General features: G+C 49.3%; 52 protein-coding genes, 1 pseudogene and 1 riboswitch (1 of these 54 running past the window's edge). Of the genes and pseudogenes, 40 read left to right on the top strand and 13 right to left on the bottom strand.

Translation table 11 applies throughout. From position 1 onward, the window contains the following. Positions 1–723, top strand: partial view of an aldehyde dehydrogenase family protein gene (locus tag HNR77_RS23495; RefSeq protein ID WP_184189749.1) — the 3' portion only. The gene continues 702 nt to the left of window position 1, outside the view; 723 of the gene's 1425 nt are visible here — the last part of the coding sequence; its start codon lies off the left edge, out of view; its stop codon occupies positions 721–723. 548 nt (positions 724–1271) lie between these two features. Then, positions 1272–2039: a MerR family transcriptional regulator gene (locus HNR77_RS23490; protein ID WP_184189747.1), complete on the top strand. Its 768-nt coding sequence runs from the start codon at positions 1272–1274 to the stop codon at positions 2037–2039. Positions 2040–2247: 208 nt separating this feature from the next. On the opposite strand, the gene HNR77_RS23485 is transcribed toward HNR77_RS23490, so the two are convergent. Continuing rightward, positions 2248–2727 carry a GAF domain-containing protein gene (locus HNR77_RS23485; protein ID WP_184189745.1) on the bottom strand — a complete coding sequence of 160 codons (480 nt, stop codon included), beginning with the start codon at positions 2725–2727 and terminating at the stop codon, positions 2248–2250. Between the two features lie 197 nt (positions 2728–2924). Here HNR77_RS23485 and HNR77_RS23480 point away from each other — a divergent pair, with 197 nt between their 5' ends. From HNR77_RS23480 to HNR77_RS23465, 4 genes are all read left to right on the top strand, one after another. Next, a complete protein-coding gene (locus HNR77_RS23480) occupies positions 2925–3221 on the top strand; it encodes a hypothetical protein (RefSeq protein WP_184189743.1) in 297 nt (98 codons plus the stop codon). Positions 3222–3402: 181 nt separating this feature from the next. Continuing rightward, positions 3403–3975 carry a GNAT family N-acetyltransferase gene (locus HNR77_RS23475; RefSeq protein ID WP_184189776.1) on the top strand — a complete coding sequence of 191 codons (573 nt, stop codon included), beginning with the start codon at positions 3403–3405 and terminating at the stop codon, positions 3973–3975. Positions 3976–4209: 234 nt separating this feature from the next. Further along, positions 4210–5718, top strand: a complete 1509-nt coding sequence (locus HNR77_RS23470; protein WP_221443978.1) for an MDR family MFS transporter — start codon at positions 4210–4212, stop codon at positions 5716–5718. Positions 5719–5835: 117 nt separating this feature from the next. After that, the gene (locus HNR77_RS23465) at positions 5836–6078 is read left to right on the top strand and encodes a hypothetical protein (protein ID WP_184189739.1); all 243 of its coding nucleotides are present in this window, start codon (positions 5836–5838) and stop codon (positions 6076–6078) included. A gap of 254 nt (positions 6079–6332) precedes the next feature. Here the strand turns inward: HNR77_RS23465 and HNR77_RS23460 are convergent, their stop codons facing one another. Then, positions 6333–6794, bottom strand: a complete 462-nt coding sequence (locus HNR77_RS23460) for a MarR family winged helix-turn-helix transcriptional regulator (RefSeq protein WP_184189737.1) — start codon at positions 6792–6794, stop codon at positions 6333–6335. A gap of 591 nt (positions 6795–7385) precedes the next feature. Here HNR77_RS23460 and HNR77_RS23455 point away from each other — a divergent pair. From HNR77_RS23455 to HNR77_RS23430, 6 genes are all read left to right on the top strand, one after another. After that, positions 7386–8720, top strand: coding sequence for an MFS transporter (locus HNR77_RS23455; protein WP_184189735.1), 1335 nt, complete (start codon positions 7386–7388; stop codon positions 8718–8720). A gap of 256 nt (positions 8721–8976) precedes the next feature. Then, the gene (locus HNR77_RS23450; RefSeq protein ID WP_184189733.1) at positions 8977–9240 is read left to right on the top strand and encodes an AbrB/MazE/SpoVT family DNA-binding domain-containing protein; all 264 of its coding nucleotides are present in this window, start codon (positions 8977–8979) and stop codon (positions 9238–9240) included. Beyond that, positions 9237–9644, top strand: a complete 408-nt coding sequence (locus tag HNR77_RS23445; RefSeq protein ID WP_184189731.1) for a type II toxin-antitoxin system death-on-curing family toxin — start codon at positions 9237–9239, stop codon at positions 9642–9644. The genes HNR77_RS23450 and HNR77_RS23445 overlap by 4 nt, the downstream gene beginning before the upstream one ends. Positions 9645–9805: 161 nt before the next feature. Continuing rightward, the gene (locus tag HNR77_RS23440; RefSeq protein ID WP_184189729.1) at positions 9806–10546 is read left to right on the top strand and encodes an ABC transporter ATP-binding protein; all 741 of its coding nucleotides are present in this window, start codon (positions 9806–9808) and stop codon (positions 10544–10546) included. Between the two features lie 18 nt (positions 10547–10564). Continuing rightward, positions 10565–11812 carry an ABC transporter permease gene (locus tag HNR77_RS23435; RefSeq protein WP_184189727.1) on the top strand — a complete coding sequence of 416 codons (1248 nt, stop codon included), beginning with the start codon at positions 10565–10567 and terminating at the stop codon, positions 11810–11812. 206 nt (positions 11813–12018) lie between these two features. Beyond that, positions 12019–12474: a hypothetical protein gene (locus tag HNR77_RS23430; RefSeq protein ID WP_184189725.1), complete on the top strand. Its 456-nt coding sequence runs from the start codon at positions 12019–12021 to the stop codon at positions 12472–12474. Positions 12475–13273: 799 nt separating this feature from the next. Here the strand turns inward: HNR77_RS23430 and HNR77_RS23425 are convergent. Beyond that, complete coding sequence (locus HNR77_RS23425) at positions 13274–14539, bottom strand: BaiN/RdsA family NAD(P)/FAD-dependent oxidoreductase (protein WP_145406331.1); 1266 nt, start codon at positions 14537–14539, stop codon at positions 13274–13276. 193 nt (positions 14540–14732) lie between these two features. On the opposite strand from HNR77_RS23425, the gene HNR77_RS30710 reads away from it, so the two are divergent. From HNR77_RS30710 to mutY, 5 genes are all read left to right on the top strand, one after another. Beyond that, positions 14733–16427 (top strand): two-component system sensor histidine kinase NtrB, encoded by a 1695-nt coding sequence (locus HNR77_RS30710; protein ID WP_184189723.1) that lies wholly within the window; start codon positions 14733–14735, stop codon positions 16425–16427. 222 nt (positions 16428–16649) lie between these two features. Then, complete coding sequence (locus HNR77_RS23415) at positions 16650–17084, top strand: BrxA/BrxB family bacilliredoxin (RefSeq protein ID WP_110899630.1); 435 nt, start codon at positions 16650–16652, stop codon at positions 17082–17084. A 169-nt stretch (positions 17085–17253) separates the two neighbouring features. Next, entirely contained in the window at positions 17254–18063 is an 810-nt protein-coding gene (gene nadE, locus HNR77_RS23410; protein ID WP_184189721.1) for an ammonia-dependent NAD(+) synthetase, read from the top strand. 435 nt (positions 18064–18498) lie between these two features. Further along, complete coding sequence (acpS, locus tag HNR77_RS23405; protein WP_184189719.1) at positions 18499–18894, top strand: holo-ACP synthase; 396 nt, start codon at positions 18499–18501, stop codon at positions 18892–18894. 247 nt (positions 18895–19141) lie between these two features. Beyond that, positions 19142–20539: an A/G-specific adenine glycosylase gene (gene mutY / locus HNR77_RS23400; protein ID WP_184189717.1), complete on the top strand. Its 1398-nt coding sequence runs from the start codon at positions 19142–19144 to the stop codon at positions 20537–20539. Between the two features lie 1167 nt (positions 20540–21706). On the opposite strand, the gene HNR77_RS23395 is transcribed toward mutY, so the two are convergent. Beyond that, positions 21707–21985, bottom strand: a complete 279-nt coding sequence (locus HNR77_RS23395) for a hypothetical protein (protein WP_184189715.1) — start codon at positions 21983–21985, stop codon at positions 21707–21709. A 354-nt stretch (positions 21986–22339) separates the two neighbouring features. Next, complete coding sequence (locus HNR77_RS23390) at positions 22340–22951, bottom strand: superoxide dismutase (protein WP_184189713.1); 612 nt, start codon at positions 22949–22951, stop codon at positions 22340–22342. 420 nt (positions 22952–23371) lie between these two features. Between HNR77_RS23390 and HNR77_RS23385 the strand changes: the two genes are divergently transcribed. The 9 genes and pseudogenes from HNR77_RS23385 to HNR77_RS30835 form a co-directional block, all read left to right on the top strand. Beyond that, complete coding sequence (locus HNR77_RS23385) at positions 23372–23797, top strand: GNAT family N-acetyltransferase (protein WP_090924581.1); 426 nt, start codon at positions 23372–23374, stop codon at positions 23795–23797. Positions 23798–24130: 333 nt separating this feature from the next. Next, positions 24131–24706, top strand: a complete 576-nt coding sequence (gene lepB / locus HNR77_RS23380) for a signal peptidase I (protein ID WP_111272861.1) — start codon at positions 24131–24133, stop codon at positions 24704–24706. A gap of 177 nt (positions 24707–24883) precedes the next feature. Further along, positions 24884–26728 carry a tRNA epoxyqueuosine(34) reductase QueG gene (gene queG, locus HNR77_RS23375; RefSeq protein ID WP_184189711.1) on the top strand — a complete coding sequence of 615 codons (1845 nt, stop codon included), beginning with the start codon at positions 24884–24886 and terminating at the stop codon, positions 26726–26728. A gap of 15 nt (positions 26729–26743) precedes the next feature. Then, the gene (locus HNR77_RS23370; protein WP_184189709.1) at positions 26744–27769 is read left to right on the top strand and encodes an HD-GYP domain-containing protein; all 1026 of its coding nucleotides are present in this window, start codon (positions 26744–26746) and stop codon (positions 27767–27769) included. A 171-nt stretch (positions 27770–27940) separates the two neighbouring features. Further along, a complete protein-coding gene (locus HNR77_RS23365) occupies positions 27941–28204 on the top strand; it encodes a YneF family protein (protein ID WP_111272854.1) in 264 nt (87 codons plus the stop codon). A gap of 56 nt (positions 28205–28260) precedes the next feature. Next, a complete protein-coding gene (gene folE / locus HNR77_RS23360; protein WP_111272853.1) occupies positions 28261–28854 on the top strand; it encodes a GTP cyclohydrolase I FolE in 594 nt (197 codons plus the stop codon). A gap of 118 nt (positions 28855–28972) precedes the next feature. Then, positions 28973–29845, top strand: coding sequence for a lipoate--protein ligase family protein (locus HNR77_RS23355; RefSeq protein ID WP_184189707.1), 873 nt, complete (start codon positions 28973–28975; stop codon positions 29843–29845). A 71-nt stretch (positions 29846–29916) separates the two neighbouring features. Then, positions 29917–30141, top strand: a complete 225-nt coding sequence (locus tag HNR77_RS23350) for a hypothetical protein (protein ID WP_090924575.1) — start codon at positions 29917–29919, stop codon at positions 30139–30141. Between the two features lie 97 nt (positions 30142–30238). Then, positions 30239–30295 (top strand): annotated as a pseudogene (locus tag HNR77_RS30835) (S-layer homology domain-containing protein); the annotation flags it as partial. A 270-nt stretch (positions 30296–30565) separates the two neighbouring features. Here HNR77_RS30835 and HNR77_RS23340 read toward each other — a convergent pair. Beyond that, positions 30566–31855 carry a Fe-Mn family superoxide dismutase gene (locus HNR77_RS23340; protein ID WP_184189705.1) on the bottom strand — a complete coding sequence of 430 codons (1290 nt, stop codon included), beginning with the start codon at positions 31853–31855 and terminating at the stop codon, positions 30566–30568. 481 nt (positions 31856–32336) lie between these two features. After that, entirely contained in the window at positions 32337–33368 is a 1032-nt protein-coding gene (locus HNR77_RS23335; RefSeq protein ID WP_184189703.1) for an alpha/beta hydrolase, read from the bottom strand. Between the two features lie 414 nt (positions 33369–33782). Between HNR77_RS23335 and HNR77_RS23330 the strand changes: the two genes are divergently transcribed. Continuing rightward, positions 33783–34526, top strand: a complete 744-nt coding sequence (locus HNR77_RS23330; RefSeq protein WP_184189701.1) for an IclR family transcriptional regulator — start codon at positions 33783–33785, stop codon at positions 34524–34526. 225 nt (positions 34527–34751) lie between these two features. After that, positions 34752–34865: riboswitch (TPP riboswitch) on the top strand. Between the two features lie 451 nt (positions 34866–35316). Continuing rightward, positions 35317–37140 carry a phosphomethylpyrimidine synthase ThiC gene (gene thiC, locus HNR77_RS23325; RefSeq protein WP_260410822.1) on the top strand — a complete coding sequence of 608 codons (1824 nt, stop codon included), beginning with the start codon at positions 35317–35319 and terminating at the stop codon, positions 37138–37140. Between the two features lie 703 nt (positions 37141–37843). Here thiC and HNR77_RS23320 read toward each other — a convergent pair. From HNR77_RS23320 to HNR77_RS23300, 5 genes are all read right to left on the bottom strand, one after another. Then, a complete protein-coding gene (locus HNR77_RS23320; RefSeq protein ID WP_184189699.1) occupies positions 37844–38290 on the bottom strand; it encodes a hypothetical protein in 447 nt (148 codons plus the stop codon). 590 nt (positions 38291–38880) lie between these two features. Beyond that, the gene (locus HNR77_RS23315) at positions 38881–39555 is read right to left on the bottom strand and encodes an aspartate/glutamate racemase family protein (RefSeq protein ID WP_184189698.1); all 675 of its coding nucleotides are present in this window, start codon (positions 39553–39555) and stop codon (positions 38881–38883) included. Between the two features lie 135 nt (positions 39556–39690). Next, entirely contained in the window at positions 39691–39858 is a 168-nt protein-coding gene (locus HNR77_RS23310) for a hypothetical protein (protein WP_161557043.1), read from the bottom strand. Positions 39859–40412: 554 nt separating this feature from the next. After that, a complete protein-coding gene (locus tag HNR77_RS23305) occupies positions 40413–41240 on the bottom strand; it encodes a zinc ribbon domain-containing protein (RefSeq protein WP_184189696.1) in 828 nt (275 codons plus the stop codon). A gap of 81 nt (positions 41241–41321) precedes the next feature. Beyond that, on the bottom strand, positions 41322–42272 hold the full coding sequence (locus HNR77_RS23300; RefSeq protein ID WP_184189693.1) for a helix-turn-helix transcriptional regulator: 951 nt from the start codon (positions 42270–42272) through the stop codon (positions 41322–41324). 305 nt (positions 42273–42577) lie between these two features. Between HNR77_RS23300 and HNR77_RS23295 the strand changes: the two genes are divergently transcribed. From HNR77_RS23295 to HNR77_RS23275, 5 genes are all read left to right on the top strand, one after another. Then, on the top strand, positions 42578–43276 hold the full coding sequence (locus HNR77_RS23295) for a response regulator transcription factor (protein ID WP_184189691.1): 699 nt from the start codon (positions 42578–42580) through the stop codon (positions 43274–43276). Then, positions 43269–44375, top strand: a complete 1107-nt coding sequence (locus HNR77_RS23290; protein ID WP_184189689.1) for a HAMP domain-containing sensor histidine kinase — start codon at positions 43269–43271, stop codon at positions 44373–44375. The genes HNR77_RS23295 and HNR77_RS23290 overlap by 8 nt, the downstream gene beginning before the upstream one ends. An 80-nt stretch (positions 44376–44455) precedes the next feature. Continuing rightward, positions 44456–45319 (top strand): M15 family metallopeptidase, encoded by an 864-nt coding sequence (locus tag HNR77_RS23285; RefSeq protein ID WP_184189687.1) that lies wholly within the window; start codon positions 44456–44458, stop codon positions 45317–45319. Between the two features lie 298 nt (positions 45320–45617). Next, entirely contained in the window at positions 45618–46220 is a 603-nt protein-coding gene (locus HNR77_RS23280) for a VanZ family protein (RefSeq protein ID WP_184189685.1), read from the top strand. Positions 46221–46911: 691 nt separating this feature from the next. Further along, positions 46912–47172 carry a hypothetical protein gene (locus HNR77_RS23275; RefSeq protein WP_184189683.1) on the top strand — a complete coding sequence of 87 codons (261 nt, stop codon included), beginning with the start codon at positions 46912–46914 and terminating at the stop codon, positions 47170–47172. Here HNR77_RS23275 and acnA read toward each other — a convergent pair. Then, positions 47169–49883, bottom strand: a complete 2715-nt coding sequence (gene acnA / locus HNR77_RS23270; RefSeq protein WP_184189681.1) for an aconitate hydratase AcnA — start codon at positions 49881–49883, stop codon at positions 47169–47171. The two genes, HNR77_RS23275 and acnA, sit on opposite strands and share 4 nt — an antisense overlap. A 495-nt stretch (positions 49884–50378) precedes the next feature. Here acnA and HNR77_RS23265 point away from each other — a divergent pair, with 495 nt between their 5' ends. From HNR77_RS23265 to HNR77_RS23235, 7 genes are all read left to right on the top strand, one after another. Then, positions 50379–51377: an amidase domain-containing protein gene (locus tag HNR77_RS23265; protein ID WP_397367423.1), complete on the top strand. Its 999-nt coding sequence runs from the start codon at positions 50379–50381 to the stop codon at positions 51375–51377. Positions 51378–51515: 138 nt separating this feature from the next. Then, entirely contained in the window at positions 51516–52616 is a 1101-nt protein-coding gene (locus HNR77_RS23260) for a D-alanine--D-alanine ligase (RefSeq protein WP_184189679.1), read from the top strand. Between the two features lie 59 nt (positions 52617–52675). Continuing rightward, on the top strand, positions 52676–52999 hold the full coding sequence (locus HNR77_RS23255; RefSeq protein ID WP_110899160.1) for a hypothetical protein: 324 nt from the start codon (positions 52676–52678) through the stop codon (positions 52997–52999). A gap of 273 nt (positions 53000–53272) precedes the next feature. After that, on the top strand, positions 53273–54274 hold the full coding sequence (gene uvsE / locus HNR77_RS23250) for a UV DNA damage repair endonuclease UvsE (protein WP_184189677.1): 1002 nt from the start codon (positions 53273–53275) through the stop codon (positions 54272–54274). Positions 54275–54382: 108 nt separating this feature from the next. Next, positions 54383–55246: an inositol monophosphatase family protein gene (locus HNR77_RS23245; protein WP_221443974.1), complete on the top strand. Its 864-nt coding sequence runs from the start codon at positions 54383–54385 to the stop codon at positions 55244–55246. A gap of 23 nt (positions 55247–55269) precedes the next feature. Then, complete coding sequence (locus HNR77_RS23240; RefSeq protein ID WP_184189675.1) at positions 55270–55536, top strand: hypothetical protein; 267 nt, start codon at positions 55270–55272, stop codon at positions 55534–55536. A 208-nt stretch (positions 55537–55744) separates the two neighbouring features. Next, on the top strand, positions 55745–57070 hold the full coding sequence (locus HNR77_RS23235) for an SGNH/GDSL hydrolase family protein (protein WP_184189673.1): 1326 nt from the start codon (positions 55745–55747) through the stop codon (positions 57068–57070). The last annotated feature ends 601 nt before the right edge of the window (positions 57071–57671 follow it).

Raw genomic sequence — 57671 nt, 5'->3', positions numbered from 1 at the left:
AGTATCCGCGGCAAGGCAGGACTGAAGCGTGTAACGCTGGAGCTGGGCTCCAATGCGGCGGTTATTATCGACAAGGACGCCGATTTGCACAAGGTGATACCGCGTTGTGTCACAGGGGCTTTTACGTATCAAGGTCAAGTATGCATATCGCTGCAGCGTATTTACGTGCATCAGGATATTGCCGAGCCATTCATAGAGCGTTTTGCCGAAGCGGCCAAACAGGTGGTTATCGGTGATCCGCTGCATGAGGATACCGCTGTCTCTGCTCTCATTACGTCCAAGGATGTGCGGCGTACTCTGGAGTGGATCGAAGAGGCGAAGCAGGCAGGTGCAGTGCTTGCGGCAGGCGGTGTAGCTGAAGGAGGCGTTTTGCGTCCAACCGTGCTGGTGAACGTTCCGCGTGATGCCAAGGTATCCTGTCAGGAGGTTTTTGCGCCAATTGTGATCATTAATCCGATCGCTTCGGTGGACGAGGGCATACAGCATGTCAATGACTCCATGTACGGGCTTCAGGCAGGCTTGTTCACCAATGACATTCAAACGGCGCTTCGGGCCGTGGATGAGATTGAAGCAGGCGGTGTCATGATTAATGATATTCCCACATTCCGTGTGGATCATATGCCTTATGGCGGGGTGAAGCAAAGCGGCATCGGGCGTGAAGGTGTGAAGTATGCAGCGGAAGAGATGACCGAGCTGAAGTTTGTCATGTTTAACAAAAATTAAGCGATTGTTTCGCTTGGAAGATAACCTTTAACTGCAATAGAAACGCAATCCTGCATCTGTCTTATGGGTGCAGGATTTTTTGTCACCAATCCATGATTCCCTGATCCTGGAATTAGATAACGGGAAGAGAAAGGATTACAAAGCTGTCTGCAAAAATACATCATATTGTTCAGTGACTGCGGGTTCACATCGATGGAGAAGGGTATTAATTAGATAACATCTGCTGCAAGTATCTGTTTTCCCCCGTTAATTTGCATAGATTTGGATACTCACGAGCATGACCTGAGGAGTCCGTTCTTTAGGTGAGGATCAAAAACAAATACAACTTTAGATGCCAAGTATGCGGTCAAGCTGAACGAAGTTTTAGATTAAATGAGGAATTATAGATATTAGATATAAAATGAGAATTTATAGATATTAGATGTGAAATGAGAATTTTACAGATAACGGATGTACAATGTGTTCATTTAAGCCTTATCAGGTTGATGCAACGGCAAAAGGTGGTAGAGGAGCATACAGAGCACACATTAGAGGCAGGAGGTGATATTATGGCGTATTCGATGACCGATGTATCCGGCATGTCCGGTGTGAGCTTGAACGAGTTAAGTCATTATGCGGAGCTGGGGCTGCTGTCCCCTGCTTTTCGCGGACTGGATGAGGATATGTATTATGAAAAAAGGGAGCTGCTGAAGCTTCAGCAAATTATGTTCTGCAAGGAAGCAGGGGTGCCGGAGAAAGAGATGGGCCCTATGCTCAAGGAGGACTCTGTGGAAATCGTGCGTGTGATGCAGCAGCATCGCATGCAGCTGCTGGAGGAGGCTCTGCGCCTGCATGGCCTGATTCAGACGCTGGACAAAACGGTCTCGTATCTGCAAGGAGAGCGAGAGATCGAAGCGCATGAGCTGTATAATGGCTTCGTACAACACACAAGTTATCCTTTGCTGCCCGAGGCTGGTCAGACGGAGCATTCTCTTGAACCAGTGCCGGCCAATGATCTGCCCATCGAGGGGATGGAGCTGAAATCCAAAGAGGATTTCCTGAACTCCCAGGCCCAGATCGACCAGATCCATCTCGATCTGAAGCAGGCAATGGAGCTTGATCTCGCTCCCGGCAGCCCTGAGGTGCAGCAGATTATTGGAAGACATCTCGAATGGATCAAAGGATATTACACCCCTACACCTGAGATTTATCGGGATCTGGCTGATCTGTATGTGGAGCATCAGGATTTCCGCAGCATGTATGACAGTTATCATCCCAGACTGGCTGAATATCTGCGAGAGGGAATGATTATTAAAGCGGCACAGGATCTGTCTTGAAGGCGCACATGATCTCTTCGAGGTGCATAAATTAAGATGGGCGGGCAAGAACATCGGTATGAACATAGCAACAAAAAGCGCAGACCTGTTAAAGAGGCTGCGCTTTTTGCTTATTACATATAAAGATCACCACGTTGTGGTGAGCGGACGCGAGCACGAGTCCTTCATATGGAATACATCATAATGAACGATCGATGAATCGAACGGTTTACAGCTGCTCCACGAGCAGGCTGACCGCTTTTTCCAGGAAGATACGGTCTTCATCGTCAAAACGGCTTTTGATCGGGCTGTCGATATCGAGCACCCCGTATAATTGTCCGTCTTTGATCATCGGAACAACGATCTCACTATTGGATGCAGCATCACAAGCAATATGGCCTGGAAAAGCATGCACATCATCCACAACAAGTGTACGTCTCTCCGCAGCAGATGTGCCGCATACTCCGCGTCCAAGCGGAATACGGATGCAGGCAGGCAATCCCTGGAACGGTCCGAGGACCAATTCTTTTCCATCATACAGATAGAATCCGACCCAGTTGGTGTCGGTTAGAAATACATTGAGCAGCGCAGCAGCGTTAGCCAGATTGGCAATCGCACTAGGTTCATCGCGGATCAGAGCACTTAACTGTCCCAGGACGGCGGTGTGCTGCTCGCTTCGTGTTCCTTCATAGGAAACAGCTTGAAACATGGTGAATCACCCTCCCGAGCAAAAATGGTACTTATTTTCAAGATAGTGCAGTGGATGCGGTTAGTCAAGCGGAATGATTTTGGAAAGAGATGACAGGAGGAGACAATATCCGATGTATACTCCTGTTTCTCACCTTCTTTCGCGGGGTAATTACTTAGCAACCAAGAAGGGCTACAACCCGGGAAGGAGCTTAGCTTATGCATGCAGAAGTACAGAACCTGTTTGTACGAATTCATCTTCTATATTTGGCCCAACGTGAGGATTTGACTGTAAGCGATGCGCTGCCCATGTTAGAAGAACGCGGATACCGCGTTGGCGAGCGTGAGATCAAGCAGGAGCTTGAACATCTGACACAGGAGAATTTCCTGACTGCCCACGGAGATCAGTGGAGCCTGACTGGGACAGGCATCGAGGAGTATAAAGAAATCCTTGCTGTGCTTGGACGAGTTAGCGAGGAACTGCTTGTGGACAGCAAGAAGGTCTCTCCAGCGTAAATGCCACACCAGATTAACGTACATCAAAACCGGGAGCCGATGCGCCCGGTTTTTTGATATGATTGGATATGGCGACATATGTAAGAGTGAACAGTTGCCAATTGGTGCAGGTTATGGTTAGATGGCTAATGAATCTTATGGTCTGCAAGAGAAGAGAAGGATCGGATCGGAGTGTCAGGTGATGTATAGATGTAAAGGAAGAATTCCCGAGCTTGAGACAGCACGGCTGCGTTTGCGCAAAATGCGCCGCAGAGATGCCGCCCAGATGTTCGTGCACTGGTCTGACCGGGAAGTAACGCGGTATATGAATCTCGCGCCAATGATCGGCACAAGCGAGGCTGCTGATATGATTGCCCTGCTCAACCATATGGCAGGGGAAGAAGATGCCCTGCGGTGGGGCATCGAACTGAAGGATACGGGCAAACTGATTGGAAGCTGCGGGTTCAATACCTGGCAGCTTGAGGGGGCATTCCGTGGTGAGATCGGATATGAGCTGGGACGCGATTACTGGCGGTATGGCTATATGTCCGAGGCGTTCACGGCGCTGCTGCCCTTCGGTTATGAGACGATGGGGCTGAACCGGATCGAAGCTCTCGTGGACCCGCGCAATGCAGCTTCAGGTTCGTTCCTGACAAGTCAGGGATTCACCCGCGAGGGTTTGCTGCGACAGGTACAGCATACGTCTACAGGATACAAGGACATGGTAATGTACTCCCTGTTATATGATGAGTTTCTTCGTAATAAAAAAAGGTAGTAAGTGATATATAATTTATTTTGAGATTACACAGTAACGAAGAAACAGAACAAAGCTGGAGAAGTGGAACGTTCACCTTTATTACCGGATTTCTCCTTACAAATAGAGATGAAAAAATCTGGGGATAACTGTGATAGAAAGCTTGTTCTGTGTTCGGAGTAGAAAGTTAAATCAACTTTTAATTATATATAGAAGATAAAAGAGAGAAGGGTTTGAGTGAATACATCAGGAGGCTTGAAGCGCAGTTTTATTTTGGCGGGTTTGCTGCTGGCAACGTTTCTATCCGCCATTGAAGGTACGGTTATCGGTCCAGCCGGCCCAACCATTGTAAGTGAGCTGGGGAGTGTGCAGCTGCTGAGCTGGATTTTTACCGCGTATCTGCTCACGATGGCGGTCAGCACGCCGATTTTTGGCAAGATCAGTGACCTGTATGGACGTAAACCTGTTTTCCTCATCGGCTGTGCCTTGTTTTTGCTGGGCTCACTCCTGTGCTGTCTGGCACAGAATATGGAGCAATTGATCATCTATCGTGCCATTCAGGGCATTGGTGCGGGAGCGGTAGTGCCGGTGACGTTTACGATTATCGGAGATATTTATCGCATTGAGGAACGGGGCAAAATCCAGGGCTGGATCAGCTCGGTGTGGGGCATTTCGTCTCTCGTTGGGCCGCTGCTTGGGGGTTATTTTGTGGACAACCTCGGCTGGCAGTGGATTTTCGGATTTAACGTACCATTTGGCTTGCTTGCCATGTGGTTTGTATTCCGTTATTTGAAGGAGGACATCTCACCGCGCACCGCTAAAATCGATTATGTGGGGGCGCTGACCTTTACTGTCGGCATCACCGCACTGCTCTTTGTTTTGTCGGCGGGCGGGCAGTATTATGCCTGGAATTCTCCGTTAATTGTAGGACTAAGCATCGTTGCTGTCTTGTTTATGATCCTGTTTTTTGTTGTGGAAAAAAGAGCCCAGGCCCCGATGGTTCCTCTTCATCTGTTCCGCATTCGGGACATCCGGGTGGCGAATATCGCCGGCCTGCTGACCAGTACATTGATGATCGGCTTAACCAGTTATCTGCCGCTCTGGGTGCAAGGGGTTCGGGGAGGCAATGCAACCGAATCCGGGCTGCTGCTTGCGCCGATGTCGGTCGGCTGGCTGATCGGCAGCGTGCTTGCGGGACGACTGCTGCTCAAAATCGGATCACGCCTGACCTCGTTAATCGGGCTTACCGGCATTGCTGTCGGTTCAGGTGGTCTGTTCCTGGTGGGCGGAACTTCTCCGCAGGCCGTGCTGTTTATTCTGACCTTTATTTACGGTCTCGGCTTCGGCTTTGCCTTCACAATATTCACGATTATTGCCCAGTCATCCGTTGGTTACAAAGAGCGCGGCTCCTCCACGGCACTGCATACGTTCATGCGTACCCTTGGACAGACCATTGGAGCGGCGGCATTTGGAACGTGGCTTAATTTCCGCATCTCGACACTGTCCAGTGAACAAAATCTGGCGGCAGCAGGCATCTCGGAGCGGGACCTGAACGACCTGCTTGCGCCGCATACGGATGCGGTGTTATCGGACGAGAAGTGGACGCTGCTGCGCAGTGTGCTGGAGGGCAGCCTGCACTCCTTGTTTGTCATTATGTTTATCATTGCGATCGTGTCGTGGCTCACTACACTGGCCTTGCGCAAGCGGCTGATCGTTCCCGAGGACGCCGATGCACCGCCACAGGTGGAAGCGGTACAGAAGTAGCGTACAGGCAGTAAAGGAAGAATTGTAAAAAGCAGCTGAAGCTCAGCTGCTTTTTTTAATGCCAACGGTCTGTTATGATGAATTATTCCGCTTTCATTTCTGACGGATGCCGTATCGATGTCTATAGCGCAAAGGTTCAATGGAACTGCCCTGAAGCTTGTGTCTGTAGTCGCTGGTTATGTCCTGCTGGCGGGGGCAAGCGGTATGTTGTTCTCTGTATTTATGTATAGAGGAGATGTGTCCCTGTATGCAGGTGCAATTCGCCAGATGTTTATGATCACTCTGATGTTTGCGGGCTGGCAACTTGTTCTTGGAGCAGGCATTCGGTGGCTGCGAAACAGAAGGCGTGCGTTGGTATAATTCCAGATATAACAGAATAGAAAGCTCGTTTAACTTGTGTTTGAATAGATATGGTGTGAAAAAAGAACATGAAAAAACCGGATTAGCCCTTGTCAGGGTTGATCCGGTTTTTTGGTGCTTTCATGCAAGATCCATGGATGAGTCATACTGCTGATTTATGCCTCAGGTGACGGACCGCCTTTGTCATGACGTAGGGCACCGCGTGCTGCTGGAGCTGCACGAGATGCAAAGAAGTTACGCCATATATGCTGCTCTCAGCTGTTCGCTGACAAGCTGTCTGCACCGTGGGCCAGTTTGCCCAGCAGATCGGACAGCAGCTCCTTGTCCTCTTCACTCAGACCGCTAACAGCGCGATCAATCTTGGTTGCATAGCCTGGATAGATTTCATCCATCGTGCGTTGACCTTCCTCGGTCAGCTCGACAAAAATGATGCGTCTGTCCTGTGGACAATGCTTGCGACGAAGCAGCCCCTTTTGCTCCAGCTTGTCAATGACATAGGTGACGTTTCCGCTCTGCAGCAGCAGTTGGGCACCCACCTGCTGAATCGGCTGTGCTCCTTTCATATATAACACTTCGAGCACTCCATACGCAGTCGGATTAAACCCATGAATTTTACTTCCAGATACAGCGTGTTCATTCACACTTTTGAACGTTTGGGCCAAGGTGCGGTACAGATGAAGTGAACGCTCGGTCCCGATTTCTTGTAATTCCAGCATGCTGATCCCGCCTTTCAGTGTATTTATATAAGTTGATGTGATGGAAAAGGTTCTCTTTGCTGCATAAGTTTGAACTAAAGCTGATTTACCCGGGCACTCCGATGACAGAATAACCTTCCAATCGCTGTTATCCCCAGATTTTTGGAACTTCCTTTTCCAATGGGGAAAATCCGGTGATAAAGGCGACCGCTTCGCTTTTCCAGGTTTTTTCTGTCCTCTCCGTTTCAGTGTAAATATTAGTTAAACTTATATGGATCGTTCCTGTATTAGATCAGATCAACTTATATGAGTTGGATCGTATCGTTTGACGGTGCAGGACACCGTCTTGAATCTATTGTAGACCTCTGTTTCAGCGAAAAACATGCGATATGTCACAAGATTTGCATTTTTAGCATTTAAAATTTGATCATTCATGAAGATTTACCTGGGATATGGCCATATTTAAACATTCGAATAGAGATGAAACGCGGGAAGGAAAAATCATCCTGCGGGTTCCCCATAATCTCCGTCCCGGGCATGAGGTTCAGCAAGCGAATATTTTATACAATCATTTTCATAATAAACATTCGGGATTGATGGAGGAGAAGCGGGATGAGCAGCAAATACGCAATTGATGTACAGGGTTCACTGAAACAAAACCGTCCATTCGTGACACTGATGGTTTCACAGGCGATATCCAATCTGGGAGATTGGCTGCATCTGCTGGCGATTTTGACACTGGTCGGTTTGCGCTGGAATGCAACGCCGTGGGAGATTACGTTTGTGACGTTATCAGCGGCATTGCCGATTCTGCTCACGGGTCCCTTTGCTGGTGCGCTGGCGGATCGCTTGAATCGAAAATGGCTGATGATTACCGCCGATGGGGCGCGGATTGTCATTGTGGGTGCGTTAATTTTTGCCGATCAGATCTGGCATGTCTATGTACTGCTTGTTCTGAAATCACTGTTCGATGTGGTGTTCTCCCCGGCGAAGAATGGCAAGCTGAAAGAGCTTGTGCCGCATCACCAGCTTGCTCAGGCCGTGTCCATCAGCTCTGTGATCGAACAGATGTCCAAAATTATCGGCCCGGCGCTGGGCGGCCTGCTTGTCGCAGCATTTGGTGTTGCCTGGTGTTTTGTGCTGGATGCCTCGTCTTTTCTGATCTCAGGCATCATTTTATTATGGATTCCCGGGTATCGGGTGATCCAACAGGCAAATTCTGACGTAACAGGAGTAGGGGAACAGACAGCATCACCTTCTCAAGGTAAATCATCCTTCTGGAAAGAAACGCTGGAAGGCATTCGTATGCTCGCTTCTCTTCCTCATATCGGAACGTCACTTCTTTTGCTGGCAGCGGCGATTCTGTTTCTGCAATTTGCTGATTCACAAACTGTGGTACTATTCAGGCAGCTTCCGGGTATTTCGGGTGATCTGCTCGGCTGGTGTGTTGCAGCAAGTGGTGTCGGAACGTTACTCGCTGCGATGAGTGTGAGAAAGTGGAAGACTGCAGGCCACGGTTTGAAAATGGGTCTGGGCACCGCCGTTACAGGTCTGGTCATCGGTACGGCTGGTGTTGTCGTTAGCGTATGGCCTTCGGCGGGATTGGGTGCACACCTGCTTCTTATCTCATTATTTGCTCTGGCAGGTGTCGGAATCGGTTTTGCTATAGTACCTTTTCAGATTCTATTGCAGGAACAAACACCGGAGCCAATGACGGGCAGAGTGTTTGGAACCGTGGGCAGCGTGATGACTACAAGCAATATTTTTGGTCCTGTGGTTGGTGGATTGCTGGTCACTTTCTTCGGAGTTATTCCGGCGTTTGTAAGCTCGGGTATTCTGCTGACGCTGCTGGGGGTTCTGTATTTGTTCAAGCCTAAAGGCGGCAAGAAGATGCCCGTGGAGGAAGGTGTTGCGCCAAAGACTGCGGTATCTGGAGAGCTGTCGTAAGGTTTATTTTAACAAGTGAAGAATTCATGGCATGAGTGAAAACTAATTCAAATTTAAAACATTTTTGCTAAAAAACGTGAGAGTGCAACCACCATAATGGTGGAGAGCAATCGTTAATATAGTTTTTACGGTAATATGAAGAAGCAGGGGCTCCGGAACCCCTGCTTCTTTTTGTTTTTTTTTAACCATGTATAATAGGTGGGAATTTAGTATAATTGTTATTACAATTGAATAATATAATTAAGGAGGAATCTGAATGAGTAGGGTGAGAGAGATGGAACGGAAAGTAACAAAGTTTGGTAATAGTCTTGGAATAACGATGACAGAAGCACTCAAACAGATTGGCCTTGAGCAGGGAGACATGGTTCAAATTGAGGTTGATCGAACGAGTGGCGAAATTATTATCAAAAAGTCAGTCAAGGTTAGTTTACCTAACGGAATTAGTAATGATTTTATGGATACTTTAGCTTCAGTTATGGATGAATATGATCAGACCTTGAAAGGTCTTAAAGACAGATGAGCCTTGTTCGGTATTTAAGTATCCAGGAAGTCATTGCGATTAATGTTGCTATGATAAAACGTTACAGCCCAGGAGAGCAGATTGGTGTTAAAGACTCAAATCTGCTTGAATCTGCTGTTCTAAGACCTCAATCATCTGCTTTTGGTGACGAAGCATATCCAACAGTATATGAAGAGGCGGCTGCAATTTTTCAATCTTTGGGTCAAAACCATCCTTTTCAAAATGCTAACAAGCGGACAGCCTTTACGGCAATGGTCATATTTTTGCGCTACAATGATATCCTTTTCAAAATGGAACAGACCTTAGCTGAGGATTTTACGGTTGATATGGTGAATCACAAGTATTCATTTGAAGAACTTACTTCCATGATTCATACTCACTGTCACTTTGAAGAGAATAAATAATCTGACTAGCCAGTTATCTGAGCAATGAATCATGAACTATAATGATTTATTGTTTTTTTGTGCCCAATTTCTGCTCAAATTGATCAAACACGAGAAGCCAAACTCCTTTACAATAACAATAGATCGCCATTGTAAACTTGATTGGACAGGAGTGTGGGGGTATGAAAGCATTTGATGATAGAGAAGAACAAGCTTTAGCTGATCCTATTTTGAACGTACATATTCGCGAAGCGGGTTACGCACCGGGGCAGTCTGCGATCCGCAATATTCGGATGCAAGTTGCACCGGGAGAGCTGGTAGGCATCATCGGACCTAACGGTGCCGGGAAAAGCACAACGATCAAAACACTGCTCGGTCTGCTGGAGCATGCCGATTATGATGTAAATATTGCCGGGGAAGGGCGGTACGCCTATATTCCCGAACAGCCTGTTTTTTACGAATATATGACGTTGTGGGAACATCTTGATCTGGCAGCTGCTGCTTATGAAATCGAAGAAGAGATATTTACGGCGAGAGCAGAGGAACTGCTGCTCCGATTTGGCATGCACCATGTGCGGAATGATCTGCCTGCCAGTTTTTCCAAAGGGATGCGCCAAAAAATGATGCTGATGATCGGTTTCCTATCCTCGCCGGATATCTATATTGTGGACGAGCCGTTTATCGGGTTGGACCCGCGGGCAACGAAAGACTTTCTGAAACTGCTAGATGACGAACGATGTCGCGGGGCAGGGGTGTTAATGTCAACACATGTGCTGGATACGGCTGAACGCATCTGTGACCGCTTTATTCTGATTGCTTCAGGCCGATCGGCTGCGGAAGGAACATTGGATGAGATTCGTGATGCTGCGGGCATGCCGGATGCATCGTTGTTTGACTGTTTTGATATGCTGACATCGGAATGATCGGGGAGGGACACTAATATGGAGCATAAACGTTATACACCCCACCTGTTATACCAGAGAAGACGTAAGGAGCACCTGCGGGAACAGTGGCGCAATTTCAAGCTTGTGGTGGATTGGACAGTATGGCTGTATCTGCTTATTCCGGGGCTGCTCTATTTTGTTGGCTGGTTTACCAGTCTGTGGACCAAGCCTATGCCAGCATGGGCAACTGGATTATCGTTTCCTTTCCTTGCGGGCATCATTGAATTGGTTATTCTGACGGGTGGAGTTCTGCTTTTTGTGGAGGAAGCCGATGTGCTGTTTCTGAAGTCGAGACGATTCTGGATGCGAACAATGATGAAGCGGGGCCTTCTGCGGGTGTTATGGTTACAACTGGTAAAAATGATGCTTATCACTGCACTTGTCGCACCACTGCTTGTTCGTGTGTATGAGATGTCTGTGTATCAGATTGTGTTAACAAGTATCTGGCTGGGAATCACAGCATCGTTTCAGGTTATCGCTATACATACGATTAAAGTTCGATATACAGGCTGGCGATGCTGGCTTCTAATGGGCTTGCTCGTCATTTCAATGGGATGGATGACTATTCTCGCATCAACGTGGATGCTTGGGGAGACGTGGAAAATCGTTCTGAGTATAACGGTCGTTTCGCTGCTGCTCGTAGCTCTGATGCAGCTGCGATTGTTTATGAAGGGCACATTTGAAGGAGATGTGCGAGAGGATCTGCGAACCAGAATAAGGCTGACTGCACTTATGTTGAGTCAGGCGGTGAGCAAACCCAAGGCTCAGAAAACTCGCACGATTGTTTTTCGTAAATCTCGTCCATTATTGCGTAAACGCTCCATACCGAACCGGACGGCGGAGATTGGATTCAGAGCATTTTTCCGCAATTCCGCTACGCTGAAACTGTATTTGCAGTTGGGTGGCCTATCGTTAGCAGCGGTTGCTCTGCCACCATTTCCAGTGAATGTGATCGTATGTGGACTATTGGTCATTATGCTTACTCTGATGCTGTATCGTTCCTGGGATGAGCTGGCGACCTCGGAGTATGTTGAGCTTGTGGTCAATTATGATTCGGGTGCGCTGCATGGGGCAGGGTTAATTATGGTGCGAATGTTATTGTTTCCACTCGTGACGCTGATGGGGTATGCCATGGGCGTGACTTGGCTCGGCTGGCTTGTCGGTTTTCTGCCTGCGGTGTGTACGTTAGTGTTTGCCTATGTAGTCGTGTCTGTCACAGGGTGGATCAGACAGACTCGCGCATGAATATACAGAGCTAATATCATAGCAGAACCAAAGCAGATCCCCTTAACACTAGTGGTTGAAAGGAATTCAATGACTGAAGCATATCACGCCGCTTTACTGCCCATGCTATAGAAGACCAGCCCCGAGAATCCAATATAACTTATGAAATCTGAATCCTTGAAGTATTGACGAATGGATGAAGCATTATTGAATGGATGAATAATTGCATGGGTGATTGGATGAAAGGGCGAGACGAGAAATCCTATAGTCAGGAGGAGCTGCGTGTGATGGATAACAGTGAGCTTCAAGTGCATTTTTCCGATCCTTCAGCACTGCTTGCGGCAAAAGCAACCTTGGAGGAGTTAGGTTATAAACCGTATCAGTCTGCACCACTTGAATTATACATCCCGACAGATCGTCAGGACCCGCAATCTGCGGTTGAGATTGTTCAGTCGCATGGCGGGAGTGCAGTTTTTGCTTCTTCAGCAGAGGAAATGGACCTGTTTCAAAATGTATCCATTCCCGCTCATCTGGTGAACGAGGACTGGAACGAGCAGTATGCACGCGGTGGAAGCCAGACGTTGAACAGCACCCAAATTACAAGCCCAAGCGAACATAACCATAGCGAAGACCCGGCTTATGACGATGCTGCAGACGGGTTTTCGGGCAGTGTCAAGGCTTGATAGTAATAGAAAAAGGAACTGGTCAATGAGCGGGCTGGTCAATCCTGCAAAACAACATCCAAAAGACAACCAAAAGATAACCAAAAGACAACCGTAGCAGGCGTCAGGTTATAACAGTAACAAGTCACAACTATGATGAGACATAACGTAACAAGTCATAATCGTAACGGGCCACCCGTGACAATGCAAACCAGAACAAAGCCAAAACCGTAACGGGACATACCGGGACAATGCGAACTAGAGCAAAACCACAAACGTAACGAGTCCACTGTGACAATGCAAACCAGAGATAAGACCGCAAACGTCACGAACAAACCAGAACAAACAAGCCCAAAATAAACTCACTCTAACGAAACACGCACAACAAAGTAACGCTACCTAATCATCGCCAGTAAGCACCTCCCATACCCCTGACTTAACAAGATAAACCTGCACAAGACATAACTGAGACAGAGAGCGGTGTAAAAATGCTTGCGGCAAAGTAACAACGGCACTAGGATGGCATATGAGATAACTGTAAAAAAGTATAGAGGCACCTCGTCAACGATTATGAAAATAATTGATGGGGTGCCTTTTTTATTTTAAGGCAAGTTATACCATGAGATGGTGGGGAACACTTGGCATATTCTAACGATTCCAGGAAGCGCTATTTGCTGCTTTATGGAGTGTTTTAGAACGTAACGATTCCCAGAGATGTTATTTAGCCCAAAATGACTCTGATGATGCTGAAAAGTCGGTTTTTGAGCGAAATAGCGTTCCTGAGAATCGGGGAGACGTATGCCCACCATCATCTCTCTAATCAGTGCGTGTGTCTGTATTCGGCGGCATGCATGCCAGCGGTGTATCCGGTGGAGAATGCAGCCGTTATATTATAACCGCCAGTGTAGCCGTGAATGTCCAGTACTTCGCCGCAAAAGAATAATCCTGGAAGCAGCTTGGATTCCATCGTTTTAGGGTATATCTCCTTTAAGTGAACACCGCCTCCGGTAACAAAGGCTTCCTTGAGGGATCTCGTCCCGTCTGCACGGAAGGTAAATGACTTCATGAGTCCACATAGATGGCTTAACATGCCCTTTGGGAAATGGTGAAAGGAGAGATCGTCCCCGATCTCTGCACGTTTCATAAGCAAAGGGATGAGACGCTCCGGCACCCATGTTTTCAAAATATTTTTCACAGCCTTGCGAGATTCCTGCTCCAGGCCTTGTTTCACCTGTGCTTCCAGCGCAGCAGGGGTTAGGTCAGGGAACAGGTCAATGCTCATCGTGACCTGGGTATTGCCGGATTTCATCTGTACCTTGCGAATAAACTGACTGCAGCGCAGGGCAACCGGACCGGATACGCCAAAATGGGTGAAGATCATATCTCCACGATGGGAGATGACGGTTTTGCCTTTGGCATCAAGCACAGACAGAGCAATGTCACGCAGAGACAAGCCCTGAAGTTCTTTGGACTGAATCCAGCTCTCTCCGGACACAATGGGCACTTCGGTTGGATACAGCTCTGTGATGGTGTGACCTGCGGCTTCAGCCCAAGGATATCCGTCACCCGTGGAACCGGTTTGCGGCACGGATTTGCCCCCGGTTGCGATAATTACAGAGCGGCCGTGTATGACTTTACCCGAAGCCAACTTAACCCCTTGCACATGCTGACCGTTCTGAATCAGCTCTTTAACGGGTTCTTTAGTACGGATTTCTACGCCGAGTGAGACAATTTTACCAACAAGCGCATCCACAACCGTTTTGGCTTTGTCTGTGACAGGGAACATTCGGCCGTTGTCTTCTTCTTTCAAGGCGATACCGAGATTTTCAAAAAAACGCATGATGCCCTGATTATCCAGATTCTGAAATGAGCTGTATAAAAAACGTCCATTCCCCGGAATGTGCCGGATCAGCTCGTCCGTTTCCTTCGCATTAGTGACATTGCAGCGTCCTCCGCCCGAGATGCCGAGCTTGCGGCCCAGTTGATCTCCCTTATCCAGCAGCAGCACAGAGGCTCCATGCTCGGCAGCTGCCACACAAGCCATCAGACCTGCGGAACCGCCGCCTATTACGATAACGTCATACATACATAATTACCTTCTTTTTATTGATTTTGTCTGTTTTTTTATAGACGATGTCTACTACTGCCTTTTTCTGTAATGAGGCAGTGTTATACGGTGTTCTATTTTGCGGCTTGAAGGGATATATTGTAATATACTGTCGCCTATGTTTTAATCAGAATTAATGAGGGAATGTGCAGGTCGAGGAGGAGATGACGTTGTGGTTGCGTTAAAGGACATTCTTTTACAAGTACTGCTGGCAGGATCGGCAGTGGTCTTGATTCCCTTATTTTATCTGGGTCTCTCCAAACAGCAGGTAATTCGAAATAATCATATAGATAAGGTGAATTACAGCTTTACAGTAACGAGTGTGCTCAGCATGCTGTTATGTCTGCTGTTTGCGTTATCTGAAAGTACCGAGACCCTTCCTATATCCCTAAGCATTATCCCGGTTACGCTTGCGGTTCTTTATTGTAACCCCCGTATAGGCGCGGCCTTGTCTCTTCTACATATTCTCTTCTATTTTCTTATAGCACATCCCTATAATTTGTACGGATTTTTTCTTCATACGGGTATTTTTCTCTATCCTATTGTATGGTTGTCAGCCAAACGATTCAAGCACAATACATCATCCGGTCAAATGAGAACAGTTATCGGGCTGATCTTTGCTGAAATGATGGTGTCCGGCTTGTTGCGGGTGATCTCGTTTTCTTCTGATACTGCTTTTTCTCAAACGTTTTTGATCCTGTCAGGGCTCGGATATATGGCAGGTGCACTGGTTGCCGCTAGCCTGAGTCAGCTGTGGCTGGAAAGGATGAAGCATTATCGCGGAATGGAACAGCATCTCTCTGAAGTGCACCATCACTACATTACAGAAACGGAGAAGCTGCATCAAATTATGAATGCGGTTCCTTTATCCATTGCTACAGTAGATACGGAAGGCAGGATTGTTTTTGTCAATGAAGTCATGAAAAAGACTGCGAAAGAGCAGCTGCCCTGCACCTCAGCCAATAATTTGATCGGACAGCATGCCAGTCAATTTGTCGAGCAGGAGCAGGCAGAGAAAATGGAACACAGCATTCATCAAGCGATTGCTCATGGTGAGGCCAATGTGCTGACGGTTCGGTACGGCTCACATGTATTTTTGTCACGCACGGTGCCGATCTATGCTTATACACAAAACGGGTCGAAAATTGTCTCCGGGGCGATGCTTATCATTCAGGATATTACAGAGCTGGAGATGCTGCGCAGCGAGCTGGATAATGTAGACCGTCTGAGTCTGGTGGGCCAGATGGCGGCAAGCATTACGCATGAAGTACGTAATCCGATGGCGGTTGTCCGGGGATTTCTTCAATTAATGCAGGAAAAGAGCCCGGAATCCCTGGACCACTATTATCGGATCGTGTTGGAAGAGCTGGATCGGGCCAACAGCATCATCAATGATTTTCTGTCACTCGCTCAGAATCGGATTGCTGAGAAGGAAGAATCGCAATTGCATGATATTATTCATGAGCTCAGTCCGCTGCTTTGGGCCGATGCGAATCTGCGCGGTCAAAGCATCGAGCTGATGCTGGACCATAATGTGCCCAAGCTGAATCTCAACGCCAAAGAGATCAAACAGGTCGTGCTTAATCTCGCTCGTAACGGCATGGAAGCCATGAATGAGAAGGGCGTGCTTACGCTGGAGACACGCACGGATGGCGACAAGGTGGAGCTATGTGTACATGATACGGGGCCTGGGATCCCGCCGGTGAAGAAGGAAAAGCTGTTTGAGCCCTTTTTTACAACCAAAGCAAAAGGGACTGGACTTGGATTATCCATGTGTCTAAGCATCGTAGAGCGGCACAATGGCACAATTACGGTTGAATCGGAAGAAGGGCAGGGCACGACGTTCAAAGTTGCCTTTCAGCGTTAGTGAGTCAGCATATTTTGCCAGAGAGTCAGCCATAATAAGATAGAGAAAGCCGTTCCGCAGGTGTTGTCTGAATCTTGCTTTCATTGCTTGGGGATGTATAATAGGAGTAGCACAGCGTGTATCCATTTTTTTCGATATGGACGCATTCACGGGTGCACAACGATCGGCCTCTAATTTTACAAGCGAGATCATAGAACAACCATTATAAGGAGTGAAACTGAAATGTCGATGTCATTTGATCAATACATGAGAGATATGGTTCAGCCAATGCGGGATGAGCTGACTAGATTGGGAATTCAGGAACTGCGTACACCGGAAGAGGTTGAAGCAAGCCTGCCGGATGCGAAAGGAACAGCACTGGTTGTCATTAACTCTGTGTGCGGATGTGCGGCTGGTCAGTGTCGCCCAGGAGTTGCTCAGGCGCTTCAGAACGATATTACACCAGATCATCTTTACACCGTATTTGCTGGTCAAGACAAGGAAGCTACTGCGAAAGCACGTGAGTTCTTTGCACCATATCCACCTTCCTCACCGTCCATCGCCCTGATGAAAGACGGAGAACTCGTTCACTTTATCGAGCGTCACCAAGTGGAGGATCGTTCTGCAGAGGAAATCGCGGCTGACCTGACAAGTGCGTTTGATCGTTACTGCCGTTAATTCGCTCCATAGAACGCCCCGCTCTTCGGATGACCGATGCCGGGGCGTTTCATTTTGGACAGATCAGGTTATTGAACCATTCAAACCTTTCAAGCCAGGTGTCAAATTTCCGTTATAGAGTAATACGATGCCGCCAGATTTTAATCATGCAGAAACGGGGTGTATGACGATGAGTTTGCAACAACAGATCATCGCTGAATTGAAGGTTAAACCAAGCATTGATGAAGCCGAGGAAGTGCGCAAGCGTGTAGACTTTTTGAAAACGTATGTGAAAAATTCCGGTACCAAAGGACTGCTGATCGCGATCAGTGGCGGAATCGATAGTGCAGTCGCAGCAGCGCTGTGCAAACAGGCTACAGACGAGCTTACTGCAGAAAACAATCAAGAGTACAAAACGCTTGGCGTATTCCAGCCTTATGGAGAGCAAGCGGATATTCAGGACAGCTACGCTGTAGCCAAAGCATTTGATCTGAAATATGTGGTCGAGACCAATATTGAAGATGCCGTGAATGAGATTGCGCTGGAAGTGGAGCAGGGCTTCAAGTCTCTGGGCAGTCCGCGTCATATGACGCATCAGGGCAAGGGCAATGTAAAAGCAAGAACACGTATGGTGATGCAATATGCACTTTCTTTTGAAGAAAACCTGCTTGTTGTGGGTACAGATCATGCGTCCGAAGCGATTACAGGTTTCTACACCAAATGGGGCGATGGAGCTGTGGATATCACACCGCTAAGCACGTTGAACAAACGTCAGGTGCGTCGGCTTGCTGCTTACCTGAAGGTGCCGCAATCCATTCTGGACAAAGCTCCTTCTGCCGGACTATGGGAAGGTCAAACCGATGAGGATGAGCTGGGTATTTCATACGAAGCAAACAGCGATTACCTTGAAGGCAAGCAGATTGACCCTGCCGCGCAAGAGCGCCTGGAAGCCTTTTACAAACGTACACATCACAAGCGTAATGCCATTCCTGGTATCTGATTCGGGTGAAGGTTGGTCAGCTGCTATAAATGGTGAAGTGGCATGCATCAACTGTAATCCTAACCATGTGCATCGAAAACATGTGTACCAAAACGATATGTTCCAAGAGCGGAGACATGTGTAATATGTTTCTGTTGAAAAAGGAGTCATTGCCTCGGGCAGCGGCTCTTTTTGCTTTTTTTGGGGAAATTGGATATTTGCAAAATGGAAACTCGCATCCCTGCACGCCTCCTGCTACAATAGAATACGTGTTCGGAAAGGTGCGAATAATTCGATTAAAAATTCGAATATATGCTCCATATAAGGTGAACTGAAAAATTTACAGAATCCACTTGGGTGACATGTAAATGAATCGTTCACTTATATAGATCATTTCGCAAAGATATGATGTGAACATTATTTTAATAGCCTAAACAATTAAGCGGGTGAAGCATTGTGATATATGGCATCGGCAACGATATATTAGAGATTGGACGGATGCAGAAACTGCTGTCTGGCCGGCATGGTGAGGCATTTATGAAGCGCATTTTGACCCCGGCTGAACGTGATATTGCAGCTCATCGCGGCAAACGGATGGCCGAGTTTGTTTCTGGTCGTTTTGCGGCTAAAGAGGCCGTGTCCAAGGCGTTTGGCTGCGGGATCGGGGCTATCATGAGTTTTACGGATATTGAAGTGCTGCCTGATGCATCCGGCCGCCCTGTTGCTTCGTTGACCAGTGAAGCCTGGGAGCGATTGCAGCTTCCTTATGGTAAACAGTATGAAATTCATCTCAGCATCACACATCAGACAGAACTGGCCGCAGCATTTGCCATTGTGGAGCAGGTGCAGTGATAGGTATAGAGACAAGTTATAGGGATGGAGACAAATGATGAATAGCTGGTTATAGCAAAGAGCGTTGCGAATTTATGTCTTACCCTGTTGCTTGGCATGCAGGATGCGTAGAGCGCACGAATGATGAGATCTGATAAAAGCAAGGCTTCATAACCATCGTGCAAGATGTTGTATCATTTGAGTTATTGCTCATTGATAATACAGTCGTTATTTGGAATGAATCGTGGATACAGGAAAGGAAGAAGTTATGGGTTTACAAGAACAGAAACATCATTTCAGTGTGAATCTGCTGGATTGGTACATGATCAATCGCCGGGATTTGCCTTGGCGCCGCCACAATAATCCGTATTTTACGTGGGTTTCGGAAATAATGCTGCAGCAGACAAGGGTGGATACGGTGATCCCGTATTTTAACCGTTTTATTACGAATTTTCCGACTGTGCAGGCACTTGCAGAAGCGCCGGAGGAAGAGGTGCTGAAAAACTGGGAAGGACTCGGATATTATTCCCGTGCACGTAATCTTCAGGCAGCTGCGCAGCAGGTCATGGAGCTGCACGGGGGAGAGATGCCGCAGGACAAGCAGAGTGTATTTGCGTTAAAAGGGGTCGGCCCGTATACTGCCGGGGCTATTCTCAGCATTGCCTTCAACCAGCCGCAGCCAGCGGTGGATGGCAATGTTATGCGGGTGTTATCCCGATATTTCCTCATAGATGAGGATATTATGAAGGGCAGCACCCGGGTGTTGATGGAGGAGCTCGCGACAGAGCTCATCCCTGAAGGGCGGGCGCGTGATTTCAATCAGGCGCTGATGGAGCTTGGCGCGCTGGTGTGTACACCCAAAGCGCCGCACTGCTTGACTTGCCCGGTGATGGAGCAATGTTCCGGCAGAATTGCCGGAAGAGAGCTTACACTGCCGGTCAAGACCAAAGCCAAGCCGCCGCGCCCTGAGCAGCGGCTGGTTGCCCTGGTGGAAGGCAGCGGTGTCCATCGCGGCCGTGTGCTTGTGCGCCAGCGTCCGGAGACGGGCCTGTTGGCCCGGATGTGGGAGCTGCCGCATGTGCTGGCGGCGCCTGCCGCAGCGGGTAAGGCGGCAGCGCCGCTGGCGGATGAGCCGGCCATGGCGCTGCTGGCCGGCAGTCTGTGGGCGGAAGGCTTTGCTGCCCGCCCGGAAGGGCTGGCTACCCATGCGGAGCATGTGTTCAGCCATATTGTTTGGAGCCTGCAGGTGTACAAGTGCACCGAGCAGGACCTGGGCAGTGAGCTTCCGCTGATTGCCGCGGAAGCAAGAGCCGCCTACGATGCACAGGCGGCGTCACAGGCAAGTTCAGCGGCTGCTGTCACTGGACAGTTGCAAATCTCCGCTGAACCCAAAGCGGATGCTGAGTCTACATCTGCAGCGGCAGATGTATCAGCACCAGGCACAGCCTATACGGAGAGCCAATCGGGCTCACTCCCTGAAAATAACAAGCCAATGTCAGCCTCCACCACCGCTAACGCGTCACAGGAAGTGCTGACAGGCAAAGGCGACGGCCTCACTTATCAATGGATCGGCTCCGAAGACATGGAGAAGCTGGCTTTTCCAAACGTCTTTCTAAAGCTGCTTCGCAACTATTTCGCCGGGGCTTATGATGAATTAGCCGAATAATGAGAATGCAACTAATGAAGTATGCAAGAGTTGCGGTGTTTGAATATGCCGCGGTGTGCAAATAAGCGATAGCGTATGCGAACGAGCCGCACCAAAGTAACCAAGGAATTCCCAGCCGCTGCAGCCCGACCTGTGCTGTCGCAACGATACTCTTCATGTGATTCGCGGTGAAAATGCAACCAAGGAAGTATGCAAGTATGCTGCGGTATGCGAATAAGCGATAGCGTATGCGAACAAGTGACAGCACCAAAGTAACCAAGAAATTCCCAGCCGCTGCAGCCCGACCTGTGCCGTCGCAACGATACTCTTCATGTGATTCGCGGTGAAAATGCAACCAAGGAAGTATGCAAGTATGCTGCGGTATGCGAATAAGCAATAGCGTATGCGAACAAGTGACAGCACCAAAGTAACCAAGAAATTCCCAGCCGCTGCAGCCCGACCTGTGCCGTCGCAACGATACTCCGCATGTGATTCTCGGTGAGAATGGAACCATGGAAGTATGCAAACATGCGGGGTATGCGAATAAGCGATGGCGTACGAGCGACAGCACCCAAGTAACCAGTGAATTATACTCCGCGTGTGATTCTTGGTGAGAATGCAGCCAAGGAAGTATGAGAGCATGCTGCAGTATGCAAATAAGCGATAGCGTATGCGAACAAGTGACAGCACCAAAGTAACCAAGAAATTTTCCTCTGTGTGCTCTGATGTGCAAAAGAGTCACAGTAGGCGAGTAATCAGTAGAGTTTGCGAGTGAGTCGGGTGTGAAAGTAACTAAGTAAAGCAAATGGATGGACAGGCTGTAGTGGGCAAGAAGATCCTAAGTTGGTCAGCGCTAACGATTCCCAGACACCTTATTTTGCTGAATTATGGGGATTCTAAATTTTAACGATTCTGAGAGACCTTATTTGGTTCAAAATTGCTCATCAGGAGCATTTTAGAGCCAAAAATGGGTAAATAGCGTTTCTGGAGATCGTTAGAATTTCGATAGGCCGAAAAACGGGCAAATAGCGTTCCTGAGAATCGTTAGCGCAACGGGAGATGATGTGAAGGTGCCGTGGAGGTATCAAGTATGTTAACCAGAAGGTGAGGGTGGCGAGAGACGTTGCAGTCTGCTGCATATTATAGGGATGTCAGGCATTCAGCATCGGCGTTTTAACTTACAGATGTTCAAAAAAACATCGTAATCGCGCATTCGTGGTGCGGCAGCAAAAGTAATGCTCTCCCGGCCGCTGCGAGAAAACCGTCCGCAGCCCAGCATATGCGCCCAAAGCGCCCAGCCGCTGCAACCCAGTGAGTGCTGGGACAGCACCCAGCCGCAGCGGCCCCGGGAGTATCATCGCAGCCCCAGCCGCAGTAGCCCCGCGAGTGACAGCACGCAGCCCCAGCCGCAGTAGCCCCGCGAGTGACAGCACGCAGTACCAGCCGCAGTAGCCCAGTGAGTGCCACCGCCGCCCCAGCATAGCGGCCCCATGCGAGTGCCGTCGTAGCACCCAGCCGTCACCGCACGCAAGTGGCACCGCAGCAACAAGCCGCCATAGACCAGCAGTGCCACCGCAGCACCCAACTGCCGCTGCGTAGCAAATGCCCTCAGAGCGCCTCGCCGCCTCGCGAGTGCCCCCGCACTGCCCAGCCGCCCGGCCTGTGCTCTTCGCATCGCAGTGCGGACCAAGCACCTCCTGCGCACTTGCACTCCCTGCCCAGACGTATTCCTGCATGTCAGCCCATCGCTGCCCGGCATAACTCAAAAAGAGCCTGCATTGATCCTAAGGACCAATGCAGGCTCTTCTATCTGAACAGCAATTATTTTGCTGCAGCGTAACGTTTGTTCACTTCATCCCAGTTGATTACGTTCCAGAATGCGGAGATGTAATCAGGGCGTTTGTTTTGATATTTCAGGTAGTAAGCGTGCTCCCATACGTCCAGACCCAGAACTGGAGTCAGACCTTCAAAGAGCGGGCTGTCTTGGTTAGGCGTGCTAGTGATGGACAATTTGCCATCTTTGCCTACAACGAGCCATGCCCAGCCGGAACCGAAACGAGTAGTTGCTGCTTTTGCGAAGTCTTCTTTGAACTTGTCAAAGCCGCCCAGTTCGCTGTCGATCGCTGCTGCGATGTCACCTGTAGGTGCGCCGCCGCCGTTTGGTCCAATGATTTCCCAGAACAAGCTGTGGTTAGCATGTCCGCCGCCGTTGTTGCGAACCGCTGTGCGGATGCTTTCCGGTACGCTGTCCAGGTTAGCAATCAGATCTTCCAAGCTTTTGCTTTGCAGTTCAGGAGCGCTTTCCAGAGCTGCGTTCAAGTTAGTTACGTAAGTGTTGTGATGGCGATCGTGGTGGATTTCCATCGTTTGTGCATCGATATGTGGTTCCAGTGCATCGTTAGCGTAAGGAAGTGCTGGTAATTGAAAAGCCATAGTGAAATACCTCCTGAGATTTTGTTGTTGGTTGTTAAGGTACATATGTAATAATACCCTTGCCTCTATTATTAAACCGCATTCGGGATAATTAATCAACATTTTTGTTTATTAAGTATCCTGAATCATAGTTAATGAAAATCCAGGCCAGAGATAACAAACATATTTTACCCGATATGAAATATATTATGATATTTTGACGAAAAAAATCGTTAAAATTGTATTCACTTCAATGTAAACGTTTACAATAAAGCGCTTTCAGAAGAAAATGCGTGTTTTATGGAGTAAAGTATGGTTTAATTGACGAAGAAGCGGTATTTTCTCGTTTTTTGTCATTATATGAACATCGGGTTTTTGGTAAAAGGGGACCCCCTTTTTTGTAAAACCTCATCTAAGCTAACGAAAAGGGAGATTTAAGACATGCACGTTCGTTCCTTTCAGTTGAGTGATGCAAGCCAGATGACGGAGCTTCTCCAGGTTGCACTATCGGAAGAGTGTTATGAGAACACGATGGGCCCGTTTGCCCGTCAATTGTCATGGGATTCTGACCTGATCATGGTTGCTGAAGAAGAGGGAGACCTCGTCGGTGCCTTGATCGGTACGATTGATCAAAACCAGGGATGCATCTATCGTATTGCGGTTCATCCAGACTATCGTCGCCGCGGTGTCGGCAAAACACTTGTCGAGGCTATGGAGCAGCGGTTCCAGCAGCGCAAAGTCAGCCAGATTTGGGTGGCCGGTGATGAGCACAACAAAGCAGCCATGCCTTTGTACGAAGCAATGGGGTATGGTGCCAATAAGATTCTGAGTGCTTTCCAGAAACTTAGTATTTTGTCCAAGGCTTAATCGGTGCAGGTGAATTCGGTGTAGTTAGACAAAGAAATATAAGAGTGTTATTTCATATTAGGCATATCTGTTCACGCATCAATGGCGTGATGGATATGCCTTTCTATTTGGTTGAGGAGGCAGCGCCAGTGATGCCTCCCTGTTTTATTTTTCCCGGAACGTGTATTAAAGAGTGTGTGTTTTGCGCATGCTGGTGGGCATCTCCAATTGTTTCGGACTACCAAATAGAGTAGACTGAAAGGGAGTATGACCCTGGGTTACACGTGTAATCTACAAACTGATAAATGAGGTGTCTCTTTGAATTCCAATTTTTCTTCGATAGAGCCTTCAACCATGGAGGAGCGGGAATCCGACCGGAAATCTGCTCCTGGGCCATCAGGAAAGTCGTGGACAGCCGAGCTGTGGGATTGGGTGAAGACGATAGTGGTTGCGTTTGTAATCATGATGCTGCTGAACCTGTTTGTGTTTAATCTGTCGATGGTCAAAGGGCAGTCCATGCAGCCAACGTTGGTGGAGCGCGATCGTCTGTTTGTGAACAAGATGGTGTATCATTTCGACGAGCCGGCCCGGTCGGATGTCATTGTGCTGCGTGATCCAAGCGAAGATGTGGGCAGGAAGGATTATCTGGTGAAACGAATTGTTGGTCTGCCGGGAGATACGATTGAGGTCAAGGACCACCTTTTATATGTAAATGGCGTGAAGCAGGCGGAGAGTTATACCGACATTGAGGTGCAGGACCCGGATTTCGGGCCGATCACACTGGAGCCGGATCATTACTTCGTGATGGGAGATAATCGTCATGAGGGCAAAAGCAAGGACAGCCGCATGTTCGGAAGCATCACTTCCAGTGAAATTGTCGGCAAAGCCGAGTTTATTTTCTGGCCATTCTCGGAGATGAAAAAGCTGTAAAATGTTGGAGCACAACAACTTCAGAGCGCATTTTGCGTTTAACTATACGGGCACGTAGGCTGTAAATGCACTTTATGCAAGAAATATAGGTATATAGCGAAGCGCCTGATCTCCCTCCGTGAGACGGGCGTTCCTTGTTTACCGATTACGTGCCTGAGAGAAGAGAGGGAAGAGGAAATGACGAGCGTACGGACCGGGGCAGCACAGGCCGCCTCCGTATGGGAGACGTTAAAGCAGGAGATCAAGGCTGCAGGCCCGGAACTGGGCATAGATGATATTGGATTTGCTTCAGCTGATCCGTTTGTGTCACTGAAATCACTGCTGGAGCAGTCTCGCGATAAGGGGTATGCGTCAGGTTTTGAGGAGCCGGATATTGAAAAAAGAGTGCATCCCGCCCTTCAAGGCGGCGAGCCTGCTTCCCTGATTGCCATAGCCGTGGCTTATCCGTCCAAAATGATAAATCCGCCGAAGTCGGAGCCAGGCGCGTACCGCGGCATTTTTGCTCGTTCGGCGTGGGGACAGGACTATCATCAGGTGCTGCGCACGGCGATGGACAAGCTGGTTAGCTTTATCCGCGAGCGTGTGCCGGAGGCGATGATCGAAAGCATGGTGGACACGGGAGCGCTTGTGGATCGTGCGGTCTCGCAGCGTGCCGGAATCGGTTTTAGTGCAAAAAACTGCGCTATTATCTCGCCAAAATTCGGTTCATGGATATTCCTTGGCGAGCTTGTGACGAATATTCCGTTCCCGCCAGATACTCCCGTGACTGAGGATTGCGGGGAATGCACGAAATGCATTGATGCCTGTCCTACAGGTGCGCTGGTTGGCCCAGGTCAATTGAATGCGCAGCGCTGCATTTCTTTTCTGACTCAGACCAAAGGGTTCCTGGATGAGGAGTTTATGCTGAAAATAGGCAACCGTCTGTACGGTTGTGATACATGTCAGATTGTTTGTCCGAAAAATCGGGGCAAAAACTGGGATCACCATCCCGAGTTTCATCCCGATCCGGAGGTTGTAAAGCCTTTGCTGCTGCCGCTGCTGGATATTGGCAACCGTGAGTTCAAAGAACGCTTCGGTCAAAGCTCCGCCTCATGGCGGGGCAAAAAGCCGATTCAGCGTAATGCGGTCATTGCACTGGGCAATTTCAAAGACAAAAGCGCTGTACCCAAATTAACACAGGTACTGAAGCGTGATCCGCGTCCAGAGCTGCGGGGAACCGCCGCCTGGGCGCTGAGCAGAATTGGAGGAGAAGACGCCATGAGAGCTATAGGGGAAGCTGCCGCGATCGAACAAGATGGTAACGTGCTAAGTATGCTGCAGAAGGCCAAGGAGCGACTGATGTCGTCCACTGCCTTACCCGAACAGCCGCAGGCTGGTAATGCAAGCAAGCTAGAGAGCAAGAGCGAAGGCGTGCTTGAGCGTACAACGGAAACAAATGGTGAGCAGTCTGCATCTACAGACAAGTCGGGGGAAGCCGCTGCATGGAAGCCGTCCCCGGTGACCGGACTTCACGGCAAGCCTGTATATTATGATGAGCTGCTCACACCAATCGGTACACTTACGTTGTGCGCAACCGATGAGGGGCTGTGCCATATTGATTTTGGGGCTTTCCATGTACGGGAAGCGCACCTGCAGCAGTGGGCACGTACCTGGATCGGTGAATACCGATACGAGAAAAATGAAGAGAAGCTGAGCGAAGCTGCCAAGCAGCTGCGGGAGTATTTTGCAGGGGAAAGAAAGACGTTCGACTTGCAGCTTGAGCGGTATGGGACTGCATTCCAGCTACAGGTTTGGCAGGTTCTGTCCGATATATCTTATGGAGAAGCCTTAACTCACCAAGAGGTTGCGGAAAAGATCGGCCGGCCCAAGGCTGTACGCGCAGTTTTGGATGCCATTAGCAAGAACCCTATTCCGATTGTTATTCCCTGTCATCGCATGAGCGGTAAAGATGGCACCCTGGTGGGTTACGTAGGCGGTCTGCAAACCAAAGAGCAATTGCTCACATTGGAGCAGCAAACGTAAGAGCGGGGGACGTTCATGAAGTATGTAAACGTGGAAAGCGTGGAGGCGGGAGAGATTCTGGGCAAGACGGTATATTCCAGCAACGGTACGGTTTTGCTGTCTGCCGGGGTCCAGCTCACCGTGTTTATGGTCAATACGCTGAAGCGTATCGGGGTTACCACGCTGTACATCCAGGATGAAGCATATAAAGATGTAGAGATAGAAGATATTCTGGATGAAGCTACGAAACGGGCCATTATCAATGAGATGAGCGTAACGCTTGAAGCGGTGAGGTCTGGAAAAGAATGGAGTCCGAAAAAAGTTTCGCTCAGCATCGACAAGCTGCTGAATGATGTGCTGAACGGGCGTGAGCTGCTCGTTCAATTAACGGATATCCGTACCAAGGATAATGCACAGTATGTTCATGCCATGAATGTATGTTTGTTGTCATCGGTGATCGGACTGAATATGGGCCTCAATTATAATCAGCTCAAGGATCTGGCTGTAGGCGCGCTGCTGCATGACATTGGAAAAGTAGGCGAGCCGTCTGGCGGCAGTGCTACTTCAAAGCTGCATCATACCTGGCGCGGCTTTGAAGTAATCAAGAACAAGCGGGAGTTTAGTCTGCTTGTCGCACATACTGCACTGCAGCATCACGAACATGTAGACGGCAGTGGAATACCTAGAGGCATCACCGGTAAGGACATACATCTGTTTGCCAAAATCGTAAGTGCAGCCAACATCTATGATAATCTGATCAACGGTCTGTCGGGTAACAGTCTGCTTCCACACGAAGCGTGTGAAGAGATGATGGCCATGTCGGGAACAAAGCTGGATCGGGATATTCTGATTGAGTTTAACAAAAGTGTATCCGTGTATCCCAACGGAACGGCTGTCCGGCTGTCTACCAAGGAAACCGGTGTTATCGTCCGTCAGCATCGAGGACTGCCGGGCAGGCCGGTTATCCGGATAGCACGGGGCAGCACACGTTTTTCTCTGGATGTCATAGAGGTAGATCTGGCGAAGCAGACGACGGTCTTTATTGAAGGTGTGCTGATCTAAGCCATTTATCTGGAAAATGCGTTTGCTCACGGCGTGTGGAAATGCTATGATAACTCTCAGGAAATCCGGTCGGTGTCATGTATGCATTATCGAGATAAATGATCATGAATCATGATGTTTACTGGCACAGATCAGCAGGTTTTTTAGATTGCATACAGAGGTGTCTAAGAGATGGATATTGTAATACCGATTATTACATTGATTGTAGGTCTGGTCGGTGGATTTTTCATCGGGGTGTTCTACCTGCGTAAACAGCTCGAGAAAATGCAAAGCGACCCTGAGATGCTGCAGAAGATGGCAAAGCAGATGGGCTATAACCTGAACGGCAAGCAAATGCAGCGTGCCCAGCAGATGATGAAGAATCAGCAGCCAGGTGCGAAAATGCCTCAGCCGAGTCAACATCCTGCGCGTAAAAGCTCGGGCCGCCGAAAATAATAGCCGTAGGCGGTTAAACCGCTTGCATGATGTGGTTCGAAAGGAGGCGCTTGGCAATGGCTGGCGTTAAAGATTATTTGAATTCCAAAGTATCCGACAATCGGGAGAAGATCGAGTATCATGTCGAACAGATTCTCAAATTGATTGGCGAAGATAGTACACGTGAAGGGCTTTTGGAAACGCCTGCACGGGTAACCCGGATGTACGAAGAGATTTTTGGCGGATATGAGGTTGATCCCCGTGACGTGCTGGGTGTCACCTTTGACGAGAATCACGAAGAGCTGGTCATCGTTAAAGATATCGTGTACTACAGCCAGTGTGAGCATCATATGGCACCATTCTTCGGCAAAGTACATATTGGATATGTACCGAGCGGCAAGATTGTTGGTCTAAGCAAGATGGCACGTCTGGTCGAAGCGGTAACACGCCGTCTTCAGGTACAGGAGCGTATCACCTCTCAGATTGCCGACATCCTGACAGAGGCCGTAGAGCCGCATGGTGTGATGGTCGTAGTTGAGGGCGAGCACTTGTGCATGTGCGCACGTGGCGTGAAGAAACCTGGCAGCAAGACTGTAACTTCGGCTGTACGTGGATCTTTCCGTGATAACCCTGCACAACGTGCGGAGTTTCTGTCTTTGATAAAAGAGTAAGGTTAGATAAGCCGAGTTCCTTGGGGAACCGGCTTATTTATATATAACGTTATGCCTGGCACGATGTGCCTGTTATGTTGTAATGAAGTATGAATTCAACAGTCGGAGGTTATGGATGATGAGTATACCTTCCCAATCCGATCAACGTCCCGAACCGGGGAAGAGTGGTGCGGCTGAACGTAGGATTGCTGCTGCCAAGCATTCGTCGCTGCGCTTGCAGATATGGGAAACACCGCTTATGCGTCGTGGAAGTAGTGTGCTTGACGCATTTGCGTGGGAAGAAGTCATGTGCAGACGGGTGGGGTCAGGGCATTTGCCTGTGGCTCATATATGGCGTCACCCGGATGCCTTTGTAGCCGGGCTGCGTGACCGTAGACTGCCTCTTGCAGTTGAAGCGATGGAACGTATTCGAGGTGAGGGGTCTGCTGTATGTGTTCGGCCTTCAGGTGGAGCGGCCGTTCCTTTGAATCCGGGAGTTGTGAATGTGTCGCTGATTCTGCCTAATCCGGGGCATGCCATCAATATCCATAATGATTTTCGCGAGATGGCTTCAATCATTGCCGAGTCATTAACTCCTTGGTCAGCTCAGGCGCAGACGGGAGAAGTACAGGGGGCCTTCTGTCCCGGGGATTATGATGTCAGCGTAGGTGGACTGAAGTTTTGCGGTATCGCTCAGCGGCGGCAGGCGAAAGCTTACATTATTACTGCGTTTATCATTGTGGAGGGTCAGGGAGATGAGCTTGCGGCAGCAGTTCGCAGATTTTATGATGAAGCCTCGGGCGGAGCGGCAGAAGGATATCCGGAGGTGAAACCCGGCACGATGGCAAGTTTGCAGGAGCTGGCAGGCGTTCCTTCGACGGCGGCATATACGGCATCTCTGGTGCGCACGCTGCGCAGCAGGTATCCGCATGCCGGGACGGAGCGGGTGCTTTCTGTTCATGCGGATGAAGTGCAAGTGACGGCAGAGCAGATGAAATCGCGATATGACTGAGTTCTTTTTCATCAGGCTTGGAATTGGGTAACAGAGATGGTATGATGTGATTTCGGAAGGAGAGGATTAGAGTGGAAACATTGAGATATACATACCTGTATGAAGTCATTTCAACAGGTGAAAAGTCAGAGTTCAGCCAAATGGCAACCAGCAAAGAAGAGGCTGCTGCCCTGATTGTGGCACGTATCGCCGATCTGGAGTTCACAGAGGAGTCCGATATCAAGCTCGGTGATCTGATTGCGATTAGCAAACAGGTTGGCGACAACTATGTAGCATGTGAGGGCTGCGCTTCTTAACATAGGTATCTTATGTATGAAGTGTAATATGAAGTGAATTATGAGGTGAATCTCTTATATGAGATTCGCCTTTTTTGTTTGTGCTGAATGAAGAGGGTCAGGTTATACAGATGGCACCTTCTGTCCAGAACAACCTGTAACACGTGCTGAAGTTGTGACCATGATCAACAAATTAATCGGTCTTCAGCCAGCTTCAGCAGCGATTAAAGCATGGTCTGATGTTCCTGATACCCACTGGGCTTATCAAGCCATTGAGGCCGCATCCATTAAAGAATAAAACATACGGATTGTGTGCGTGCATGTGGGTGGGAGATGCGCATTGCATTTAAAAAAGAGATATCGTTCAGTCTTTCGACTGGAGATATCTCTTTTAAATTTACAATAGTTTGTTATCGTATTCTCATACTACATAATGCCCTGTGCTTTAATAAGGCGGCCACAGCAGCTTGCGTGCGGCTTCGTAACGCTCAGCTACAGCAGGCCAGTAGACGACATTCCACCAGTCCTCAATATACTTTTTGCGCTCGTTCTGATGTTTGAGATAGTAGGCGTGCTCCCATACATCCAGCGGCAGGAGCGGTACGATGTCGGATTGGGAAAGGTTCTGATGTTTCTCTGCCTGCAAAATCTCCAAGCGATGCGCTCGCGGACTCCATACAAGCATCGCCCAGCCGCTGCCCTCGACCTTGTTGGCCGCTTCGGTGAATTGATTTTTGAACGCCTCGTAGCTGCCGAAATCACGTTTGATCTGCTCTGCGAGCATGCCTTCAGGCTTGCCGCCACCTGCGGGGTTCATAATGGTCCAGAAGATCGTATGCAGATAGTGCCCTGCCCCGTTAAAAGCAAGCTCACGCTCCCAATGCTTGACAAGCTCAAAATTGTTCTTTTTACGAGATTCAGCAAGCTTCTTCTCGGCCGTATTCAGTCCGTCCACATAGGATTGATGGTGTTTGTCGTGGTGAATACGCATCGTCAGTTCGTCAATATGCGGCTCCAGTGCATTGTATGCGTAAGGCAGGGGAGGCAGCGTATGCCCGCCAATGGGAACCGGCTTTTCTTTAACCGTGGAAGCACTCGTTAAAGGCTCAGTTGAAGCACTGCCGCCAGCAGAAGGCTGAGGGGATGCAGATTGCGTCTGTACAGTAGAAGTGGGAGCTGCATTTTTTTGGATGGTGGAACTGGATTGAGTTTCTTTGGCTTCACGCCAAACCTCCTTGTTGTCATCTGAACGGGTGCTGTGCAGTGCGTTCTCCAGCAGCGTGGATGATGATGGTGCTTCGCGCAGGATGCCGGGCTGGCTCAAGGTTTCAAGTACCCCCAGGAAATACTCTGATTCACGGATGATATGCAGAATTACAGTTTGAGCAAGTGGAAGCGCACGTACAGCGGCGCTTTGCTCCAGCATGACATACAGCTGTTTAATAAACGCCCTGGACTGATCCTGTGCTGCCGAGACGAGCTGATCAATGCAGCGCATGATATAAGGAGCCGGCGGATGGGTTGCGGGCAGCAGCTGCTTGATCAGCTGATTCGCTGCTCGTTCGCTGCTCGCAAAGGCTGCCTCCCATTCCTCCAGCAGCTTCACATAAGCAGGCTCCAGGTCAGGAACCAGTGCCCGAATCAGGAGGGTATGTTCTTTTTCCTGCCCCTTCCAGAAACGGATTTCTTCCAGTGTCCGCAAAGGCAGCAGACGGCCATATTCGTCGCAGTTCATATTCAGTGGACCTCCAATCCTGCATTTTTAATTCTTAATTCATCGTACAAGCTTCCATCGTACAAGCTTTCATCGAGCAATCATCGAGCAATCATGAAGCGATCATCAAGTAACCTTTCATCATTCCACGCAGTCTACGTTCATTTATGCTATATAAGTTGAACTAAGGATTCTACACAATCCACTCCGATGACAGAACAACCTTCCAATCGCTGTTATCCCCAGATTTTTTGGATTCCCTTTTCCAAAGGGAAAAATCCGGTGATAAAGGCGACCGCTCCGCTTTTTCAGGTTTTTTCTGTCCTCTCCGTTCACGTGTAAATAAATTGTTCAGCTTATATAGCTCAGTCTCAGGCAGTATATTCAGGGAGCGTGTTGTCCTATGTGCATGCAAAAAAAGAGCCCCTTCGGGGGCTCTGAACACGTTCACTGAGCTTTGCAGCGTGGATCACGCTAACAAAGTTCATCTATAAATGTTAGTTTAACGCACATTATTACTTGCGCTTTGCTGCACATCGTCACTGCTGGTCTTGGTCACATGACTCAGGAAAGTCGAAACACGGCGTAAATATTCCTTCGGATGCTCCCTGAAAATCAACTCGTGATGCGCGTCCTTCACGATCCATTCCTCCGAATATGGATTGGTCTGATTGGCGGCAAGCTGCTCGGCAATTGGATAAGGAGCCTTCTCGTCCTCCGTACCGTGGATAAAGAAGATCGGGAACGAATAGTCCTTTTTCTTCACTTCCTGATACGGAATCTGTTGCAGACCTGTCCCGTTCAGCACAGGGAAGAGCAGCTTCATAATCTCCAGTGTAGGCTGGCGCGGCAGATTGATCTGATTATGAATGTTATGGTAGAGCGTGTCCGGCTCCAGCAGGAACGTGCTGTCCAGAATCATGGCATCTACTTCATTCGTCAGCAACCCGGTCTGCAAAGCGGTGCCTGCTCCCATGGAGAATCCCCATACGACCAGTTCCTGCGCTCCGCGCTGCTTCGCGAATTGAATAGCACCAAGCAGCTGCTGTGACTCGGCTTTACCGCCTGTAGCTACAGCTCTGTTGATTTGAGAGGCAAAGCCGTAATCAAACATCACAACATTGAACCCGAGCTGGTGTGCGTAGTGGGCCAGATCATACATCGGCACCCAGGTTTCCTCGCGGTTGGCGCCATAGCCATGACTGAAAATAATCGTTTTACCCGAGTCATTACTAGCGGGAATATACCAGCCCTGCATCGTGCGGCTGCCGTCTGCTGCCGGGAAGGTGATATCCTCGTATTTCATGTTTTTGGCCTGCATGGGATTCGAGAAAACCGGTGCGACTGTAGGGTTCGAAAGCACCCATGCAATATAACCGTGTAAGGCAATAAAACAAAACAACAGGAAAAATACAACGGAGAGCAGCAACGCTACGACAATATGTTTAAACCGAATCAGCCTTGGTGACAACGAAGAGGGCAGATCGGACACTTTGGTATGCAGCGGGGCTTCGCTCTGGGATGTCGAATACATGCACGCCCCTCCTTTACAATTCAGTTAAGCGAAATTCAGTATACGATTACAACGGGCAAACAACAGCTATTTATTTTACTTAAAATCAAGCATACATCCTGATGCTAAAGTCATGCTTTAGCATGAATTAATTAAATGTGTTCCTATCTTTATCGTATGTTCCGATATAGTTAAAGTCAATTGATTAGCGCCATTTGTTACGCAATTGTTATATAGTTCTTTAGTTGTATAGATAACATTTCCATAGTGTGAAATTTACAGGAGATTAAGTTGCATGAGAGATGCGTAAAATGGCATGTTATTTTCAAGTTTTCGCCAGCTTTATCACTCTTTCCGGTTTACAGATGAGACCGTTTCTCATATAATTTATGTAACCAAGTTTCATGTGATGAAACATGAGGGGGGCATCATGCCATGGAAGACCGCAAGTTAACCGTCCGGGCTGTAGAACGGGCGCTGGATATATTACTATGTTTTACCACGCGCAGTGATCTTGGACTCACCGAAATTGCCAGCCAGATCGGTTTGCACAAAAGCACAGTGCATCGCTTGATGGCTACGCTGGAGGATAAGGGCTTTGTCATTCGTGATACGGCCACGGAGAAATATCGACTGGGCATTCGCATCTGGGAGCTGTCTGCCCATATGTCACGCAGTGATGATCCTGCGATTCTGCTGCTGCCTGCGATGGAGAGGCTTCGGGATCGTTTGGGTGAAACGGTGAGTCTCTACCTTCGAGACGGCAGCGAGCGGATTCGGATTCAGGCGGTACAGAGTGATCAGGCCATTCGCCGGGTTGCGCCTGTAGGGGCCAGATTGCCGCTTTCCGTAGGAGCTTCCAGTAAAGTGCTGATGGCATTTGCCACGGAAGAGGACCGCGAAGAGCTGATGAACGGCCCGGAATGGCCCGTATTTATCGACCCGGCCGTGTATCTTTCGCAGATGGAAGACATCCGGGAGAGCGGGTATGCTACGAGCTACGAAGAGCGTGAGCCTGGAGCGGCTGCGGTGTCCGTACCGATTATGGATCGCAGGGGCAGCATTGCGGCAGCGCTTTCTGTGTCTGGCCCGGTCAGCCGGCTCTCACAGGAGACACTGCATGAGTATGCACCCGTGCTGAAGGAAGCGGCAGCGCAGATGGGACTTATGCTGTCGTAAATTCGTTGGCGTACTTTTGTTGGAGTGAAATTGGCTCCAATATTTTGTTCCAATAGAGTTTGTGCTAACGGGCTTTTGCTCCTGTTCCATCGGAACAAACAAATTCTCTGGAATATAAAGGTTGTATTTCTAACCAGATTAAGCTACTCTGTAATGGACGGCCCAGCGGGGCTAGCTTGAGCATCATCGTTTAAGTTGAACAGCGGCGTGTATGCCGCAATATGTTTACGTTACTGGGGGAGTCCGAATTGTCCGGACTGAGACGGGATCGCACGAGATTCCGGACCCTTTGCACCTGATCTGGATCATACCAGCGTAGGGAAGTAATCGGCCTTTTGACCACAAACACTATAGACGTTAACCTGGCGCAGATGCTGTTTTTGCAGCGAGATGCCTATGTTTACGTGTATGGTGATGGACATGAGTCGGTTCCCTCGGAACCGGCTTTTTTATATACAGCAGCAAGTGGAGCTTCGTAAGTTGAGCGTTTGCCTTCGTTGATAACCCTGATCTGATCGCAGATTGTGCAGGTCAGGGGTTAGACGATACGGCAAGCAACGAACAACAAAAGCGGTGAAATCACCTGAATTCATCGTGAAGCCAAACCCGAATTCGACGCTGCCTGTACATAATAAGGTGTCTCCTGGATCAATGCGGCTGTGTGCGCAGGGTCATTCCTGCTGTGCTTCTGTGCTCTGGATGTTCTGGACAGGTGGGTGAGCCATGCAAAGCTGACACATTCGTGTGCAAACGACACGGAGCAAAAATCACAGAGGAGGAGACAGGGGACATGAATACAGGTAATGAGACGAGGGAGCAGATCGGAACAGAGGAATTGGGGCGCGATGGTCATCCCGTGGAAAAGAAAACCACAGCGGTGGAAGGGGTTCAGCCCTTCCCTGGCAGCCGCAAAGTATACATTCAGGGCTCACGGCCGGACATTGCTGTACCGGAGCGTGAAATTGCCCTTCATGACACGAATACTCCCCAAGGGGTGGAGCATAATGAGCCGCTGCGTGTCTACGATACGAGCGGCCCGATGACCGATCCCGAATTCCAGATGGATATTCGGAAGGGGCTGCCAGCGCTCCGGAATCACTGGATTATGGAGCGCGGTGATGTAGAAGCATATGAAGGCCGGGCGGTGAAACCCGAGGATAACGGCTTGAAGCCTGGCGGACGAAGAGCCGGGGCGGAGGAGTACCCCGGATACCGGGGGCAGCCGCTGCGCGCTCAGGCTGGCCGCTGCGTTACACAGATGCATTATGCGCGGCAGGGCATCATTACGCCAGAGATGGAATATGCCGCGATTCGTGAAGGCGTAGAGCCTGAATTTGTGCGGCAGGAGCTGGCAAGCGGGCGAGCAATTCTGCCCTCCAACATCAATCACCCGGAGAGTGAGCCGATGCTGATTGGTCGTCATTTTCACGTTAAAATCAATGCCAATATCGGCAACTCGGCTGTATCTTCCTCCATCGAGGAGGAGGTAGAGAAGATGACCTGGGCAGTACGCTGGGGCTCGGATACGGTGATGGACCTCTCCACAGGCAAAGACATTCATACAACCCGGGAATGGATTATCCGCAATTCTCCCGTGCCGATTGGTACGGTGCCGCTCTATCAGGCGCTGGAGAAGGTGAACGGAGAGGCTGAGGCTCTAACATGGGAGCTGTACCGGGATACACTGATCGAGCAGGCGGAGCAGGGCGTGGATTATTTTACGATTCATGCTGGCGTGCTACTGCGTTATATTCCGATGACTGCGAAGCGGATGACAGGCATCGTGTCACGGGGCGGGTCGATTATGGCGGCGTGGTGTCTGGCACATCATCAGGAGAACTTTTTGTACACCCATTTTGAGGAAATCTGCGAGATTATGAAAAGGTATGACGTGGCCTTCTCTCTGGGGGATGGATTGCGTCCAGGCAGCATCTACGATGCCAATGACGAGGCACAGATGGCGGAGCTGGCGACACTCGGTGAATTAACGCAGATTGCATGGAAGCATGATGTGCAGGTGATGATTGAAGGGCCGGGGCATGTGCCGATGCACAAGATCAAGGAAAACGTCGATTTGCAGATGGAAATCTGTCAGGAAGCACCGTTCTATACCCTCGGCCCGCTGACCACCGACATTGCGCCCGGCTACGATCACATTACATCTGCCATCGGAGCGGCAATGATTGGCTGGTTCGGTACATCCATGCTCTGCTACGTTACACCTAAGGAGCACCTCGGGCTTCCCAACAAGGACGATGTGCGTGAAGGGGTTATCGCTTATAAAATAGCCGCACATGCTGCTGACTTGGCCAAAGGCCACCCGCGTGCCCAGCGCCGGGATGATGCGCTGTCGAAGGCACGATTCGAGTTCCGCTGGCGGGATCAGTTTAACCTGTCACTCGACCCGGAACGGGCACTGTCCTATCACGACGAGACGCTGCCCGCAGAAGGGGCGAAGGAGGCACATTTCTGCTCCATGTGCGGGCCGAAGTTCTGCAGCATGCGCATCACGCAGGACATCCGTGCCTTTGCCGCAGACCGTGGCTTGAGCGAAGAGCAGGCTGTAGCCGCTGGTATGCAGGCGAAAGCCGAGGAGTACCGGACGCGTTCGTAGGTGAGAAGGTAGCGTGGTATCGCAGTATCACAGTATAGTGGTATCGTAGAAGTAGAAGTAGAAGTAGAAGTAGAAGTGGAAGTAGAAGTGGATGAAAGGCAGTTCCAGTAAATAAAAAATGACCCGGACTCAGGCCTGTAGGCTTGAGTCTCCGGGTCACTTTTTATATCCGATGTAAGGTTCCAAATCTCGTCTCCCAATTCTAACGATTCCCACAAACCTTATTTGGCCGTTTTTGCCACTGTGAAATTTCTAACGAATCACAGCGACGTTATTTCACCCAAAATCGCCGCAAAACGAGAAATATACACCTGAAAACCTGAAATAGCGTTTCTAGGAATCGTTACATTTCCAACGGGGCTAAAAAGCACCAAATAGCGTCATCTGGAATCGTTAGCGGTACCTTTACTGACCTACTCCGTCCTCACCGATCAAGCACCCACCAATTACTTCAGCTACTAACCTACCATGTCCACCGATCAACGGCCCACCAACTACTTCAGCTACTAACCTACCATGTCCACCGATCAACAGCCCACCAATTACTTCGGCTACTGGCTTACTACGTTCCTACCTATCAACTACCAACCACTTACTCCTGTGTCAACTACCTGTCAAACACTTATCCAACCTACCTGCTGCTCTATCTGCTCGTCCATCAACTCTATTCAACAGCAGTTCATCCTGCCGAAACTCCAGCGATTTAGTCATAATATCCTTTAGCATACACGGCTACTGTGGAGAAGCAGAGATGTTTCATCTCGTCCTGCTGGTTTTCGGCAGGCATCTCCTGAAACCAGGGCTCCTGCATATCCGCTCGGGTCATTGGCACTGGACGCCATAGAATCAGGCCGATCTCATCAAACTGGTAACTGTATCCAAGCTCGGGGTCCTCGCGGTCATAGGGAGCGGTCTTGTCCAATTGCGGAATAAGAGTGTCGGCTTCAGTGCCCAGCAGATCCAGCTCACCCAGCATACACTTGAACTCATCACTTTCATAAAATTCAATAAATTGCGCTTTGCCTTGAGCAGCATCATACTCCACTTTGGGATCAAAGGTGAAGGCGTCTGTCTGTTCAACTTCCTTCTGTGTCATGCCAAGCCGGATATCTCCGATGGATTGACCAGGTTCTACAGCGAGATGTTTCATGATTTCATTCCTCCAAAATTTAAAGTGTACATGCATGTAGCTGTGGTGATTCATGTAAAAGACGAACCGAATGGACAGGTTAAGTCAATTATGGGTGCATGGAGCGCAGCATGCGGTGTAAAGGTTACTGATGAGAGCATGGAGCGCAGCATGCGGTGTAAAGGTTACTGGTGGTGCATAGAGCGCAGCATGCGGTGTAAAGGTTACTGATGAGTGCATGGAGCGCGTCATGCGTTGTGTAGGTTACTGATGAGTGCATAGAGCGCGTCATGCGATGTGTAGGTTACTGATGAGTGCATAGAGCGCGTCATGCGGTATAGGTTACAGATGGGTGCATGGAGCGCCGCCGTGTGCTGTGTAGGTTGACTAGGAGTACAGGGAGACCCCATGGTGCTGCGTGCTCTTTTTAGTGTATGTGCAGCACCGTATATGCACCATAAACAAGTTATTTTTGACAATAGACCGATAACGTTAGCTAATTCCAGTTGTTTGGCGTAACGGTCAAGCAACGTAGATGTTTGTGTGTACGAGGGGAACATGTGTGATACACATGACACATGACAACGTGACCAACGTTTTACATAAGTCACCTATACCCTCGGTGTAATGCCGATATCTCGCTCCAGGCTTGGGCCCAACGAGGATAGTGGTGTATAGATGGTCACACCTGCCCTCAGGGATGCCTGTTCGGCGGCAGGGGCCATGGAGAGCTGGGCGGCTACAAGGCAGGTGTCCTTGCGTTCAAGGACAAGCCGGTGTAGTGCATCTTCCAAAGCCGCGAGATAGCCGTCCTGATCCCCGCGCATGACCATATCGAACAGGCCTGGCAGCAGCACGGATTCAAGCTCGGGCTTGTCTTTTTCTGCTCCATGCGGATCCAGATGTTCACGATACCGGGCCATTGTCGGCTCAACAGTCGCAGGATTCGTAAACGCCAGCAAATATTGTTTCGACTGCCTTCTCATCATGGCGAGAAGTGAATCATCAATGCCCGTTACCGGAATCGGCAACGGTTGCATTTGTTCCAGTACAGCTGCAAACAAGGTGCACGTCACAAGAATGGCATCGGCATGACAACGGCTCATCCATTGCAGTGTCTGGTTTACTTTTTCCCGAACAATAGTGCTGTTGAAATTCTCATCATGCTTGAGTCGATCAAGACCCGGGTCCACATAGTGAACCAGTTCAACAGAATAAGAAGCCAGTGCTTGCTCGATCAGTCTGATGTTGGAGTGGTGTGCGTGGAAACAGGCAATTGTGGTCATAGGCCATCCCCTTTATGTAGAGGTGACGATAAGGCGCGTCGAGATCACACAATGAATGAGTCACAGGTAAACATAGCCACGCCTGAAATGTCACTTTTACCGTAGTATAGGGAGTGGGGGAACCGATGTAAAGCGTTATCTCATATTCATGGATACGTTCTTTTTCGCCATTTTTTGCTGTAAAATTTCATGGAAGGATAGGCCTTGAGTGTTCTCATTTTCCTTTTTCGGAGCAGCGGTCGCCGTGTTGCGTGGATATTGGTGGTGATACGGGATCATTTGCTGAATAGGCATGCGGATCATCTTGGTTCCTCCTTTACATGCATGATGGACATGCATCATTGTATTAGTTTAATTCATTGGTTTATGTTGAGTTGTATATTTCATATGTATTTCAAAAGTGAGTTGTGTCATTCAAAATAAAATATATTCACCTTGTGCACGTATAGGTACATATGACTTGTTACATGAAGGAGCGGGAATGAATAACCAATTCCGACTCGGATGTAGTGATTTTACCCGGTATTCACAGGATGTAAACGGTTTTAAAAGAATTCAGGAACAAAGAACCTGATATGAGAGAGCAAAGATGGGAGCAGGGGAATAGTTGTTATGCGAATGGTCCTAATTTTAAGGAAGTCAATGGTGCTTGCCTTTGAGGCATATGTCCAAGTAACTAGGTATGGTATATGCTAACTAACTTGGTACTATGGTCGGGGTACACTGCTCGGAAAATGTAAAAAAAACTGCCAAGATCTCTTGGCAGCTGAAGTTCCTTCTCTTAACATCTTTAATTCTGTTATTCGCTTTGATGGTTTCCCGCGTTTCTGTTCGATCTCTCCAAGCTGAACCAAGTGTTATCTGCGTTCTTTGACCGCGATATATACATCCACCTGCATATTTCCCGGGTCCAGGCTGCGTTCATCGTATAATTCAAAATCTCCCGTAAACGTGCGGTCACTTTGATGTTCCCAAGCCCATACCGCCCCCCATACTTCACTGACCACCTCAACCATCGGTCCGGTTCTCGATGTAAACACCGCATAAGTCGCAGGAGGCAGCAGGACCTCATCAAAGCCTTCGGGCAGCGAGTCTTCTGCACCGATCTCATGCCCGACCAGAATGGTATATTTGCCGGCAATACCGTCTGTGTAATCGGAGTAACAGCCATAACGTGCAGCCTCGGGAGCCGGAATATGTTCTGAGGCAAAGTAACGTGCCCAAAGCGCACCGATGCTGCCTTCGCCGCTCATCTCAATGGCGTTGGTCGTACGTGCCGACAGTCCGGCAAGTCTTTTACGAGGCAGGGTTACATAACGAACAGGCTGCGCGATAGACAGAGCGGCCTCTTCTGTCAGTGCGGGGTTGCCAAGATTGGCTGAATATCCGTGAGTAACGCTCCCCTCCGCCGTGCTTGGAAGATTTCCTGTCTTCTGCCAGCGTTTCAGATAAGGCAGCTGATTGCGCAGCATCGAGCGGGCCGATTCCTCATCCATGCCTTCCTGCTTGAGAATGGTGGTGCACATCTCAACCATGCCTTCGAGTGGCATATCTTCCTGCTCAAACTTGCCATCCTTGTAACAATAAATGCAGTATTCACGGGTTGGGCTTCCATCCATCTCCGTACCGAATTGTTCGGCACTGGCGAGCGGCATTCCACAGCTTTGACATACGGTAACGTTCATCCTTCATTCCTCCTTGGGTTTAGGTACAGCTTCAATCTGATCATAGTTGAAGTATACGGGGAGGAACTGGACAGCTGTCTGTCAGGTTTGTACAGAGAGTTTATAATTTTGCACAATTTGCTCTGCAATGCGGCAGACGTTATCCCGAATATGCAGAGGCTCCAGCACCTCCACGTCTGCGCCAAAGCCTAGAATAAAGCCATACAGCCAGTTATCTTCCGGGAAAGCAACCTCACTGATATAATACCCGTTCCCGTCAGGCAGCACATTTTCAATGCCAAACCATTCTTCGGCCAGATGCCGGACACGGGAATGGAATTTCAGCGTTATGCCGATCTGATTGTCCGGGCGGCTCCATTCCTGCTGCCAAGGTCTATCCTGAAGGTTAACGGCCTTCCGTTCAAAATGCTGTGCATCCAGAGTGACTTCCTTCATCCGCACCAGCTTGAACATGCGAAATTCATTTCGCTCATGGCAGAAGGCATACAGGTACCACGCGTGCCTTTTCAGTACAAGGGTGTGAGGCTCAACCGTCCGGCAGGTCTGTGCTCCTTCGGCACTGCAATAGGCAAAGCGAATACACTGCAGCTGATCTATGCCCTGATCAATAACCTTTAATTTCTGCTGCAGCGCTTCGGGATGTGTCCATGTAGAATAATCTACGATGAAGCGGTGAGTGCTGGCTTGAAAATCTTCATTTTTAGCTTCGGGCACGATACTGCTCAGCTTCTCAACCAGTAACTCTCTTGCAGTATTCGTGTGCGAGGTGGAGATACTGCGCAGCGCGGTGACGATGGACACGAGGTCTTTATCCGTCAACAGGTTGCGATCCAGACGATAACCATCGGCCAATCCGATTCCGCCGCTTGCTCCCTGATACGTCACGACCGGGATGCCAGCTTGACCCAGTGTGTCAATGTCCCGATAGATCGTGCGAATGGATACTTCAAACATGTCGGCCAGGTCTTTCGCCTGCAAACGCCCGCGGTTAATGAGCAGCACCACGATGGCTAACAAACGCTCCAGTTTCATAGCTATAGCGTCCTTTCCTTTATGGATCTATATGTGTTGAACTATTTTTTACACTTGAACGGAGAGGACAGAAAAAACCTGGAGAAGCAAAGCGTTCGCCTTTATCACCGGATTTTCCCCATTAGAGAAGGGAATCAAAAAAATCTGGGGATAACAGCGATCGGAAGGTTATTCTGTCATCGGAGTGGACTGTGTAAAACATTTGTCTAACTTATATAGCCTTGCTTTAATTGTTTATCTGGTCGTTATCTGTTAGATTCATAGGTATTATATGCCCAGCATCCCATATAGGAGTGAAATAAGCAATGAAGCGAATTACGATTCTGATTGCGGACGATGAAATAGAGATTGCGGATCTCGTTGCTTTGCATTTGGAAAAAGAAGGATACCATACCGTCACGGCATCGGACGGACAGTCTGCGCTGCAGGCAGTTCAGACACAATCGATTGATCTGGCTGTTCTGGACATTATGATGCCGGGCATGGACGGGTATGAATTGACACGTAAAATACGGGAGAAGCATCATTTTCCAATCATTTTTCTGAGTGCCAAAACCTCGGATATGGATAAAATTACGGGGCTCGTGATGGGTGCCGATGATTATATGACCAAACCGTTTAATCCGATGGAGCTTGTCGCACGCGTGAATTCTCAATTGCGGCGTTTTCTGCAATTCAGCCAATCTACAGCGGTGGCGCAGCGCCCCATTCTCGAAAAAGGTGGTCTTGTCATTGTGCCAGACCAGCATAGCGTGACGCTTTACGGTAAACCGCTGGAATTAACACCGAAGGAATTTGATATTCTGGTGCTGCTTGCAAGCAATCCGAAACAGGTGTTCAGCGCAGAGAGTATTTTTGAAAAGGTGTGGGGCGAGGCTTATTTCGAAAGCGGAAATACCGTCATGGTACATATTCGCACACTGCGCAGGAAGCTGGGAGAAGACGTAGACAAGAACAAGTTTATCAAAACGATCTGGGGCGTGGGGTACACGTTCAATGACTAAACGGAGAAGCTTTCGCACAACGATGATTATGCTGCTTGGTCTGAGCATGCTGGCTTCTGGCGTTGTAACGTTTATCGTGTATAAGCTGCTGCAGATGTACTATATGGGTGTGAGGGCAGAGGATCAGCTGGCCGAGTATCGTCATATCATGAGAAGCATCGGGGATATTTATGTGTTTATGATCCTGTTTATCCCGCTTGCGATTTTATTTTTCTACTTGTTTACCAAGCCGTACGTGACCTATTTCAAGGAGATTTCTGTCGGCATTAACCATATGGCTAACGGAGATTTTGATCATCAGGTGCAGATTGTAGCCAAAGACGAATTGGGTGCGATTGCGGAGAGTGTGAATCTGGCGAGTCAGAAACTGCGCGAAGCGGTGGAACGTGGTGATTTCGCAGAGAGCAGCAAGGATCAACTCGTTGTGAATCTGGCACATGATTTGCGGACACCGCTGACCTCCGTGCTCGGTTATCTGGATCTGCTAATGAAGGATGATCAACTGACGGAGGAGCAGGTAAGGCACTTTACCGCGATTGCGTTTGCGAAGTCCCAGCGGCTGGAGAAGCTGATCGATGATCTGTTTGAGATTACACGTATGAACTACGGCAGGCTGCCTGTGCATCAAACGCGGCTGGATTTGAGCGAGCTGTTGAAACAGCTGAATGAGGAGCTCTATCCTGTTTTCGAAAAAAATCATCTGGTCACCCGTTTACATATGGAGAACGATCTTACCGTATTCGGAGACGGAGAGCTGCTCGCCCGTGTGTTCGAGAATCTGCTGATTAACGCTGCGCGGCATGGCAAGGATGGCATGTATGTGGACATCAACGGATACCTGGAAGAGGGTCAGGTTGTTATTCAGGTGACGAACTATGGCGGGCATATTCATCCTGACGATCTTCCGCGTATATTTGATATGTATTATACGGGGGATCGAGCGCGGTCATCTCAAGAGGGGGGCACGGGTCTCGGGTTATTCATTGCGCGTAACATTGTGGAACAGCATGAAGGTGTCATATCGGTTGTGAGTGATGTGGTACGCACCAGATTTGAGGTTCGTTTGCCTGCTTTCCAGCAGACCGTTCGTGAAATTTAAGAAAAACTTTATAATTGCCCTGCGTTTTCTTTAAATTGTTTCGTCTACCCTTGAAGTATGATGGGAAGGAGGAGCAAGTAATGAAAAAGTGGGGCTTTCTGATGTGCATCATCCTGATTGGATATATCATAGCGCAAGCACCGGCAGTCTTAGGCGAGAAAAAGGAGATGCCGATTGTCATTTTGAACAACGACGAGCAGCATGCTGGTTACAAGGCAGTGTCGGGCAAGGACATGAAAGAGCAAATACATAAAGGTAATCTCGTGCTTGTGAATTCGAAACATGCAATTCAGCCGGAGGGTGTCCGCTCCGATATTGTAAATGTGGCTGAAGAGGCAGAGCTTGTTCAAGGTTACGGATTGATGGATCAGAAACTGATGTTATCCCGTGAGGTGGCGGAACGATTTCGGAAGATGGTGGAAGCGGCCGGAGCAGAGGAGGTACGATACTTTCTGATGAGCAGCGGGTACAGAGACTTTGAGAAGCAGGACGAGCTGTATCGGGAAAAGGGTTCGGACTACGCACTGCCTGCGGGCTACAGCGAGCATAATCTGGGGTTGTCTCTGGACGTAGGCTCCAGCCTGGCCGCGATGAGTGAAGCTCCTGAAGGCGCATGGCTGGAGAAGAATGCGTGGAAATACGGTTTTATTTTGCGATATCCCAAGGATAAAGTGAAAGTGACGGGGATTCAGTATGAGCCCTGGCATTTCAGATATGTTGGCATACCGCACAGTGCAGTGATGGCGAAGAATGATATGGTGTTAGAAGAGTATCTGGAGATGTTAAAAGAAAAGAAAAACGTCACCGTTGAGCTGAACGGCGAAACGTATCATATCCATTATTATCGGGTGTCGAAGGATGCCCCGGTATATCTGCCAGTGAATGAGCCTTACGATATATCTGGCGACAACATGGAAGGCGTTATTGTTACCGTTAAGAAGTGATCGTGATAAGTTAGTATGAAGTGCCTGCAATAACAACGCAGGTTGTAACAGGAGTTACAACAACATCACCGTTGCAGGGCCGTAATCAGTACGAGCAATGTGAAGCGGAGAGGACAGAAAAAAACTGAAACAGTGATGCCGTCAGTTGCCTGAAAGCTTTCAGCAAAGAAGCTGCAAAAGAAGCCGCATCGGAAGCATATGCTTATCATTGTATTTTCCCCTTGGAAGGGGAATCAAAAAAATCTGGGGATAAGAGCAATCGGAAGGTTACTCTGTCATCGGAGGAGGGAGAGACAGCATGAGACAGAGCAAGCCGAGCGACAAGTACAAACACCGCAGGAATAATGCGGAGCATAAGGATCCATCGAATTCGTTTCGAATCGGTTGGGTCGTCATTCTGCTGATCTATCTCTACCTGCTGACCAAGCTGATTTTGTTCAAAGGAGGAACGGTAGATGTGGGTCTGGTATGGGACAGACTGACGGCACTTCTGCATCAACCCGACCTGATTCATACACGTACGGTCAATCTGACACCGTTTCAGGAGATCAAACGAGACTGGCATAGTCTCTCGCTGCATCGACCAGGGACAGCCATCCATCTGGCGGGCAATATTGTGGCCTTTATACCGTTTGGCATCTTGGTTGCGGGCATGGTTCGGGTCTCTGTTTTTACCGGCCTCAACGTGCTGTTTCTGTCATTTCTGCTCAGTTTGGGTTATGAAGCGACACAGCTGCTGACCGGGATAGGTATCTTTGACGTCGATGATCTGATGCTGAATACACTCGGTGGAATGATCGGGTATCTGGTGTATACTGTGCCGCTTGTCTTGTACAGACTGCTCACGGGAGAAAGAGCACAAGTGGCAGCAAAGCGCTATGGAAAAGAGCGTCATGTCTGAGGGAGAGACATCAGCTGGCTTGTGATGACTGTGTTGTGCATAAGCTCGGGGGACTGATGTTGCTCGTAGGTCCATAGAGGACGTGCCGACAAGTGTATTAGACCAGCGTAGCAGCAGAGCAGGAATTGCAGAACAAACGGAGAGGTGCAGCGGAACAGCAACGGAAATCTGATCATGCAGGTGGGTTTTACAGGTTATGTTCGTGATGGACTTGATGCGACGTGGTAGAGGCGCTAATTCGACGTGGTGGATGTGTGATGAGTGCCTGTGCTTGATGCGACATGGTGGATGTGTGATGAGTGCCAGTGCTAGATGTGACATGGTGGATGTGTGTTAAGTGCCAGTGCTTGATGCGGCGTGGTGGACGTATGGTGAGTGCCCGTGCTTGATGCACACCCGTGCGTGATCCGTCTGTTAACGATTCGGAGAGAGCTTATTTGGCTGGTTTTGCCGGTTTATAAATTCTAACGAATCACAGCGACGTTATTTGACCAAAATCCGGCTCAAACAGGGTGGAATTGGGCTAATTTGTTTAAATAGCGTTACCACGAATCGTTAGAATTTCAAAAAGCCCATTTGAGGCTAAATAAGGCTTCTGGGAATCGTTAGAATATTGCCTGCACCATCAGCTAATGAATACGAGTTATCCGTTTGTTCATTAGAAGAGAAAGGGGGGATTTACATATTGGTTTTGTTAGCTAACCAGCTTGCCGGAAGAATGAGACTCATCGCTATTGAAAGTAACATCGTAGACGCAAAACATAAGCATGAAGATGAACAGGCCATACTGGAGTTGGAAAAGAAAAAATCTGCGATGATTCGCAGCTTCACGCGCGATGAATTATTGGTAACACACAAACTCAAAATTAAAAGCCCCGCTTCCTCGTGCATGCTGCACCTGAAGCGGGGCTTTGCTATGTCATTTTATCTCATGAAAGATAAAGTGTATTAAGCTTTTTTCATCATCTGACGCAGTACGGTTTGCAGGATACCACCGTTGTGGTAGTAATCTACGTCCACCATGCTGTCCAGACGAGCGATTACAGGGAAGTCAAACTGTGTACCGTCTTCACGGGTTACAGTGACTTTCAGCTCTTGACCTGGTTTCACATCATTGCTCAGACCTGTGATGTCAAAAGTCTCGCGTCCGTTCAGACCGAGGCTGGACCAGCCATGACCTTCCTGGAATTGCAATGGCATAACGCCCATGCCCACCAGGTTACTGCGGTGAATCCGCTCGAAGCTTTCTGCGATAACGGCTTTGACGCCGAGCAGGAACGTTCCTTTTGCCGCCCAGTCACGGGAGCTTCCTGTACCATATTCTTTACCTGCGATAACGATCAGGTTCTGTCCTTCAGCCTGATACTTCATGGAAGCATCGTAGATGGACATCTCTTCGTCCGTTGGCAAGTATTTCGTAATACCGCCTTCCGTGCCTGGCGCTACCTGGTTACGAATACGGATGTTGGCGAACGTACCACGCATCATCACTTCATGGTTACCACGGCGTGAACCGTAGGAGTTGAAGTCTTTGCGCTCAACGCCATGCTCTTTCAGGTATACTCCAGCCGGACTGGACGGAGCAATGTTACCTGCTGGTGAGATGTGGTCCGTTGTTACGGAGTCACCCAGCAATGCCATTACACGTGCAGCACGGATATCGGAGATATCGTTCAGCTTGTCGCCAAGCTCCTGGAAGAATGGCGGGTTCTGGATGTATGTGGAGTTCGGGTCCCACTCATACAGCTCGCCTTCCGGTACAGCGATTTTGTTCCAACGTTCATTGGCTGTAAATACATTCTCATATTTATTACGGAACATCTGAGCATTCAGGGAGCTTGCGATGGCATCCTTGATCTCTTCGGAGCTAGGCCAGATGTCTTTCAGGAATACAGGTTTATTATTTTGGTCGTGACCGATTGGATCGGTTTCGAAGTCGATATCAACTGTACCTGCAAGTGCGTAAGCAACAACGAGTGGCGGAGATGCCAGGTAGTTGGCTTTGACTTGAGCGTGTACACGGCCTTCGAAGTTACGGTTACCGGACAATACTGCCGCTACCGTCATATCGTTGGCAGCAATCGCCTCGCTAACTTCATCCGGCAGCGGGCCGGAGTTACCGATACAAGTCGCACAGCCGTAACCGGCAACATTGAAGCCGAGTTGGTCAAGATACGGGATCAAACCTGCTTTTTCCAGATACTCGGTAACAACGAGGGAACCTGGAGTCAAGCTGCTTTTCACATATCCTGGTTTGGTCAGGCCGAGTTCAACGGCTTTTTTCGCCAGCAAACCTGCACCGACCATAACGCTCGGGTTGGATGTATTCGTACAGCTTGTGATCGCCGCGATTACAACAGCGCCCGCTTTCAGTTCACTTGTGGAACCGTCAGGGTGTGTCACTGGCACTTTTTGTTCAATCTTTTCATCACTCAGTCCATATCCGCCTTTGTCGACAGGTGTACGGATGATGCTGTTGAAGCTTTCTTTCATCTGAGTCAGCTCGATGCGGTCTTGTGGACGTTTAGGTCCTGCAAGGCTTGGTACAACGGAGCCGAGATCAAGCTCGATAACATCCGTGAATTCCGGATCAACCGTGTCCGCTGTACGGAACATACCTTGAGCTTTGTAATATGCTTCAACCAGGTCCACTTGCTCGTCGGAACGGCCAGTGCTGCGCAGGTAGTTCAACGTTTCACTGTCTACAGGGAAGAAACCGATGGTTGCGCCGTATTCAGGTGCCATATTGGCAACTGTTGCACGGTCAGCAAGGCCGATGTTGGCAAGGCCCGGTCCGTAGAACTCAACGAATTTGCCGACAACGCCTTTTTTACGAAGCATTTGTGTAACAGTCAGCGCGAGGTCTGTTGCTGTGGCGCCTTCGCTCAGGCTGCCTGTCAGTTTGAAACCGATAACGTCCGGTGTTACAAAATAAAGCGGTTGGCCCAGCATACCTGCTTCGGCCTCGATACCACCTACACCCCAGCCAACAACGCCAAGACCGTTGATCATGGTAGTGTGGGAGTCCGTACCTACGAGGGAATCCGGGAATACAACTGTTTCACCGTCAATCGTTTTGGTTGCAGCCACGGAAGCGAGATACTCCAGGTTAACCTGGTGAACGATCCCTGTGGATGGCGGAACCGCACGGAAGTTGTTGAATGCCGTTTGTGCCCAGCGCAGGAAGCGGTAACGCTCTTCGTTACGCTCGAACTCCACCTTGATGTTGTAATCCAGTGCATCACTGGTTCCGAAAGCATCAACCATAACGGAGTGGTCAATAACGAGATCAACCGGAACGAGCGGATTGATCTGTTTCGGATCGCCGCCGGCTTTTTTCACGGTGTCGCGCATTGCTGCAAGGTCAACAACGACAGGGACACCCGTGAAATCCTGCAGTACGATCCGCGCAGGGATGAACGGAATTTCCTTATTATTGTCACGGCCTTCTGCCCAGCCGGTCAGTTGTTTAACGTGTTCTTCGGTAATGGCACGTCCGTCGAATTGACGAATAGCTGCTTCAAGCAGCACTTTAATCGAGAAGGGAAGCTTGGAAAGGTCGCCATGGCCGCCTTCCTGAAGAGCATCGAGACTGTAGTAGCGGTAAGACTTGCCTCCGACCTCAAGCGAACGAGCGGCGGAGAAATGGTTCTTGGCTGACATACATGTACCTCCTTAAAATGTGTCGGTGAGATGAAGAAAGCGTTCATTTCATAATGAAGAACAGGCTTCACCGTTCCGTGTTCTTGTTAATGGTTTCATCAGGTGAAACATAATTTCAAAATCATAACTTTAGTTCTAAGTATACCGTTTTCACATCCGTACGTAAAGGGCTTTTTGCCTGTTCAAGCAAGCGTTTCAACACATGAAGGCGTTTTCTCCAGACAGGTATGAACAAGCCTGATTTCGATCATTCCTGACAGCTTATTCAGATGCTTCATTCGAGACGTGCACATACAACCAACATTCCCTTCATATAAATAGCAGGAGATTAGCTTATACCATTATGCTTTAAACAGTTCAAAACATTTCAAGCGATAAACGATTTAAAAGATTACATTTGATAAGCGATTCGAACATTATATGCGCGCGATGATTCAAAATGGCGTAGGCTATGGACGATCCAGATCTGAACTCATGTCAAAGGGGGACACAAGCTTGGAACGCGAATGGAAGAGTGCCTTGTATACGTACGTCAGCCAGTACAACCGCTGTGAGATCGATTACCGTCCACAGACGAGTGAACGAATCGTGACCGATCCCGAATTTGTGGTCGAACGGGGGGAACGCATGGCAAGGCTGGATGAATGGTATCGCAAACGGCGCGCCGTGCCACTTCGCAGCGAGACCAGCGCCAAGCTTGTGCGCACACTGATCGATGGGCCTGACGAAGCGGTAGCGGAGGTGCAGCTGTACAGCAGACTGTTCTATGAGAAGAGCGGCATCACTCACCGCGAGGATCGAATCGAGCGGGAGCGGTTAACCTTTTTGCGTGAAAATGGACAATGGAGCATTGCCCGTGTGGAGCGTGAGGTTCCTGAACGCAGACCTGCGGGGGAAGGGCAGCCGTACCAGCAGGCCGATTTTGTACAGGCGGTGAACCGTCCGCTCCTGAACCGCGAGGTGCTGGGTCAGGGCCGAAGTGCGAGACGACAGATCTATCGCCGGGATCTGGCTGTAGCTTATGCGGATCGGTGGTGGAACGCGGGCAATCCGGCCTTTGAGGAATTCGACGTGGACTGCACGAATTATGTGTCCCAGTGTCTCTTTGCAGGGGAAGCACCCATCCACTATACTGGTAGAAGAGAAGCGGGCTGGTGGTATAAAGGGTACGTGGGCGGCTCGGAAATGTGGAGCTACAGCTGGGCTGTGTCCAACAGTCTGGCCAGATATTTATCCGGCAGCAGCTGGGGGCTGACAGCGACCGAAGTGAATCGACCCGAGCAGCTGATGCTCGGTGATGTCATTTTCTATGACTGGGATGGCGACGGGAGATTTCAGCACAGCACAGTGGTTACCGCTTTTGATGCGGGAGGCATGCCGCTGGTGAACGCACATACCGTGAGCAGTCGCCACCGTTTTTGGGATTACCGGGATTCTTATGCCTGGACAGAACGTACGGTGTATCGGCTTTTTCATATTGCAGACGAGTTCTGAGAGGGAAAGATTTGCGGGTTGCGGTGACGCAGACAGCCCATTCCGTGTAAAATAGGAACAGAGACCGGAAGCAGCAGGGCAATGGCCCGTATTGGCTGCGCAAACAGCATCAGGTACAGATATAATCGGAGGTTACGCATGAGTATGGATAAATTAAAAGTAGGCGTCGTATATGGCGGAAAATCGGGCGAACATGAGGTGTCGCTGCAAACGGCGTTTGCTGTAACAAATGCATTTGATTATGACAAGTATGAACTGGTTCCATTTTATATCTCCAAGCAGGGAACGTGGAAAAAAGGAACAGTAATGCAAGCACCCTTTGCACGCATTGAAGATCTGAAGCTGGAAAGCTCGGCAGGGGGCACACAGGACGCGCTGAATGCATTATTCGCACGTTTATACGGTGGAGCGGAAGCGCTGGACATCATGTTCCCGCTGCTGCACGGCACGTTTGGTGAAGACGGCACGATCCAGGGCATGTTTGAGATGGCGGATATGCCGTATGTGGGTGCAGGCGTGCTGGCTTCGGCAGGCGGCATGGACAAAGTGGTCATGAAAAAGCTGTTCGCCCAGGCTGGTATTGACCAGTGTGCCTTCACGTATTTCAATGTCACACAATGGAAGCAGACTGAACATGAAATGATCGTACAGGTCGAGGATCAGCTGGGTTATCCATGCTTTATCAAACCGGCCAACCTTGGCTCCAGTGTGGGCATTTCCAAAGCGCGTAACCGCGATGAACTGAAAACAGCGATCGAGTTTGCACTCCGGTATGATACCAAAGTTGTCATTGAGGAATTTGTGGAAGCACGCGAGGTTGAGGTCAGCGTTCTCGGGAATGATGAACCGATGGCATCGGTTCCGGGCGAGATTGTATCCTCGGGTGAGTATTACGACTATGCAGCCAAGTATATTGACGGACAGTCACAGATGCTGATTCCTGCACCGCTGGACCCTGAAGCAGCAGATCGTATTCGTGAAGCGGCCTTGCAGGCGTTCCGTGCCATCGAGGGTAACGGCATTTCCCGCGCGGATTTCTTCATTCGCAAATCGGATGGAGCACTGCTAATCAATGAAGTGAATACGATGCCGGGCTTTACACCGTACAGTATGTACCCGCTCTTGTGGCGCGAGACAGGTGTGTCGTATGCAGAACTGCTGGATCGCATGATCGAGCTGGGTCTGGAGCGGTATAACCGCAAGCAGGCGCTGAATTACGAGAACGGCGTTCAGGCATAGCCTGCACGATCCAACTATTCAGGCAAGAGTCCAATATCAGCATATCAGGAGGAATGGGCATGGGATTTCAGACAGAGTTTAATTCAGTATGCAAATTCAAAAGCGAGCAAGAGCTCTTCGAACTGCTGGAATACGGCCGCGGCAAAATGGTCAAACAAGGCTTCCGGGTGTTTCCAACCGGGCAGAAAGTCATTGCATACACCCCGGATAACGTAGCGGTGGCGATTGTGAAGATTGTGGCTTCCATTGCGGAGATCAATTTTCAGAACCAGGAAGTGACGGAAGTGGAGATGCAGCTCATTCGCAAGCTGACCGAGGAAGAATCACGTATCCAGACCGCACTTGCGGACGAAATGTTTTTCGGGGAGCAAGCTCAGGAGTAGACTGATCGTAGTCTGATCACAGGACGCACCGAGCGGTGCTGCCAATAGAGCCATCTCCAGGAGAACGTTAAACCCAGGGAACACAGCTCATCTATCGAACATAGCCCGTCTATATGAACGTAGTCACTCAAACAGAACGACTGGATGGATTTGCAACCATACGATTATGGTCTCTTGTTTAGGGTAAAACTTGGTTATATACCGTGTCGGCTTATCTCCGCGGCTGTCTATAGCCGTGAGGTCTGTCCGCTCTAAACAGAGAGGAAGAAATCCATGCTTGTACGTTTCGGTTACGTGGCAATGTCGGTGCTGGTGGAGAATGCTTCGCCTTCCCGGACGATGACGATGGCCAGCTTTAACAAAATCGGAGACAGGGAAGCAGCGATTCGCAAGCTGGAGCGCATTGCGGCCGAGAACCTGCATAATACGTTACGTTTGCTCAGGCACAATAAAGGCAGTCATATTCATGTATATCGTTTCTCGTCCAAATTAATTCCACTCGCAACTCATGAGGACCTGAGTGATTGGGACCCGTTCCCGGCACTGAAGCCGGATTTTGAAGCGATTGGTGACTTTGTGAAGGAAAATCAAATGCGCGTGTCCTTTCACCCGGATCATTTTACCGTGCTAAGCACACCCCGTGAGCAGGTGCTGCGTAATTCGATTAAGGACCTGCGTCATCACGTTCGCATGCTGGATGCTATGGGCTTGAATGCAACTGCGAAGAACAACATCCATATTGGCGGTGCGTACGGAGACAAGCCTTCGGCTGCGCAGCGTTTTGAAGAAAATTTTATGAAGCTGGACCGGAATATTCAGGAACGGATGACACTGGAGAACGATGATAAAACGTTTAATGCACCCGAGACGCTGGCCGTATGCCAGAACCTCGGCTTGCCGATGGTGCTGGATATTCACCACCAGTGGGTGAATAACGAAGGCGAGCAGCCATGGGAGCTGTGGCCCGATATTTTGCGTACCTGGCAATCACCGCTTGCACAGGCCGACGCACCTGCTGACCAGCCGTTAGCCCCGAAAATTCATGTCTCCAGCCCGAAGAGCGAGAAGGACCCGCGGGGTCATGCGGATGGAGTCGAGGTGGAGCCAGTGCTTGATTTTCTCCGTCATATCGCAGCGTATACTCCAGCCCTTGATGTGATGATTGAGGCGAAACGCAAGGATGAAGCTCTGGTGCAGTTGATGCAGAAGCTGGCATTCTATCAGAATGAAGGTGTGGAGTGGGTGGACGAGTCTACCGTTCGCATCCAGCCATGAAGCCAAAAGGGGCCTGGGCAGCAAGAAACTTTACGATGGCTCAGGCGTATACTTTTAACAAGTATTTTAACTTTTTCGTAGATTGATATAGAAAGTAGAGTGAACGCTTTGAATGAAAAGGAAAAGGTACCTTATGTCGTGACAAGCAAAAGCTATACTGCCGTTGCTATTAATGCCGCGTCCAAGGCAGGCGAATGGATCAAGAGCCGTCTGGGCACGGTAAGTGAGCTGGGAACCAAGTATTCTCCGCAGGATCTGGTGACCGAAGTGGATAAAGGGGCAGAGCAGATGATCCGCCGCTTGATTCTGACCCATTTTCCAGAGCACACGATTCTTGGGGAAGAGGGCGTTGAACCAGGGCCTGAAGCTTCAGCAAGAGCACTGAACGAAGCAGCAGAGGCAGAGTACCTCTGGATTGTTGATCCGGTAGATGGCACGACCAACTTTGTGCACGGATTCCCATTCTATTCGGTATCCATTGCGCTCGCTCATAAGGGCGAAGTCATTGTTGGTGTCATCTATGACCCTTCCCGTGATGAATTATTTGTTGCGGAAAAAGGAAAAGGAGCGTACGTGCACGGGAACCGGATGACGGTATCGGGCGAAGAAACACTGGCACAGAGCCTCGTGGCGGTAGGCTTTCCGGCAGATACCACCTTTGCGTTGCCGCTTAATATGGCTGCTGTACAGGCTCTGGCTCCGCAGGTTCGCAATCTGCGTGCAGGGGGCTCCGCTGCAATTCATCTGGCTTATGTGGCCGCAGGACGCCTGAGTGCCTATACGGAAGTTGGCCTCAAGCCGTGGGATATTGCTGCGGGAGCATTGCTGGTGTCGGAATCCGGTGGTAAGGTTACGGATACTGTTGGAACACCGTATACACTGGCGGTGAACCATATCGTTGCCAGCAATGGCAAGGTTCATGATGCGTTGACGGGTGTGCTGAAGGAAGCCAAGGCTACCGGACTGGAGTAAAATGATCAAAGGAGCGAATAACGATGGATGAATCCAAAGAACTGGAACGGCGGCTTAGCGATATGCTGACAGAAGGAGACATGGAAGCTTCCGGCGATGCTGAAGAGCGGGAACGTCAGCTGATTCCTCCGAAATACGAGGTACGCATTCAGACAGAGCGGGACCCGATTGTTGAAGAAACGTTAAAGTTCCGTACGATGGCTCGTGAACTGGATAACCGTTATGATCGGTATCTGGACCGTGCTGCCAAGCAGAAAGCAGAGTCAGAGGCAGATGACCAATCGCAGTAAATATGCTCTCTTACATGAAGTATCTTTGATCAAAGACAGGCTTCCCGGCAAAGGGGAGTCTGTTTTTTGGTGCATGCATAGTGGAAAGAAGACAGGGCCGTAATCAAGGTGATAGAATAGAGGAACACAGGCATATGTCATCGGAGTGATGGATGTACTATATTATCGTGTAAATGATAGATTTATTTTTAAGGGAGTGTTCACAAGAATGAAGCGTAAACGGATTTGGAAAAACACAGCTGCAGGTCTGTCTGCCAGTATGCTGGCGGGCATGCTGCTGTTCACATCGTCCGCATTGCCTGCACATGCTGCTGATGCTGAAACGGCTGTATTACCTGTGGCATCAAACGAACCATCGAAGACAGCACCAAATAAAGATGCGGTGGCTGCGACGAAAGAGTTCCGCATTGTCACATTGGGTGACTCCATTACTGTAGGATATGAGCCTAAGATGACAACGCTGCCGTACGGTTATGTTGAGCGTTTGCAGGAACAAGGTTTGCTGCACGGGCGGACACAGGTCGATAACTTCGGCATCGCCGGACTTAAAACCAGTGGGTTGAAAAACTTTACGGATGCTATTAACGCAGGCAGAACGCTTACTGCTGATGAAATTCAGCCTAACCTGCCCGATCCGAGAGCCGGACAGATTGGTACAAACACGACTGCCATCCGGGAAAGCATTGCACAGGCCAATCTCGTTGCGATGACGATTGGCGGCAATGACGTATCCGAGCTGCTTGGTACAGCGAACACCATGAGCGATCAGGAGCTGCAGGAAAAAGTGAAAGAATTGCTGTCAACGTATACAACGAATGTGACTGCTATCATTAATGATATTCATGCCATTAATCCATCTGCCCGGATTGTTATTGCTGACCAATATCAGCCGATGCCGGCGGTAGCAGGTAAAGAGCTGTACGCCAAGCTGATGCAGGCTTCCCAGGGCTTCACACAAACGATTGACGGCATTGCCGCTCAGTTCACAGCTCAGGGCGCAGATGTGAAAGTGGCTCATGTAGCCAAAGAATTTGTTGGCGGTGAAGGTACGATGACACATATGATCAAAGACCGTGATTTTCATCCGAATCAATTCGGATATGCTGCTATCGCTGAAGTCTTTGCCAAAACGATCTGGGGCGACTACACCAAACTGACTGCGCCAGCCGCAGGGGAACCGATGAACATTATTGTGAGCGGTAAAATGCTGAACACTCCATACAAGCCGATTATTCGTAACGGCAAAAACTTCGTAGCTATTCAAGACATTGTAAACGCGGTAGGTGCGAAAACAGTGTGGGATAACAAAACGTCTACAGCAACCATTACCTACGGTGACCGCAAGGTAGCTGTGAAGATGGGCGCCAAGTCCGTGATCGTGAACGGAGCATCTGTTGCAGTGGATACACCAGCCTTCCTGAACAAAGTAGGCAAAGAATCCAAAACCTATGTGCCCGTAGCAATGGTCGCCGAGGGCCTGGGCTTTGAGGTGCAGTATGTGGCAAAGCTCAAAACGGTATTTGTGAATCCGTAACAAGTTACTTTAAGCAGTGCCCCCGAGAGCATTGCTTGAAATGTATAACTAAGAGCAGGAAAATGGACCGTGGATGCATAGTAAATGTAAGGTGAATGTACTGTAAATGAGCAGGGTGTCCTTGTGAGCGGAGAGGTATAGGACGAAGCCGCGAAAGGGGACTCTTTCACCGAAAGTGTTATCCAAGTGACGAAGCAGGAAGTGCTCCTGCCTCGTCACTTTTTTGTTGTAGCCGTAATGTGGTCATCGGTAGGCTTCATACACGAATGGTGATTGCGCGGTGAAAGATCCATAGAAGCTCGATAGAAGCTCAATAGAAGCTAGATAGGAGCTCAATAGCATCCCAATAGGAGTTCAATGCGGTGGCTGTCGCTAACGATTCCCAGAAGCCTTATTCCGCTCCAAATGGGCTTTTTGAAATTCTAACGAATCGTATGGAGCTAGAATAAAAAGTGGACACCCGTTAACGGACAGAAGGATAATAAGACTAACGGAGGTGTGTCCAGATGGGAGAACAACGGCAACGGTATAATGAAGAATTTAAGAAACAAACGGTAAAATTCATCCAAGAACAGACCAAGACACTCGGAGACTTAGCCGA

Source organism: Paenibacillus sp. JGP012 (assembly GCF_014203995.1).
GTDB lineage: Bacteria > Bacillota > Bacilli > Paenibacillales > Paenibacillaceae > Paenibacillus > Paenibacillus silvae.
The sequence above is the reverse complement of the archived record's forward strand: the minus strand, read 5'-3'. Positions and strand labels throughout refer to the sequence as shown.

Excerpts from the sequence above, each read along its gene's own strand:
- HNR77_RS23385 (WP_090924581.1), top strand. The coding sequence starts at position 23,372 with ATGCACGTTCGTTCCTTTCAGTTGAGTGATGCAAGCCAGATGACGGAG.
- HNR77_RS23370 (WP_184189709.1), top strand. The coding sequence starts at position 26,744 with ATGAAGTATGTAAACGTGGAAAGCGTGGAGGCGGGAGAGATTCTGGGC.
- HNR77_RS23335 (WP_184189703.1), bottom strand. The coding sequence starts at position 33,368 with ATGTATTCGACATCCCAGAGCGAAGCCCCGCTGCATACCAAAGTGTCC.
- HNR77_RS23315 (WP_184189698.1), bottom strand. The coding sequence starts at position 39,555 with ATGACCACAATTGCCTGTTTCCACGCACACCACTCCAACATCAGACTG.
- HNR77_RS23365 (WP_111272854.1), top strand. The coding sequence starts at position 27,941 with ATGGATATTGTAATACCGATTATTACATTGATTGTAGGTCTGGTCGGT.
- uvsE (WP_184189677.1), top strand. The coding sequence starts at position 53,273 with ATGCTTGTACGTTTCGGTTACGTGGCAATGTCGGTGCTGGTGGAGAAT.
- HNR77_RS23285 (WP_184189687.1), top strand. The coding sequence starts at position 44,456 with ATGAAAAAGTGGGGCTTTCTGATGTGCATCATCCTGATTGGATATATC.
- folE (WP_111272853.1), top strand. The coding sequence starts at position 28,261 with ATGGCTGGCGTTAAAGATTATTTGAATTCCAAAGTATCCGACAATCGG.
- HNR77_RS23340 (WP_184189705.1), bottom strand. The coding sequence starts at position 31,855 with ATGAACTGCGACGAATATGGCCGTCTGCTGCCTTTGCGGACACTGGAA.
- thiC (WP_260410822.1), top strand. The coding sequence starts at position 35,317 with ATGAATACAGGTAATGAGACGAGGGAGCAGATCGGAACAGAGGAATTG.
- HNR77_RS23415 (WP_110899630.1), top strand. The coding sequence starts at position 16,650 with ATGTCGATGTCATTTGATCAATACATGAGAGATATGGTTCAGCCAATG.
- mutY (WP_184189717.1), top strand. The coding sequence starts at position 19,142 with ATGGGTTTACAAGAACAGAAACATCATTTCAGTGTGAATCTGCTGGAT.
- HNR77_RS23445 (WP_184189731.1), top strand. The coding sequence starts at position 9,237 with ATGAGCCTTGTTCGGTATTTAAGTATCCAGGAAGTCATTGCGATTAAT.
- HNR77_RS23485 (WP_184189745.1), bottom strand. The coding sequence starts at position 2,727 with ATGTTTCAAGCTGTTTCCTATGAAGGAACACGAAGCGAGCAGCACACC.
- HNR77_RS23320 (WP_184189699.1), bottom strand. The coding sequence starts at position 38,290 with ATGAAACATCTCGCTGTAGAACCTGGTCAATCCATCGGAGATATCCGG.
- HNR77_RS23465 (WP_184189739.1), top strand. The coding sequence starts at position 5,836 with ATGTCTATAGCGCAAAGGTTCAATGGAACTGCCCTGAAGCTTGTGTCT.
- HNR77_RS23300 (WP_184189693.1), bottom strand. The coding sequence starts at position 42,272 with ATGAAACTGGAGCGTTTGTTAGCCATCGTGGTGCTGCTCATTAACCGC.
- HNR77_RS23480 (WP_184189743.1), top strand. The coding sequence starts at position 2,925 with ATGCATGCAGAAGTACAGAACCTGTTTGTACGAATTCATCTTCTATAT.
- queG (WP_184189711.1), top strand. The coding sequence starts at position 24,884 with ATGACGAGCGTACGGACCGGGGCAGCACAGGCCGCCTCCGTATGGGAG.
- HNR77_RS23280 (WP_184189685.1), top strand. The coding sequence starts at position 45,618 with ATGAGACAGAGCAAGCCGAGCGACAAGTACAAACACCGCAGGAATAAT.
- HNR77_RS23475 (WP_184189776.1), top strand. The coding sequence starts at position 3,403 with ATGTATAGATGTAAAGGAAGAATTCCCGAGCTTGAGACAGCACGGCTG.
- HNR77_RS23460 (WP_184189737.1), bottom strand. The coding sequence starts at position 6,794 with ATGCTGGAATTACAAGAAATCGGGACCGAGCGTTCACTTCATCTGTAC.
- HNR77_RS23255 (WP_110899160.1), top strand. The coding sequence starts at position 52,676 with ATGGGATTTCAGACAGAGTTTAATTCAGTATGCAAATTCAAAAGCGAG.
- HNR77_RS23425 (WP_145406331.1), bottom strand. The coding sequence starts at position 14,539 with ATGTATGACGTTATCGTAATAGGCGGCGGTTCCGCAGGTCTGATGGCT.
- HNR77_RS23235 (WP_184189673.1), top strand. The coding sequence starts at position 55,745 with ATGAAGCGTAAACGGATTTGGAAAAACACAGCTGCAGGTCTGTCTGCC.
- HNR77_RS23290 (WP_184189689.1), top strand. The coding sequence starts at position 43,269 with ATGACTAAACGGAGAAGCTTTCGCACAACGATGATTATGCTGCTTGGT.
- HNR77_RS23430 (WP_184189725.1), top strand. The coding sequence starts at position 12,019 with ATGGGTGATTGGATGAAAGGGCGAGACGAGAAATCCTATAGTCAGGAG.
- HNR77_RS23435 (WP_184189727.1), top strand. The coding sequence starts at position 10,565 with ATGGAGCATAAACGTTATACACCCCACCTGTTATACCAGAGAAGACGT.
- HNR77_RS23450 (WP_184189733.1), top strand. The coding sequence starts at position 8,977 with ATGAGTAGGGTGAGAGAGATGGAACGGAAAGTAACAAAGTTTGGTAAT.
- HNR77_RS23260 (WP_184189679.1), top strand. The coding sequence starts at position 51,516 with ATGAGTATGGATAAATTAAAAGTAGGCGTCGTATATGGCGGAAAATCG.
- HNR77_RS23355 (WP_184189707.1), top strand. The coding sequence starts at position 28,973 with ATGAGTATACCTTCCCAATCCGATCAACGTCCCGAACCGGGGAAGAGT.
- HNR77_RS23490 (WP_184189747.1), top strand. The coding sequence starts at position 1,272 with ATGGCGTATTCGATGACCGATGTATCCGGCATGTCCGGTGTGAGCTTG.
- nadE (WP_184189721.1), top strand. The coding sequence starts at position 17,254 with ATGAGTTTGCAACAACAGATCATCGCTGAATTGAAGGTTAAACCAAGC.
- lepB (WP_111272861.1), top strand. The coding sequence starts at position 24,131 with ATGGAGGAGCGGGAATCCGACCGGAAATCTGCTCCTGGGCCATCAGGA.
- HNR77_RS23295 (WP_184189691.1), top strand. The coding sequence starts at position 42,578 with ATGAAGCGAATTACGATTCTGATTGCGGACGATGAAATAGAGATTGCG.
- HNR77_RS23330 (WP_184189701.1), top strand. The coding sequence starts at position 33,783 with ATGGAAGACCGCAAGTTAACCGTCCGGGCTGTAGAACGGGCGCTGGAT.
- HNR77_RS23390 (WP_184189713.1), bottom strand. The coding sequence starts at position 22,951 with ATGGCTTTTCAATTACCAGCACTTCCTTACGCTAACGATGCACTGGAA.
- acnA (WP_184189681.1), bottom strand. The coding sequence starts at position 49,883 with ATGTCAGCCAAGAACCATTTCTCCGCCGCTCGTTCGCTTGAGGTCGGA.
- HNR77_RS23305 (WP_184189696.1), bottom strand. The coding sequence starts at position 41,240 with ATGAACGTTACCGTATGTCAAAGCTGTGGAATGCCGCTCGCCAGTGCC.
- HNR77_RS23455 (WP_184189735.1), top strand. The coding sequence starts at position 7,386 with ATGAGCAGCAAATACGCAATTGATGTACAGGGTTCACTGAAACAAAAC.
- HNR77_RS23440 (WP_184189729.1), top strand. The coding sequence starts at position 9,806 with ATGAAAGCATTTGATGATAGAGAAGAACAAGCTTTAGCTGATCCTATT.
- HNR77_RS23310 (WP_161557043.1), bottom strand. The coding sequence starts at position 39,858 with ATGATCCGCATGCCTATTCAGCAAATGATCCCGTATCACCACCAATAT.
- HNR77_RS23240 (WP_184189675.1), top strand. The coding sequence starts at position 55,270 with ATGGATGAATCCAAAGAACTGGAACGGCGGCTTAGCGATATGCTGACA.